The following is a 45780-nucleotide window of genomic DNA, read 5'->3' as shown; positions in this document are numbered from 1 at the left end:
CCGGCCCAGCCGGCCGGATCGGGGGCTGACCACCAGAGCCAGTGTCGCGTTTCTAACTGGCTGACAGCGTCGCAGCCCTATTCAGCTTTGACATCACTCGTGACCGAGCCGGAAACTCGCGAATTGGACTCGCGGCTTCAATGAAGCCGCGAGTTTGTCGGGTTGTTCACTGCCCCCAGGTCATTTCGCCCTTGGCGACTTTCGCACCCAGCTCCAGCGAGATAGGCATAGCGTCGTTGGGATAGAGCTTCTTCATGGCGGCGATCAATGCCTTGGAGTCCGCGGCCTTGGCGGCCTCGACGTCGAATGCGATCAGGTAGTCGCGGGTGTAGCTGACTGCAGAGGCATCCTTAGGCCAGGCGGCGGTGGCGTGACCCGGCACGACGATCTTGGGCTTGCGAGCGAGGATCTGCTCGAGTGCCACGCGCCAAGCTTTCCGTTCCTCGACCGTCGGAAGATCGGCGACCCAGGGATACATCCCGCCGAATACCGTCACGCCGCCAAACAAGGCGCTGAGCGAAGGAACCCAGATATAACGGCCGCGATCCTTGAGGCCGGGCGCGGTGATGATTTCCAGCTTCTCGCCGTCCACCGAAAGTGCGGTGATGTCGCTGACCTCCGGGAAAACGAGGTCCGAAACCGATCCAGGGCCGTTGTTGCCAAGGACCGGCGACCAGGTCTGAATCTTGCCTTCGGCTTTCTTGCGCATCAGTGCGACGGTGTCAGCCGCCGCAAGGATGCGGGCATCCGGAAAGGCCTGTTGAACGGGAGCAAGACCGAAGTAGTAGTCCGGATCGTTGGTGGTGATGTAGACCGTGGTCAGTTGCTTGCCGCTGGCCTTGATGGCATCGGCGACGACCTTGCCGTCCGAAAAGCTGAAGCTTGAGTCGATGAGGACCGCCTCCGTCTTCCCGGTTACGAGAACCGGAGCACGCAGGAAGCCCGCTTCGGTGGAGTTGAATACCGTCCACGACAGGGCGGGCTTCTCCTGAGCGATACCGGATGTGGCCAGGGGAATCATGACGGCGGCTGTCGCAGCGATCGTCTTCAATGTAGTGCGTCTGTTGATCATCTCAGGTTTCCAGGGTTTGGGACCGATCCGCCTTCAGGGCAAAAGGGTCCGGTGGCAGCCGACATCCAGATGGTGCCGACCCGCGAAGGGGGATTCAGTTTGGAAGTTTGATTTAGTAGCCGACGGTGAACCGCTGCCTGACGTGGGCCGGAGTTTCGATTTCGTCGACGAGAGCAACCGCGAAGTCCTCGAAGGAAATACTGCTGCCCTTTTCGGTGGTCAGCAGCCGGTCCTTGCCCAGGCGGAAAGTACCGGTCCGCTCGCCGGGTACGAATGCGGCGGATGGCGACAGAAAGGTCCAGTCGAGGTCGTTTTCAGCCTTGAGCCTGTTGAGGTATTCGACGCCACCCTGTGCTTCGGCCTTGTAGATCGCCGGGAACTCGGGCGTGTTCACAAGAAGGACTCCGGGAGCAATTTCAAGGCTGCCCGCCCCGCCGACCACATAATAACGACTAATGCCGGAGGCCTTGACCGCACCAATCAGCTTGTCCGGATCGCTGGCGGAGAAATGCACGGAGCTGATGATTGCGTCATGACCTCTCAGAACCTCTGCAAGAGCTTCCGGCGCGTCGATGTCGCCATGAGCCGCGGTGACGTTTGGCAGCGATGCGACCTTGGACGGATCCCGGGCAATTGCCGTGACGATGTGGCCGCGAGCGGACAATTCGGACAGGATGCGGGAACCGGCCTGGCCTGAAGCTCCGATAAGAGCAATTTTCATGATGGTACTCCTCGTTGGGATGGATGGTTCAAGCGGCTGCGGAGAGCTCGTCGAGCGTTGCAACGATCCGCGCCGGACCGTGATAGAGGTCCTCGCCATTGAGGACATGGGGCTTGCCGTTGACGACGGCGACGAGTTGCGGAACACCGCGAATGCCGAGGGCGCTCATCTGACGCTGGCTATCTTCCATGCGCTTTAGCATGCGCTCCCTCAGATCGGCGTCGCTGCGAAGCCTTTCGTCGAATGTTCCGGCGGTCAGTTCGATGCCGTGCTCTGCAGCTACCCGAGCAGCAACCTTCGCGACCTCATGCGGATTGGACGTGTCGCGCCCTTCGACATAGCGAGCAATCTGGACGGCATGCAGGAAACGAGGCTCGATCGTCATATCACTTTCGCCAAGCGCGGTGAGCGCAAGCGTGGCAGGCCCTGAATCGAAGATTCCGTCCGGGGCCAGCAGGACGTTCCGAAGGTATTCTTCGGAAAAACGCTGCCCCGTCAGGCTCTGGATCCGCTGGTCGTTGCGCCAGGCGCGGTCGGCGATGGACGAGATCGGCCGCCCGCCAACGAACAATCCGGACGGGCGCATCTTGAGCTTGTCTGCGAACTTATCGGCGAGGCCAGCGAGTGCGGGTGCGCTTGCGTAGCACCAGCCGCAGAAAGGGTCGAAAAAATACTGAAGTTCGATGTCGGTGGTCACTGCGATCTCCTTGTGTTGAGGAGAATGTAATGTTGCATAACTCAAAGATAAACGTCATTGTGATCGACAGAATGTTGCATGGATCGAGCAAATAGATGGACCGGATAATCGCGGCAAAAGTTCTGTTGAAGACCATCGAGCGCGGAAGCGCTTCCGGCGCGGCCGAAGAGCTCGGCATGTCCCGAGCGATGGCGTCGCGTTATATAGCGTCCATGGAAGACTGGTCGGGAACCCGGCTTCTCCACCGCACCACGCGGCAGCTCAGCTTGACGTCCGCCGGAGAACGCGTTCTCGAGTTGTGTAAGGAAATCGTGCGCGTTGCCGACGCGGTGACGGAAGTCGCGGAGCATGCCGATACTCCGCACGGTCTTCTTCGGGTGACGGCACCGGGCATCCTGGCGGAGGCACAACTCGTCCCGCTTCTTTCCGAATTTGCGGACGCCTATCCGCGCATCAAGGTCGATTTGCAGGTTTCCGATCGGGCGGTCGACCTGGTGCAGGATCGCATCGATGTGGCGATACGGATCGCCAACCACCTGGACCCATCCCTGATCGCGAAAAGGCTGGGACAGTGCCCGTCGCGGCTCTACGCCTCACCAGGTTATCTCAAGGAATTCGGAACGCCATCAGGACCGGAGGATCTCGACGACCACAGGTGCCTCACCTACACCCGCCTTGGAGGAGCGGAATGGTCGCTGAAGAATCTCGAAACGCAGGTCGTCGTTACTGTGGGGGGCGCTTTCCAGACCAACGACGCCGTCGCGCTCCGACGTGCCGCGCTGTCCGGCCTGGGCATCGCGATGCTGCCGTGTTTCGCCGCCGATCGGGAGGTCGATGCGGGCAGGCTGGCGGTTGTCTTGCCTGGATGGGAGCCAAGCACCCTTGGCATCTACGCTCTCTATGTTTCCCGAAGGCATCTCCCCATGGCGGCACGGGCGCTTATCGACTTCCTGGCAGCGCGGCTACCGGACGCATAGGACCTTCGAGCTCGGATTGCGCCTGCCAGGTCGCAGGATGATCCCCTCAGAACGCCAGCTGAACCTTCATTGATTTTGCCCTGTCGGCTGCGGTTTCGAAGGCGTTGATGGCGTCGTCGATGGGGAAGATGGCGGTGAGGAGCGGTTTGAGGTCGACGCGGCGCTTGCCGATCAGGTCGACGGCGAGGCCGAATTCCTCGTGGAAGCGGAAGGTGCCCTTCATCTCGATTTCCTTGGCGACCACCATGTTCTGGGGAATGGCGACGTCGCCGCCAAGCCCGAGCTGGACCAGCACTCCGCGCGGCTTCAGCACCTCCAGGCCCGACCGGACGGCCCGCTCGTTGCCGGACGCCTCGAACTGCACGTCGAAGTAACCCTTGTTGGCCGAATAGGCGGCAAGCTCTTCCGGATGGCTGGCGACATCGATGACCCGGTCGGCGCCGATCGCCAGCGCCTTGTCGAGGACCGCGGCCATCACGTCGGTCGCGACGATCTCGCGGGCGCCATGGGCACGCGCGGCGATGATCGCCAGCGCCCCGATCGGGCCGCAGCCGGTGACCAGCACCCGCTTGTCCGCGAGCGAGCCGGCCCGGTTGACCGCATGCAGCGTCACCGCGAACGGTTCGGCCATCGCCGCCTCGTTGATCGAGACGCCGTCGGCGATCCTGTGGCACTGCCACTGTTCGGCCACCAGCCGCTGGCGGAACGCGCCCTGGATATGCGGCATCGGCATCGCCGAGCCGTAGAAGCGCATGTTGAGGCAATGGTTCTGCTGCCCCTTCAGGCAATAGTCGCAGGCATTGCAGGGCCGGCTCGGCGAGACCGCCACCCGGTCTCCGACCGCAAGGGTAGAGACGCCCTCCCCCAATGCCTTAATCGTGCCGGCCACCTCGTGGCCGAGGATCATCGGCTCGCGCAGCCGCACCGTGCCGAAGCCGCCGTGATTGTAATAATGCAGGTCGGAGCCGCAGATGCCGCCGGCCTCGATGGCCACCTCCACCTGGCCGGGGCCGATGGCTTCGGCCTCGCGCTCCTCGATGCGCAGGTCCCTGGCGGCATGGATGACGACGGCTTTCATGGGCTTTTCCTCTTAAAGGCAGGCCGTGCAAGGGTGTAAAACGGCCTTGCGATTGCGGCATGCGTCAAAACAAGGGTCCGAAGCGCAACGCGCTTCAGAGGACCGGCGTGGGCAGGGCGGCGCCGGCAAAATGGGCGGCGAGATTGTCGCGCACCAGCCTGCCCATCGCCTTGCGGGTTTCGATCGTGCCGGATGCGTGGTGCGGCTGGACCAGAACGTTGTCGAGCGTCAGGAACCGCGGATCGAGCTTCGGCTCGGCTTCGAACACGTCGAGCGCCGCCGAACCCAGTGCGCCGCTTTCCAGCGCCTCGAGCAGCGCTTCCTCGTCGATATTGGACGCGCGCGAGATGTTGATCAGCATCCCCTCCGGGCCGAGAGCGGCAATGACATCCTTCGAGACGATATGGCGGGTGGCGGCCGATGCCGCCAGCGTCACGAACAGGAAGTCCGAACGCCGGGCGAGCTCGACCGGATCGGCGACGAAGGTCATGCCTTCGCCATGGGGTTTTTCCGACACGTCGCTATAGGCGATGTCCATGTCGAAGCCCTTCAGCCGCTTGGCCACTTCGAAGCCGATGCGGCCGAGCCCGAGCACGCCGGCCTTGCGGCCCCAGACGCGGCGCTTCAGCGGATAAAGGCCCTTCTCCACCCAGCTGCCGTCCTTCACCCAGGTTTCCGCGCCGATCATGCCGCGCGACTGGACCAGCATCATCGCCACGCCAAGATCGGCGACGTCGTTGGTCAGCACGTCCGGCGTATTGGTGACGCGGATGCCGCGCGCCCGGCAGGCGTCGAGATCGACCGCGTCGTAACCGACGCCGTAGACCGAGACGACTTCGAGCTTCGGCAACCGGGCGATCAGCTCGGCGGAGACGCCGAGCTCGCCGCGCGTGGCGATGGCGCGGATGCCCTGCGCATGCTCCCGGACGAAGGCATCGCGGTCTTCGGCCTCGTAAAGCTTCAGCACGTTGTACTGCGCTTCCAGTTCGACGAGATCCCATTCCGGGTAGGGCCCGATGAGCAGGATGTCCGGCTTGGCCATTGTGTCCTCCAGGGTGTTTTCTTGTGATGGTTTGTCGCCATGGCAGGGCCATGGACGCGATAAGGATGCGATGCGGGCCACCGCCGCCGGACGGCCCTCACCAGGGCCGGCCGGTCCCGACGGTCATGACGTTCCCCTGCCCGCAAGGCAGGCTCCGCGGCCGGGGGCCGCTAGAGGGAAGTGGTGATGCCGCCGTCGACATAGAGCGTGTGGCCGTTGACGAAGGAGGAAGCCCTGCCGGCGAGAAACACCGCGGCGCCCACCAGTTCCTCGACATTGCCCCAGCGCGCCGCCGGCGTCCGCTTCTCCAGCCAGGACGAGAATTCCGGGTTGTCGACCAGCGCCTGGTTCAAGGGCGTCTTGAAATAGCCCGGCGCGATCGCGTTGACCTGCAGGCCGTGTTTCGCCCAGTCCGTGCACATGCCGCGCGTCAGGTTCTTCACCGCGCCCTTGGTGGCCGTGTAGGGAGCGATGCCCGGGCGGGCCAGCTCGCTCTGCACCGAGGCGATGTTGATGATCTTGCCCTGCCCGCGGCCGATCATGTGACGCGCCACCGCCTGGCCGACGTAAAAGACGCTGGAGACGTTGGTCTTCATCAGCTGCTCCCAGCGGTCCACCGGAAACTCCTCCAGCGGACTGCGGAACTGCATGCCGGCATTGTTGACCAGGATGTCGATCGGCCCGATCCCGGCCTCGATCGCGTCCACGCCCCGCCTGACCGCCTCGGGATCGGTCACGTCGAAATCGGAAACGGACACGACGGCGCCCGCCTCCTGCAACTGCCGCGAGGCGGCCTCGAGTTTGCCGGTGTCGCGGCCGTTCAGGACGATCGCTGCGCCGTGATCAGCCAGCCCCTTGGCCAGGGCAAACCCGATCCCCTGCGACGAACCCGTCACCAAAGCACGCCGGCCCGAAAGATCAAACAATCCGTAAGTCATCGAAATTCCTAACGTGCCAGCGTCTGCTTGACGCCTGCGATGCCGCGGCGCAGGAATGGATCGGTGTGGATGTAGAAGAACTGGACGCCCTTCTCCAGCCAGTACGGCAGCTCTTCGGCCGTGACCAGGGTTCCCGGAATTTTGCCCGCGGCTCTAATCTTGTCGACGGCGATACCGACCTTTTCGATGACGGCAGCGGGACGCGGCTCGCCGAATGGCGGCGCGGGTGGGTAGCCCATGTTCTGCGACAGGTCGCCTGGTCCGATAAAGAACACATCGACACCTTCGACCGTGAGCATCTCATCGAGATTGTCTATCGCGTCGACAGTCTCGATCATCGCCACCACGAGGCGCTTTTCGTAATCGGCAGGGAGCGCGTAGCGGACAGCATCGACGATCGCCCGCGCCTGCTCCGCGGTATCGACCATCGGGACCATGATGCCGTCGGCACCAGCATTAAGATAACGGATGATCAGCGGCCGTTCGTGCGAATGCGGTCGGATGATCCCGGCTCCGCCGGCCGACCTGACGATCTGCCCCGTGCTGCGCACGTCCTCGAAGCTCCAGGTTCCGTGCTCGCAGTCGACGAAGACGGAATCGGCTCCAAGCTCGATCAGGCGGCCAGCCAAACCGGACGATGCATGATGGGTGTTGTACATGGTGATCGCTTCACCGGCCAAAAGCCGGGAGCGTAACTTCGCTCCGTTCATCATTCCCTCCCGGTTTATTTCTTCGGCATGTCCGGCGTATCGGCGGGTGCGCCGACCCAACGCGCAATTTCGATATCGGCGGACGTGTCACGCATGAAGGTCGGGCAGATATGGAGTTCGGGAATAACCGCGCTCTGGCTCAAGCTGGCGCACAGGGCAATCGCCCGCGCGACATCGTGCGGATCCATCATGACGGCCCGTTCCGACTCCAAGGGCGGTCTCGCGCGGTTGTCCATGATCGGCGTGTTCGTCTCGCCCGGCAGGATCGTGGTCGCCCGGATGCCCTGGTTGCGATAGGTGTTGTGGACGAAGGTCATGAAGTTCTTCACGCCGGCCTTCGCAGCACCATAAGCGGCGCCACCGAGAAGATTAGGATTGACCACGGCCAGGGAGGACACCGTGATGATCGTGCCTCCACCCCTGGCGATCATTTCAGGCAGAACGGCTTGAGTAAGGTTGAATACCGCCGTCAGATTGACGTTAAGCGTGGAATTCCATTCCTCCTCGCTGAGGAACCGCGCGTTCAGCACCTTGCTTGCGCTTCCAGCATTGTTCACCAGGATATCGATGGCGCCGATGCCGTCCCGGACCCATCTCACCGTTTCGACGACCGCTTCCCGAGACGCGATGTCGAGCGCCCTGGTGAACGCTTTGCCCTTCGCCTTCTCGACCAGCGAGGCGACTTCGCGGAGCGGCTCGAGACGGCGTCCGGTCAAAACGACCGTTGCCCCTTCCTTCGCCAGCAGCAGAGCGGTTTCTCGACCGATCCCCGACCCCGCCCCGGTGATAAGAGCGATCTTTCCGTCCAGAAGTCCCATTTTTCTCCCCTATTCAGCGGCAACGGCTATCCGGCCAGAATAGCCGTAAATTTCCTTCGCCGCCTTCGGCGTAATCAGGCTCTCCTGAAGATCCTGTTCGATGAGTTCACGAGAGCGCTCGGCCGCCCGTCCCCAACCGCCGCCGCCTGGGGTCTCGACCTCGAGCCGCTCGCCGGTCTTCAGAGTGACCTTGCCTTTCGGGAAATGCGGCTTCCCTTGCTTGCTGACCTTGCCGGCGGTACCGTTCTGGCCCTCGACAACGCCGAAGCAGGGGTGACGAACGCGTTCCGACGCAAGATAGATGCTCATCGGGTTCTTCCCGAGATTACGCAGCACCACGCGTTGGCCAAGACCGCCACGATGTTTCCCGGCTCCGCCGGAATCCGCGATCAGCTCCTTCCGCTCCGTCAATACTGGAACCGCAACCTCGAACATCTCGATCGCGGTCACCTTGCAGTTCGATGGAAAGCTCAGGGTGTCGAGACCGTCGAACTCGGCGCGAGCGCCCTGCCCGCCGTGGAAATTCTGAACGGAACCATATTGCGTACCGTCGTTGCGCTGGCCGACGCAGTTCGCCGCCCAGATCGGAGCGCCGCCGCTGTCGCCCATCACTTTCCTCGGGACGACACCTTCCAGCGCCTTGAAGATCAGCGACGGAATGACATGTCCGATCAGATTGCGGGAATTGCCCGCGGTCCATTGCTGCGGATTGAGGATGGAACCCAGCGGCGCCTCGTCGGTGATCGGGACGATGCAACCCTCGTTGTTGGGCGTCTCCGGGTCGAGCAGGCACTTCAGCGCATAAACCGAATGCGCGTAGCGGTAGTTCGTGCGGCAGTTGATCGAATGCAGCACCTGGTCCGAGGTGCCGGTATAGTCGACATGGATCGAGTCATCCCTGACGATGACCGAGGCCTTCAGCGTAACGTCGACGTCATAGCCGTCGAGAAGGACTTCGGCGCTGTAGGTGCCGTTCGGCCACTCCTTGATCGCCTTGCGCGTCTGGGCTTCGGAGCGGGAATGGATCGCCGCGGCCAGGCCTTCGACATCGTCGAGACCGTATTCGTCGAGGAATTTTACGAGTTCGCGACCCATCACGTTGTTGGCCGCGATCATTGATTCAAGGTCGCCGCGGACTTCGGTGGGCAGGCGGACGGAGGCTTCGATGATGTCGAACACGTCCTCGTTCGGAACGCCCGCCTTGAGCAGCTTCACGATCGGAAAGCGGATGCCCTCGGCGAAGATGTCGCTCGCTTCCGAGTGCAGCGGCGCGCCGCCGATGTCTGGAAGGTGGGCGATGGATCCGGCATAGGCGACGACTTTGCCGTTCTTGAAGATCGGCGTGATCATCGTCACGTCCGGAAGGTGGCCTGTCCCGATTTCAGGATCGTTGGTGGCGAGGACGTCGCCCTCCACGAGCTTCTCGGTGGGGAATTTCGGCAGAAAGTAGTTCTGCGCGGCGGCCGGCAGGGAGGTGATGAAGACGGGGATGGACCAGGTGCACTGGGCGAGCGCCCTGCCCTGAGCATCCAGGAGGACGGTGACGTAGTCATGGTTCTCCCGGACGATCGGGGAAAAGGCCGTCTTGCCGAGCACATTGTCAGCCTGGTCTGCAATGAAGATGAGGCGGTTCCACATGACCTGCAGGTTGATCGGGTCATTGAAATCGGTGGCGGGTTTCGACATCTCAAGTATCCCGTTAGTGAATGTTGATCACGAGGTTGCCGTGGGCATCCACGTGGAAGACACCGCTCGGACCGACGACAGCCGTCGATTCCCGCTGCTCGACGATGGCCGGGCCCCTCACCTCCTGCCCGACGGGCAGCTTGTAGTGATCGTAGACAGCGGTATCGGCGTAGCTGCCGATTTCCTGGAAGAAAACCTGTCGGCTGCCCTTCTTTGCATCGGCGACAACCGTCTCGTGAGGGCGGGTGACCTGATCCTTCTCGCCACTGGCACGCAGGCGCCAGGTGATGACTTCGAGAGGTGCGGCTACCGTCCGGCCGAAGAGTTCGCGGTACAGCTTGAAGAACGCGTCGCGCAATTCGTTGAGGAAGGCCTCCTTCGGCAGGCTCCGATCCGGAAGGACGACCGTGATCTCATGGCCTTGGCCGACATGACGCATATCGACGGTATAGCGGTTGGTGATCGTTTCCCTCGGCACGCCCGCGGCCGACACGACCTCGCCACCCTGGGATGCCAGGTCATCGAGCAGACGGTTCATCGCTTCGACATTCCAGGAGTCGAGCGGCATCGGATGGCTTGCCGAAAGGTCCACCGCGACCGGCGCGATGAGAAGCCCGATCGCCGAGCTGACCCCGGCGCCCGTCGGGCAGATGATCCGCGAGATGCCGAGCTTGCGCGCGATCCCGTAGGCATGGACAGGTCCTGCACCGCCGAAGGCGACCATGGGCAGCGACCGTGGGTCAACACCGAGATCGGTCGCATGCATCGCGGCCGCCTTGCTCATGGATTCGTTGACCAGGTCGTGGATGCCCCAGGCGCAGCGCTCGACGGAGACCTCAAGCGAGTCCGCCAGTTTGGACATCGCTTCGCGCGCCGCGTCCTTGGAAACCTTGAACGAGCCGCCGACGAAGGACTCCGTCCCCATATAGCCGAGCAGGATATCCGCATCGGTTACGGTCGGCTGGGTGCCGCCCCGCTGATAGGCCGCAGGGCCTGGCATCGCTCCTGCCGAGTGTGGACCGACGTCGAGGAGGCCCAGCGGGTTCCTGGCGGCAATCGAGCCGCCGCCGGCACCGATTTCGATCATCTGGATAGACTGGATCTTGAGCGGGAATCCGGAGCCTTTGCGGAAGCGCTGATAATGCGCCACCTCGAGATCGGTGCCGACGTTCGGCTCGCCGTTCGGGATCAGGCAGAGCTTCGCCGTCGTCCCGCCCATGTCGAACGAAAGAACGCTTTTTTCGCCCGCCGTACGCCCGAACTCGGCAGCAGCGACAGCACCTGCAGCCGGACCGGATTCGATGAGCCGGACCGGAAGTTCCGCAGCGCGGCGGCTCGGCACCAGACCGCCGGAGGACGTCATCCAGAGAACCTGGCGATCGATACCCTTGGCAGCGAACTCCCGCTGGAGATGGGCGACATGCCCTGCCATCTGCGGGCGGGTATAGGCGTTGACCACCGTCGTGGAGGCACGGTCGAACTCGCGCATCTCCGGGCAGACTTCGGACGAGAGCGAAACGAAGATATCCGGGTCTTCTTCACGAAGAAGCGCGGCCACCCGCTGCTCGTGCTGCGGATACTTGTAGGCGTGCAGAAGGCAGACGGCGACCGATCGGATGCCCTTTTCCTTGAGGCGGGCGGCGATCTCGCGGACGCCCTCCTCCTTGAGCACGGTCATGATGGTGCCGTCGGCGGCGATCCGTTCCGTGGCACCGTGGCTGTTCGCCCGGGAGACCAACGGGTCGGGATATTTGATGTTCAGGTCGTAGAGGTCGTAGCGACCTTCGTTGCGGATCCTCAGCATGTCCTGAAAACCGTCGGTGGTGACGAAGCCCGTCTCGACGCCCTTCCGCTCCAGAACCGCATTGGTGACGACCGTGGTCGCGCCGAGAACTTGCAGGTTGTCGATCGAGATCACGTCCGCGAACTGTTCCAGAAGTTCGGAAACGCCTTGGACAACCGCCTCCGCCGGGTTCTTCGGAGTGCTCAGAACCTTGTGGAGGTGCAGGTCGCCCCTGTCGTCGAGCAGCGCGAAGTCGGTGAACGTACCGCCAGTGTCGAAAGCCAGCTTTGCCATGTTTCCCTCAATGCGACCTGTATGGCGGACGCCGCCATGAACGGGGCCGATTTGGTTCGACCCCCTTATCTGTCATGACGTTAGGCGACGGTGGTTCGTGTTGGCCAACACAACTACGGTCTGCCGCCATAGAGTTTGCTTATGGCGATTTGCAAACAAGAATCGGCTTGTCCTCGGGGTCCCCGCAAAGGGTCGAGGGGAGCAACGAGGCGAATGCGGCAAAGCAACCGCTCTACATTGTGGGAAGACCCGTTTCAGATGGGCCGAATGCCTGCATGATGACTGCTCAGAAGCTTGCTCACGATGTCCAGCAGCACTGACCGTGCAGCAAGCGCTGGCTCCGAGAGCGGCAGGTGATCCGAAACACACAACGACACCGTGGCATCGATCACCGGGGTCGTCAGCCGGCGGATCTGAGTTCCGGCAAAGGTGGGGGTGTCCGTAACCACCGATGCAGGAAGGATCGTCGAGCCGAGCCCCTCAAGAACTGCGGCACCCAGGGCCGGCACGGATTCGATCTCGGAGACCACATCGGGTTCTGACCTCGCCCGGCTCATCGCCTCGTCAATGAGCCGTCTGAGGAAATGCCCCTTGCTGGGAAGGAGAAGGGGAACGCCGTCGAGAGCCGACAACGGCAAAGCGGCATATGCCTCCCCGGAAAGCTCCATATCGGCCGGCGACACCAGGAACATCTCCTCGCGGAAAAGCGGCTGCAGGGTCACCCCCTTGATCGGGTTCGACGTGTAGATCAACGCCATATCCATTTTGCCGGTCATGATCAGCTCACTCAGGATATGGCCAAAGCTGTCATTGATGTGGACGATGATGTGGGGATATTTCGCTTTCATCTCCTTGAGGAGAGGCAAGGAAAGCGAACTTGAGGACGAGTAGGTTGCGAGCCCGATGGAAACGCGCCCGGCCACGGATTTCGCAGACTGGTCGATCTCGATCTGCGCCTGATCGATTTGTTTCAGCATGATCTGCGCGTGGCGGTACAGGATCAGGCCGGCTTCGGTCGGCGCGATGCCGACATTGCTGCGGATCAGAAGCTGGTGCTTGAAATGGGCTTCGAGGGAGGCGATCTGCTGCGAGAGCGCGGGCTGGGCAACACGGAGAATACTTGCTGCACGGGAGACGCTTCCGGTGTCGATGACCTTGACGAAGCTTTTAAGTTTCTTGAAATCGACGCTCATGGTTCCGATGCCTTTGCCCGGAACCTTAAGGCCAGCAAGAAGGGCTTTGCAAGCCCTTCACCGGGCGTGCAGTCCGTCAAGCCAGTGCCTTGACGGCCTTTTCGATCCTGTCGCACGCTTCCTTGATGACCTCCATGAAGGTAGCGAAGGAAAGGCGGAAATAAGGAGACAATCCGTATGCCGCGCCCTGAAGCGCGGCCACGCCGACGCCGTCGAGAAGATAGAGAACGAAATCGAGGTCGTTTTCGATGACCTTGCCGTCGGGTGTCTTCTTGCCAATGACGCCGCTGCAGTTCGGATAAAGGTAGAAGGCTCCGTCGGGAACGACGCAGGAAAGGCCCGGGATTGAATTGAGCCTCTCGCAGGCATAGTCGCGACGATCCTTATAGACCTTGACGCTCTTGCCGATGAAGCTCTGATCGTTCGAAAGCGCGTAGGCGGCGGCCGCCTGACTGATCGACGATGGACAGGAAGACATCTGAGACTGCAGCTTGTTGATCGCGGCCACGAGCGCACCGGGGCCCGCGGCATAGCCGATCCGCCATCCTGTCATCGCGTAGGATTTCGATACGCCGTTGGTCAGAAGGACCCTGTCCTTCAATTCCGGGACCGCAGCGACGAGCGTCGTCATCGGCTCATCCTTGAACCAGACCTGGTCATAGATGTCATCGGAGAGCACGAACACGTGTGGATGCCGCAGGAGGACCTTGCCGAGCGCCTCGAGCTCGCTCTTCGAGTAGGCGGCCCCTGTAGGGTTTGACGGTGCGTTGAGGATCAGCCACAGCGTCTTCGGGGTTACCGCCGTTTCAAGAGCCTCCGGCGTGAGCTTGAAGCCAGCCTCCTGGGGGCATTGCACGATCACCGGCTTGCCGTCGTTGGCGATGACCATGTCGGGATAGGAGACCCAGTATGGTGCCGGGATGATGACTTCCGCATCATTCTCGACGCTTGCCATCAGTGCCAGGAAGAGAATTTGCTTCGCTCCGCCGCCGACGCAGATCTCGTTGTCGGAATAGGTCAGGCCAAGGCGACGTTGGAAGTCGCCGATGATCGCCTTGCGGAGCGCAGGCGTACCGTTGACCGCGGTGTATTTCGTTTCGCCTCGATCAATCGCCGCGTGGGCGGCTGCCTTGACGTTTTCAGGAGTGTCGAAATCGGGCTCGCCGACCGTTAGGTCGACGATATCGCGACCTGCCGCCTTGAGTTCCCTTGCGCGGGCGGAGGCGGCCGTGCTCGGCGACACCTTGATTCTCGACACGCGTGATGCAGGCACGAAAGTGCTCATTGGAGCTTCCTCGGTTTGAATTTTAACAGGCAGCCGTCAGTGGACGGCTTCGGTTTCGCCGCGCATCTTCCCGGTCAAGAAAAGCTCGCCGAGTTCGTCATGGGTGATATCCTTCGGCAGGCCGTCCCAGATGACCTTTCCGAGCCTCAGGATGACCGCGCGTTGCGCGACCTCCATCGCCTTCTTGGTATTCTGCTCGACCAGGAGGATCGTCATCCCGTCGGCGTGAAGTCGAAGAAGCTCGTCGAATACGATCCCGATCGCCGCGGGCGAAAGCCCGACGGAAGGTTCGTCGACCAATAGAACCTTCGGACGCTGCAGCACGGCCATGGCGACTTCCAGCAGCTGCTGCTCTCCTCCGGACATGTTGCCCGCAAGCGTGGCGCGACGTTTCTTCAGGATGGGGAAGAGGTCATAGACGTAGTCGCGATCGGCTTTCACCCTGGCATCGCGTATCGAGTAGGCAGCCATCTGAAGGTTCTCGTCGACCGTCATGACGGGGAAGTTGCAGCGACCCTGGGGAACGAACGAGATTCCCTCGCCCAAAATGGATTTCGACTTGTAGCCGGCAATGTTCTTGCCACACCAGTCGATGTTCCCACCCTTGATCGTGGTCATCCCGTAAAGCGTCTTCAGCAGCGTGGATTTTCCGGCGCCGTTCGGGCCCAACAGGGCTACGAACTGCCCCCTGGGCACGTCGAGATCCACGCCGTTCAAGATGTCCAGACTGCCGTAGCCTGCACGCAGATCGCGAATGAAAAGATTCGTCTCAGCCCCCAAGATAGGCCTCCCTCACACGCTGGTCTTGAACGATGTCATGCGGCAGGCCCTCGACGAGCTTGGCTCCCTGATCGAGGACGATGACCCGCTGGCAGATGCTCGTCACCACATCGATATTGTGTTCGATCACCAGGAAGCTGACCCCGAGCGACTTGTTTGCATAAAGGATGGTGTCCACGACGCGCTCGATGATCTTCGGGTTGATGCCTGCCATCGGCTCATCCAGCAGGATCAGCTTCGGTTCGGGCATCAGCATGGACGCGAACTGGATCAGCTTCTGCTGCCCCCCGGACAGGTTGCCCGCCGGCTGGTGGCGAACATCCCAGAGGCCCGCCATCTTGATCAGTTCTCGTGCCCTCTCGCGAAGGCCGTCGATGCGGCTTCGCGAACGCTTGCCGAGGCCGAACGTCGCGGCGATCGAAGGGAAGGTGAACATCTGACCCGCGATGATCAGATTCTCCTCGACATCCAGCGCCTTGAACGTCACGGTCTTCTGAAACGACCGCAGCATGCGGCCCTCGCGAGCAATGCGATTGAGCGACCAGCCGGTTATGTCCTGACCGTCGAGTATGACCGTGCCGGCGTCAGGGCGGGCAAGACCGGTGCTGCAGTCGAAGAACGTGGACTTGCCTGATCCGTTCGGACCGATCAGTCCCGCGATCTCCCCTCGATCGATATGAATGCTGACATCGGCCACGGCCTTCACCGCGCCATAGGACTTGGTGAGGTTCTTGATTTCCAGGAGGGGCAGAGGAGCAGTCATTTGACACCTCCGATCACATTCCAGAACCGGTTGATCAGCGGCGCGAAGCCTTTCTTGAACCAGAAGACCAGGACCAACAGGCAGAAACCGTAGGCGATCATGCGCAATTCAGGGGTGATGCGCAGCGCTTCCGTCAATCCGACGAAGAGCAGACTGCCAAAGACCGTACCCGATATCATTCCAGCGCCCCCGCCCAGCACGATGATGAGCATCGTCGTGGAATAGTACATCTGGAAGGTCAGAGGGCTGACGACCGTCAGATAGTACGCATAGAGGCAGCCGCCGATGCCGGCAAATACCGCACTGAGCATGAAGACGATCAGCTTGTAATGCCAGGTGGGCACGCCGAGGGATTCGGCCAGGGTCTCGTTTTCCCGGATGGCCACCATGTTCCGTCCCGCGGGCGATCTGACGATCGCCCATGCGGCGAAGGTCGCGAGAGCGCCGATAGCCAGGGCGAGATAGTAGAAGTTTGTCGTGCCCGATATGGAGAATGATAGTGGCCCGAGCTCGAAGTAAGGCTTTGGAATACCGGAGAGGCCCATGTCCCCGCGCGTCAGAGATACCCAGTTCTTGGAGATGGCCTGGCCGATGATGACGAAGCCCAGCGTACACATCACGAACGAGGTCGAGCGCAGACGCAGTGCCGGAATGCCGAGCGGGAGCGCGACAGCGCCGGATACCACGCCGGCGGCGATCAGATTGACGTAGAACGGGGTTCCGTAGGTTACGGCGAGCAGGCCCGCCGTGTAGGCGCCGATGCCGAAAAATGCCGCCTGCGCGAGCGACAGAAGCCCCGTGTACCCCACGAGAAGATTGAGACCATGTGCGGGAAGCATGAAGATCAGTGCAATGATCAGGGAGTGGGTAACGTAGCGGCTTCCGATGTAGGGCGCGGCAAGCGCTATGACGACCAGGATCGCGGCGAGCGGGATCCGAAGATCGCGTCTGCGGGCCTGTGGGACTGTTTCCGTGAGAGACATGTCGAGTCCTCAGAAGTTCGAGAGAGTTCGGCGGGAGCTGCTCTTAGAAGCGCGCCTGCGTCGAAAAGAGGCCGTACGGACGCCACATCAGCACCAGGATGAGCGTTGCGAACCCGACGGTATCGCGGAATTGCAAGCCGACATATGTAGCGACGAGGCTCTCGGCGATGCCAAGGATCATTGCTGCAAAGAAGGTCCCGCGCACGTTGCCAAGTCCGCCCATGATGATGATCGGCAGGGTCTTGAAAGTAATCAGCTCACCCATGCCGCCATAGACGCTGACATTGACGGGTGCCGTGAGAACGCCCGAGAGAGCGGCCAACGCCGCGCCGAGAATGAACGTGCGGAGCACGACCTGCGGAACATCGATGCCGACCACTTCGCAGCATTCGACGTTCTGCGAAACCGCGCGCATCGCCATCCCGAGGCGGCTGTAGGTGACCATCAGCTCCAGCCCGACGAAGACGACCAGGCAGACGACGAGAATAAGGATACGTTGCTGGGCAAGGCTGAAGCCGAGGATCGAGATCGGCTCGATATAGCCTCCGGAGAAGAACTTGTAGCCTCCCCCGAAGACGAAGATGACCGCGTTCTGCAGGATAAGCGCGATGCCGAGGGTTGCGAGCACGCCCGATTCCGCAGGCGCTCCGACCATCCGCCGCATCACAAGCTGCCCGACCACGTAGGCAACTACGATCGTCGCAAGGATGCCCACGACGATTGACGCCTCATAGGACAATCCAAGATAATCAACTGCAAACCAGGCCCCGAACGTCCCGAGCATGTAATATTCGCCGTGAGCGAAATTGATGGCTCTCAGCACGCCGAAGATCATGGTCATGCCGACGGCGACGATCGCGTAAACAGAACCGGTCACGATTCCATTGACGACCTGCTCAAGAACGGTCGAGAGCATGGGTGTACTCCTCCCGGGTTAGTTACTTGGCAGGATACTGAATGTCTGCCGTATATGCACCCTTGATGCTCGGCACGCCCTTTTCGATCTGCAGCAGGATCATCGGCAGACGAGCCTGATTGTGATCGTCGAAGGTGACTTCGCCAACGGGGCTCTTGTACTTGATCTTCGAGAGAGCGTCCCGGACCTTGGTCTTGTCGGCGCTTCCGGCCTGCTTGATTGCCGCTGCGAGGAGATTGACGGTATCCCAGTGAACGTAGGCGTGGTTGTTCGGAGCCTCCTTGTACGTCGTCGTGAACTTTTCAACGAACGCCTTGCTAGCCGGAGAGTCGAATTGCGGAAGCCATGCGGCGGCCTCGACTGCGCCTTCCAGCGCACTCGGGGCGGCCTTGATCGTCTTTTCCGTATTGAATTCGCCATTGCCGATCAGCGTAACCTTGCCGGCCATGCCAAGCTCGATCATCTGGCGAGCAAGGATCGGGGTGGTGTCGGCAAGGCCGTAATAGATGATCGCCTGGGCGCCGTTGTCCCGGATCTTGGCAAGAACGCTGCGGAAGTCGACTTCGCCTTCCTTGTAGTAGTCTTCACTGAGGATCTGACCCTTGAAGTCGGGCAGATATTTCTTCGTGAACGTGATCGCCGAACGGCCATAATCGCTATCGACCGAAAGCACTGCGAATTTCGTGAATCCACGCTGCTCGGCAGCGTATTTGGCGACAATCAGCGCGCGGTTCTCGTCGGTCGGGTAGTTGCGGTAGGTCCACTTGAAGCCGCCGACGCCTGCCTGATAGGTGATCTTCGGGTTTGAAGAAGCGGCGTTGAGGAGCAGCACCTGGGCATCCTCGGCCACAGGCTGCATTGCAAGCGTGACCGAACTCGAAACATCGCCGATGAGAAAGTCGACGCCGTCCTGGTCGATCAGGCGGCGGGTCGCCGAAACGCCCTCCACAGGCGTGCCCTGGCTATCGGCATTGAAGAGTTCGATCTTCATGCCGTTGACGCCACCAGCGGCGTTGATGTCTTTAACGGCCAGCTCGGCACCATGCATGGAGAACGCTCCGTAGCGGGCGTTCGGACCGCTCATCGGAGCTACAATTCCCAGCTTTATCGTGTCGGCAGCCTGCGCCATGGTCGCAAAAGGAGCCGCTCCCGCAACGGACAGGACGGCGCCGGTGATGCAGAGCATTCTGCGAGAGAAAATATGTGTCATGTTCCCACTCCGTGTTCGGATTTCATCGCTCGGCTTATGCCGGTCGCGTATTGCCGCTTCAGCGGTTCTTTTCTGGGTAGCCTCATGCTGCCCGATGGGTCACACTAGGTTCAGGTGACGGCGTTTGGCCAACACAACTCCTTTCTGGCGCTATAGCGTTTCCTTATGGCGAAGAGGGATGTGAAAATGGAGAATCTGGCACAGGGAATCCTGGTGTCGCTGCCTTCCCTTCGGTAGCGGCGGTGCCGATCAAACGGGACGCCAGCCGAAGTCCAGAACTGAGCGCGGTCGTGGCCGAGACTCTTTCCAAAGTCAGCCGCCTCGTCAATGACGCGATGACTACGCGCTACGCTATTGGCAGCCGTCATAGGCACAGCCTTTCCTGACCGTGAGAATTTGGCCCCCTGAACGGCCGGCGAGCTTCACATCGCTTTGTTCCACCCACGCCTTCAAACCCATTCACGTAACCCTCGTCGCTGACCTGCGTTTGGAGGCCCGAACAGCGGGGCCACTTCAGCAGCACGGCGTCAATTTGCCTATTGTGCACGACGAGAATAACTTATGTGTACATCAGGTATACAAAATTCTTGACTTCAGCCTCGGCAGGATGCAGGTTCCTTTTGCGACCTCGAAAAAAACAGGAGGCTTTGGTGACGAGCGGCAAAAACGGGCTCTACGAGGATCTGAAGCGTCAGATTCTGACAATGGAACTCGATCCGGATCAGGATTTGGATGAAGTCGGCCTGAGCGAGCGATACGGTCTCTCACGCACTCCCGTTCGGGAAATCTTCCGCCGCCTCGAGGGGGAAGGTTATGTCGACATCCGCGCCAACCGCGGTGCGCGCGTCATTCCGATGAACCACCAGACCCTGCGGAACTTCTTCCTTGTCGCTCCGATGATTTACGCGGCGATTGGCCGGCTTGCCGTGCAGAACTTCAAGCCCAAACAGCTCGTCGACCTCAAGGACACCCAGGAGCGTTTTCGAAGCGCCAGCGCCAAAGGCAACGCGCTTTCGATGGTTCTCGAAAACAACCGTTTCCACGAAATCATGGGCGAGATGTCGGGAAATGCGTACCTGCAGCCAAGCCTCGGTCGTCTCCTGATCGACCATGCTCGCATCGGCCACACCTTCTTTCGCCCGCGTAACGACGACATGCGCAAACGCCTGCAGCTTGCCGTCGACCATCATGACGGTTTCATCGCCGCGATCGGCTCCCATGACGAGGATACGGTGGTCGACCTGGTGTTCGAGCATTGGGAACTGTCTCGCGAGAACATGGAAATGTTCATCGCGCCCCAGGGAATGAAGGCGGACGCGCTCGTTGAAGTACCCGTCGCATCGGTGGAGAAATCGTCTTGAAGTTCGAGGGCATCTACACTCCGGCAATCACGCCGCTCACTCCCGATGGAGAGATCGACAGGCAGGCGTTCGCCGCCGTACTTGAATCGCTGATCGAAGCCGGGGTGCACGGCATCATCGTCGGCGGCTCGACGGGCGAATATTACGCCCAAAGCTCCAAAGAGCGCTTTGCCCTGGCGGAGTATGCCAAGGATGTGATCGGGAACAGGCTTCCGCTTATCGTGGGCACAGGCGCGACCCGCACCGAAGACTCGGTCGAATATGCCAGATCGGCCAGGGAGATCGGTGCGGACGCCATCCTGGTGTCGTCGCCGCCTTATGCCTTGCCGACCGAGCGCGAAAACGCCGTTCATGCCCTCACCATCGATCGCGCCGCCAACCTGCCGATCATGCTCTACAACTATCCGGCACGCATGGGCGTGGTGATGGGAGAGGAATATTTCTCCCGGGTCGGCAAATCGAAGAACGTCGTGGCGATCAAGGAAAGCTCCGGCGATATGGCCAACCTCCACCGTCTGGCCCGGAAATTCCCCCATATCGCGCTTTCCTGCGGCTGGGACGATCAGGCCCTCGAATTCTTTGCCTGGGGTGCGAAAAGCTGGGTCTGCGCCGGTTCGAATTTCCTGCCGCGCGAACACGTTGCGCTCTACGAAGCCTGCGTGATCGAGAAGAATTTCGACAAAGGCCGCGCGATCATGACCGCGATGCTGCCGCTGATGGACTTTCTGGAGACCGGCAAATTCGTCCAGTCCATCAAGCACGGCTGCGAGATCATCGGACTGAAAACAGGTTCGGTTCGCGCGCCGCTGCGCCCTCTCAATTCCGATGAGAAGAGAACACTCCAGACTGTCGTTGCCACCCTGAAGCGGACGGTCGCCCAGATTACGGCGGGAGCCAATCATGCATGAACCTTTGACCGCGGCCGAATACAAGGCGATCGCTGCAGATCTTCAACTGCCCACCAACGCCTTCATCGATGGTGCCTTCCGTCCGGCCAGCTCCGGCAAGACGTTCAGCACGACCAATCCTGCCACGGGAGACGCGCTCGCCGAAATCGCGGCATGTGACGCAAGCGATGTTGATTACGCAGTTTCCAAGGCACGGCAGGCTTTCGAAGACGGCCGCTGGCGCCTTCAATCACCCGGCGACCGGAAGGCCACGCTCCTCAGGTTCGCGAAGCTCCTCGAAGAGAACCGCCACGAACTCGCCGTCATGGAAAGCCTCGACAGCGGCAAGCCGATTCGCGAGTGTCAGACCGTCGACGTTCCGGACACGATCCATACCATCCGCTGGCATGCGGAATTGATCGACAAGCTCTATGACAATACCGCTCCGGTCGGCCCGAATGCACTGACCATGGTCGTGCGCGAGCCGGTTGGTGTGGTCGGCTGCGTCCTGCCTTGGAATTTCCCGCTCCTGATGCTGGCCTGGAAGATCGGCCCGGCTCTGGCCTCGGGCTGCTCCGTCATCGTCAAGCCTGCCCAGGAAACGACGCTGACGACATTGCGCGTCGCCGAACTCGCGTTCGAAGCGGGCATCCCCGCCGGTGTCTTCAACGTCGTGACGGGCGGCGGCAAGGATGTCGGCGAGCCGATCGGCCTGCACATGGATGTCGACATGGTGGCGTTCACCGGATCGACGCCGACCGGCCGCCGATTCCTGCGCTATGCGGCTGATTCCAACCTCAAGCGTGTCGTTCTGGAATGCGGCGGCAAGAACCCTGCCGTGGTGCTCGAAGATGCCGAGGATCTGGACCTGGTCGCCGAACAGGTGGTCAACGGAGCGTTCTGGAACATGGGCGAGAACTGCTCGGCCACGTCGCGGCTGATCGTCCAGTCGAGCATCAAGGATGAACTGCTCCGGCGGATCGGCGCCTATATGCGCGAGTGGAAGACGGGCGACCCGCTCGATCCGGAAAACCGCATCGGCGCTCTCGTCAGCAAGAACCATTTCGAAAAGGTGAAATCGTTCCTCGACGACGTCAAAACCGAGAAGCTCTCGATTGCCCACGGCGGCGAAACGCAGGACGGGATCTTCATCGAACCGACGGTGGTCGATGGCGTCACGCCGACAAGCCGCCTTTTCAAGGAGGAAATTTTCGGGCCGATCCTTTCTGTGACGGCCTTTGAAAATCTGGCTGAGGCCATCGCGCTCGCCAACGACACAAATTATGGCCTGACGGCCTCGGTTTATACCGGAAGTCTCCGGAAGGCGATCAAGCTGTCGCGGGAAATCCGGGCGGGTGTTGTTACCGTCAACTGCTTCGGCGAGGGCGACGCGACAACTCCCTTCGGCGGCTACAAGGAGTCCGGTTTCGGCGGGCGCGACAAGTCGATCTTCGCGCATGACAACTACTGCGAACTCAAGACGATCTGGATCGACGTGTCGGAACGCTCGATCGACGAGACGGTCCGATGATCACAAGATCCGTCAAACGCCTGCCGGTTGAGAATGGCGTCTCGGGGTGGGAGGCGATCGGTCAGCGATCCTTCCCGGCCGTGAGCCTCGACGGTAACGTGACGGCGGACTGGTTGATCATCGGCGCGGGGTTTGCGGGCCTCTCCGCAGCCCGCCGGCTGCTCGAGCTGAGACCTCAGGACAAGATCGTCATCCTCGAAGCGAGCGAAGTGGGGAAAGGAACGTCGGGCCGCAATTCCGGCTTCATGATCGACGTCCCGCACAATCTGTCCTCCAGCGAGTATTCGAGCGGCGGCGCCGACTCCACTCGGCTGGAAATGGCGCAAAACCGCTCGGCAATCGCCTTCGCAACGCGGGCTGCGGAAGAGTATGGAATGTCGCGCGAGACATTCGATCCCTCGGGCAAGATCAATGCCGCTGCCACCGCGCGTGGCCTGGGGCTGAACCGGAGTTTCGGAGCATCTCTGAAGAACGCCGGCGAGAAACACGTTTTTCTCGATGCCGCCGAGATGCGCGACATCACCGGCTCGAACTACTATCTGGGCGGGCTTTTTACGCCGGGAGCCGTGCTGATACAGCCCGCCGATTACATCCGCGAATTCGCCGCCGGGCTCTCTTCCAAGGTCGCTCTTTTCGAACGGTCACCCGTAGTCTCCCTAGAGCGCAGGAGCGGAGCTTGGACTGCCGTTTCCGCGCGGGGAAAGGTTACCGCTCCCAAGGTGATCCTCGGGGTGAACGGCCACATCGACGACTTCGGCTATTACGGCGGCCGGCTGATGCACATATTTGCCTACGCCTCCATGACCGCCCCCTTCCCTGTGGAAGATTTCGGACGCAAGGCGTCGGGCCGGGACAGATGGGCACTGCTTCCCGCCGACGCGATGGGAGCGACGGTCCGCAAGATCACGACTGGCGGGCAATCACGCATCGCAATCCGGACAAAATATACCTACGAAACCGCCGTCGAGATAACGGAACGTCGCATGGCCAGGATGGTCCGGGAGCACCGAGCCTCCCTCGATGCGCGGTTTCCCGGCCTGAAAGGCATTCCCTTCGAACATAGTTGGGCGGGACGGATCTGCCTGACGCTGAACCATGTGCCTGCCTCGGGCGAACTCGAGGAAGGTCTCTATTCGGCCTGCGTCGAAAACGGATTGGGCACCGTAAAAAGCACGCTCGCCGGCATGATGGCCGCCGAACTGGCGACAGGGACCGCGTCCCGACATCTCGAACAATACATGGATCACCCCGAGCCATCCCGGCTTCCCCCGGAACCGCTGGCATGGCTCGGCATCAACTCGGTGATCCGATTGCAGGAATTGCGTGCTGGTCGCGAGGGATGATCCCTCGCCGCGCAATCTGAGGGCTGAGCCAACCGCCGGTCTTCAACACAGATGGGAACGAAAAAAGAGGAGAATGCAATGAAGGCTTGGTGGAAAGCGCTCTGCGCGGCCGCAATGGTCGGCATGACCATGGTGTCCGCTCACGCGGAGGAAAAGACGATTACGGTGGGTACGATGTCGTGGGAGGATCTGACGCCCATCACCGGAATCACCAAAAAGGTCCTGGAGGACTCCGGCTACACGGTCAAAGTGGTGCCGTTTTCGGAATGGGGCATTGCCTACGCCGCGCTGAGCAAGGGCGACATCCAGATCCTCGCTTCCCAGACGGATTATGTCGCCCAGGATTACTGGGACAAGAACAAGAACCGTCTCGAGAAGGTTTCACCGGTTTCGCACGGCCTGTTTCAGGCGATCGCCGTGCCGAAATACGTGACGATCGATTCCCTCGACCAGCTCAACGACAATGCCGACAAGTTCGGCGGCAAGATCGTCGGCATCGAGCCGGGATCCGGCCTGATGCGGGATACCAGCAAGGCCGTCAAGGACTATGGCCTCAAGCTCCAGCTCGTCGAAGGCAGCACCGCAGCCATGACCGCCGCCCTGAAATCGGCGACCGATCGCAAGGAATGGATTGCCGTCACGGTCTGGGAACCGTCGTGGATGATGCAGAAGTACGACGTGAAGTTCCTCAAGGATCCGAAGGGCGTCTTCCCGCCGCCGCAAAGCTATTACTGGATCGGCCAGAAGGGCTTCTCCGAGAAATATCCCCGCGCTCGTGAGGTCATCGCAAGCGTTTATGTGCCGCTCGCCGACATCACCTCCATCAACAGCGCCGTCAATGACGGCAAGACGATGGACGAAGCCGTTGCGGCGTGGATCCAGGCTCACGCAGACCTCATCAAGCGCTGGGAAAACATCAAGAAGCAATAACTTTCGAAACGCGGACCGCCAGCTCGGCGGCCCGCGAAACCACAGGCAGACCAGCAAAAGCTGGCGTTGGGGAACGCAATGAACACCGTCAAAGAAGCAAATGACGTGCTGCTGGATTGCCAGAACGTCTGGAAGATATTCGGCGCACGATCTTCAGCGGCCGTGAAGGCCGTGTCCGAACGCGGATTGTCGAAGAAGCAGGTGCTCCAGGATTTCGATTGTGTCGTCGGCGTCTCTGACGCCAGCCTTCAGGTTCGCCGCGGCGAAATCTTCTGCATCATGGGCCTTTCGGGCAGCGGAAAGTCGACGCTCGTGCGCCTTCTCAACCGCCTGATCGAGCCGAGCCTCGGCAAGATCGTCGTGAAAGGCAGGGAGATCGCCAAACTGAATCCGGCTGAGCTGCGCGACATGCGGGCGCGCAATATCGGCATGGTCTTCCAGAGTGTCGCCCTTCTTCCCTATCGGACGGTGCTGGAAAATGCCGCGTTCGGCCTTGAGGTCCGCGGCGTTCCAAAGGACGAGCGCAACGAAACCGCACGCGCGGCCTTGGCGAAGGTCGGTCTTTCCGACTGGATATCGCGATATCCCTCGGAGCTGTCAGGCGGAATGCAGCAGCGTGTCGGGCTCGCCAGGGCCCTGGCAGCCGATCCCGAAATCATCCTGATGGACGAGCCGTTCAGCGCGCTCGATCCTCTGATCAGGCGCCAGCTGCAGGACGAATTCCGGCAGTTGACCAAATCTCTGGGCAAGTCTGCGGTGTTCATCACCCATGACCTTGAGGAAGCCATCCGGATCGGCGACCGGATTGCGATCATGAAGGACGGTATCATCGTCCAGGTCGGCACGGCCGAAGAGATCGTCACCAAACCGGCCGGCGACTATGTCGCCGAATTCGTGGCGGGCATTTCCCGAATTCATCTGGTCAAGGCGCATTCGGTGATGCGTCCCGTCGCCGACTTCAAGACCTCACAGCCCCACTGCGACGTAGACGCGCTTCTCAAGGCCTCGCCCGAGGCGGACATCGGCGAACTCATCGACATCACCATGCGCTCCGAGCGGGATGCGGTGGCTGTCGTCGAAAACGGCTCAATTGTTGGCGTTGTCACGACCCGCGGCCTGCTCCGCGGTGTCGCCGGGATGCCTGCTGGAGCGCCCGGCGCGGCGTAGGAGGAGTGGGCATGGACACCTCAGTCATTACCGATCTTTTCGACACCTCGACGGACAATGCGCTTGGCTGGATCGGCGACAACGGCGAATGGCTGTTCGACTTCATCAGGTTTGTCCTGGAGGGCACCTATGACGGCATTCTCTGGTTCCTGGAACTCGCTCCCTTCCATGTCATCGCGATCATTGCCGGACTGCTCGGCTGGCGACTTCTCAATCCAGTGGCTGGTTTGCTTGCAGGCATTGCGCTGGCGTTCTGCGCTTTCATGGGCCTGTGGGCGGAGACCATGAGCACACTTGCCCTCGTGGCAACTGCCACGATACTCGCACTCGCGGTCGGCATTCCCATCGGCATAGTCGCGGGCTTCGTAAAAACCTTCGACCGCGCTCTGGAACCGGCGCTCGATCTGATCCAGACGCTGCCGCCCTACATATACCTTCTGCCGGCCATTGCCCTTCTTGGATATGGTCCGGCGACTGCGCTGGTCGCCACATTTATCGTTGCGATGCCGCCCTCGATCCGCCTCACCTCGCTCGGCATCCGCATGACGCCGCGCGAGTTCATCGAACTCGGACAGGCAAGCGGCCTCTCCCCGTGGCAGATGTTCACCAAGATAAGGCTTCCTTTCGCCATGCTCAGCATCATGGCGGGCATTAATCAAAGCCTGATGATGGCTTTCGGCATGGTGGTGATTGCCGGCATCGTCGGCTCGGGCGGTCTCGGCGAGACCATCTACGGGGCGGTCCGGACACTCGACATTGCCACATCGATCAACGCCGCCATCGCCATCGTCATCCTGACCATGGTGTTGGACAGGCTCACTCAAAGCGCGGCGCACCGTGCGAAGGCGGGTGTAAGATGAATCCGGATGTCCTGCGTTTTTCTCCAGGCGCTTACCTCGCTCCCGCGGTCGATTGGCTGAACGCGAATTTCCATCCGTTCTTCGCCGCCCTCACGAAGCTGATCGAAACCGTGCTTGGAGGAATTGAAGCCGCTCTCCTTTATCCGCCCGCTTATGCCGTGATAATCGCAGCCGTTCTTCTCGCGGGGTTCCTGATCGGCTTCCGCGCGGCCACCGTGACGGCCATTGCATTGGCTTTCTGTTTTCTGTCCGGTCTTTGGACCGCCTCGATGCAGACGCTGGCCCTGGTCACCGTGGCGGTAATGATCTCGGTGCTGGTGGCGTTTCCGCTCGGAATTCTAGCCTCGCGATACGAGAAGTTCGAGGCCGCCAGCCGCCCTGTGCTGGACATCATGCAGACCGTTCCGCCATGGGTTTATCTCATCCCTGCCGTCATGCTTTTCAGCCTCGGCCGGGTCCCGGCGATCATCGCGACGATCGTCTACGGAATCCCGCCGATGCTGCGTCTGACGACGCTCGCCTTCAACCAGGTGCCGAAGGACCTTCTCGAACTCGGACAGGCAAGCGGTGCTTCACCCCGATCGATCCTGCTCAAGATCGAAATTCCGTCGGCCACTCCGACGCTTCTGGTTGGCCTCAATCAGTGCATCCTGCTGTCATTGGCAATGGTCGTGCTGGCCGGGCTCGTCGGGGCCGGGGGGCTTGGCGCCGAAGTGACCCGCGGCCTGACCCGCATGGAAATGGGGCTCGGTCTTAGAGCCGGACTTGCCATCGTGGCGATCGCGATCCTGCTGGACCGGTTGTCCAAGGGGGCGTTGCAGGGACGCCGGATCGGACGATCGGCGACGGCCGCCTAGTCGGAGATTTTTCAGTGCGCCGCAGTTTCTTTTGCATCGACTCCCATACTTGCGGCAACCCGGTGAGGCTCGTGGCTGCCGGCGGGCCGCTGCTTCCGCATCTGCCGATCGCGGAGCGCCGCGACATCTTCATTCGTGAGCATGACTGGATCCGCCAGGCATTGATGTTCGAACCCCGTGGCCACGACATCATGTCGGGAGCCCTCATCTATCCCGCCTATCGAGATGATTGCGATTTTGCGGTGATTTTTATCGAGGTCAGCGGCTGTCTGCCGATGTGCGGCGCCGGCACGATCGGGCTGGTCACGGCCGCCATCGAAGAGGGACTTGTTACGCCGCGTGTTCCGGGGCAGCTCTCGATAGAGACGCCTGCGGGAAAAGTCGACATCAAGTACGACAAGCAGGGCGAGTTCGTGGAATCCGTGCGCATGTTCAACGTCGCGAGTTACCTCCACGAGGCGGACGTGGAGGTTCACGTACCGGGTCTTGGCGGGCTTGTCGTCGATGTCTCCTATGGCGGAAACTATTATGCAGTGGTCGAGCCGCAACGGAACTGGAAAGGGCTCGACGGCATGTCAGCAAGCGATATCGTCGAGCTGAGCCGCCGGCTTCGCGACGCCCTTGCGCCGATCTGCGATCCCGTCCATCCGCAAGACGGGAGAATAAACGGCGTCCATCACGCCCTCTGGTGCGACAGGCCGACGAACGGCGGTGCCGATGGACGCGGGGTGGTGTTTTACGGAGACAAGGCCATCGACCGATCACCGGGCGGCACCGGAACTTCCGCGCGCATGGCGCAGCTCCATGGCAAGGGGCGCCTCAAAGTCGGAGAAGGCTATCGCCAGGAGAGCCTGATCGGCACCGTTTTCGAAGGGCGGGTGGAAGCCGAGGCGACGATCGGACGTTTTCGGGGTATAAGACCGAGCATAAGCGGCTGGGCGCGGATCATCGGCCACAATACGATATTCGTCGATGATCGAGATCCGTTGGCGCAGGGTTTTCAGATCAGGTAAGGAAAAACCAGAGAAGGCGGGCATCGGCCGGACAGCAATAGTCAAATGTCCAGGCACGCAGCGCCCTGCAACAGGATCCGGATGGATTCTACGCGGTAACGGCGGACTTACAGGTGGCCTTCGACAAGGCGGGTATCGCAGCCGAAGTTGAATTTTGATGGAGACGAGGATGAAGGCGGAGAGCGAAACTTTAGCCCCCAAACAGTTGAAGATCGGCTTCGTACTCGCCCGCTCTTTCACGCTGTCGGCATTTGCCTTGTTCGTCGACACGTTGCGGCTGGCCAGCGACGAATCCGACAGGTCCGGCCGTGTCTTCGCCGACTGGCAGGTATTGGGAAGCACGCGCCACCTGATCACGTCCAGTTGCGGAGTTCAGGTGGCCCCGACATCGGATTTCATCGATCCCGGTGAATTCGACTATATCGTCGTTGTAGGGGGCCTGCTGAACACCGGGCAACCCATCGACGAGGCAACGATCGGCTATCTCAAGAAATCTGCGGCCAAGAAGGTTCCGTTGATCGGGGTCTGCACCGGGACGTTCATTCTCGCCGAAGCCGGTTTGATGAAAAACCATCAGACGTGCGTCAGCTGGCTTCACTACCCGGCTTTCCGCGAGCGTTTTCCGGACCACGAGGTGAGGGCCGACCGGATATTCAACCTGGATCGCAGCAGGGGTTCCTGCGCCGGCGGCAGCAGCGCGGCCGACATGGCCGCGTCGATCGTCCGGCGCCATATCAGCAAGGAGGCCGAAAGAAACGCGCTCGATGTGCTGCAGATCGACAAGGCGAGGACCGCGTTGGATATCCAGCCGCGCAGACCCCTGTCCATCGAATGCGAGGATCCTCGCCTCCGGGCGGTGCTCATCACGATGGAGAGCCATATCGACAGCATGATCCCCATCCATGACCTGGCGGCCTCGGTCGGCCTGTCACGCCGGCAGCTGGAGCGCCTCTTTGCCAAAAATGGGATGAGCTCTCCGGGCCACGTCTACACGCGCCTGCGCCTGGAACGTGCCAAGCGGCTGTTGATCCAGACAAAGGCTCCGCTGATCGAGATCGCAATGGAAATAGGCTTCGAAAACGCCTCGCATTTCGGGAAACTGTTTCGAAAGACATACGGCCAGACGCCGGCTCAATTGAGGGCTGCCGTCCGCGCCTGATCGACGAGCAGTCGGAGATGGATTGCGCCGGGCAACGCAATGACCGTCACAATAACGTAACCTTTAACTTGCGGTTTTCCCGAATAACGCGTTTATTATGCTGCTGTGGGGTGTCCGTAAATGAAAAGTAGAAAGCAGCATTTTTACCTGTTCGGGAAACGTGTCGCATGCGGGATCTATGACCCCGCGACGCGAGCCCTCAGGCTTATCTATCGAAGCGGACGCGAACGCGTTTACCGGAACATCTCTCCTATCCAGATCTTGGCACTTCTGTCCCGCTCTAAAGTAGAGAACTTTTTTGCAGCCTGGGTGCCCGTGTTCTCGCCACTAGGCCTGCTCTGCTAGAGTTGCGGCAAAAGAAACAGCGCACATTGAATGCCTGGGGAGCAAACCTGTCGCACCTGCCTGGATCGCGTGCAGCACCGTACCGCCCGAGTTCCCGTAGCAGATCGGGAGACCTTCGGTATATTGCGGGCCCCTCGACACAGGCCCGCTTGTGGTCATGACGTCAAGCGCCCCGCTCCCGTCACCTCTCGATCCGTATGGTCGTACCATTCGAGACGGCCATCGCGTGGATAATCTTCTCGATCTCTAGACCAGCCTCGAAATCCGGCCCGACATTCGGCTCGCCTGCAATCGCGGCCAGGAGGTCGCGCGCTTCGATGACCTTCTGTTCGTTGAAGCCGAAATTGTGGCCCGGCGCCGGGCAGAAAGCTGAAAAGTCCGGCTGGCCGGGTCCGGTAAGATGTCGCACGAAACCGTCCTCACCGGTTCGATGCACCCACAACTCGTTCATGTTTTCCTGGTCGAAAACGATCGTACCGTCGGTGCCGTGCACTTCCCATTGCAGACGGCATTTGCGCCCGCGCGCCACGCGCGATGTGGCGAACGAACCCTGTGCGCCGGAGGTAAATCGCAGAAGCGCAAGCGCGCTGTCCTCGTTCTCCACCCGCTTCGGCCCGTCGGGCGAAGGGCGCGTTGGAATGGCGATCTGCGTCTGGGCGACGAGCTCTGCGACCGGCCCCATCAGCGCCGTCATATGGCTCACGAGATGGCAACCGAGGTCGCCCAGCGCACCGAGGCCCCCACCCTCGTGCGTCATCCGCCATGACCAGGGGAGGAGCGGATCGGCGGAATAGTCCTCGTCGTAGACCCCGCGAAAGGCCAGGGGCGTGCCGATCGTGCCGTCGCGGACCATGCCGGACGCAGCGCGGAAGGCAGGGTTTCTCAGATAATTGTAACCGAGCATGGTGACCTGCCCTGGATGGGCGGCAGCAATCTTGGCCATAGCTTCGGCATCGGCGAGCGTCAGCGCCATCGGCTTTTCCAGCCAGACGTGCTTACCGGCGGTCAGCGCCGCCTCGGCCATAGGCCGATGCATGCCGTTGGGCGCGGTGATCGATACAATGTCGACGTTCGGATCGGAGACGGCCTCCTCCCACCGGGCCGTCGCCCGGGCGAAACCGAACTGCCGCGCGAACCGCGCGGCGCTCTCCTCGGTGACGTCTGAAAGGATCTCGAGCCTGGGATGCGCGCCGCCGAAGACCGCGCTGACATTGCGCCAGGCCATGGCGTGGCACTTGCCCATGAACCCCGTGCCGATCAGGGCAATTCCAAGTTCTCTCTGCGGCATCGAAAACGACATTTCCCTCTCCCCTTTAAAGCGCGACAAGGCGGCGCATCCGTCGCCCCCGATCCTAGGATCGCTCCCGTTAAGATAGCTTTCGGTCCTGACCGGTTGCGGCCCACCCGCCAGCAGGTCCGGCGAGCCGAAGCGCCCGGCCGGACATGATGACGTCGGTTCAGGCCCTTTGCCCTGCCCGCGGCGCGTCTGGCGATTCCAAAGGTTATCTCAAAGCGTTTGCGGCTATTTATACGGAAGTTGCCCGCGCCATCAACGCCGTCAATGGTGCCGCTAAGATGGCGCGTTGCCGAGCGGTCGTGGCGCGTGTGCCAGCGACATTTTCGCTGCAAAGTGCGGCGGCACATCAATTGAAGCTGCTGCGGCGCGGGAACAGCCGGCCACGCCCGAACCTCCTGTTCGCTTGAACATTCGGTCCCTGGTCGGCCGTGCCTCAGCGCACGTGCGGATCCTTGTCCCGCCTCAAGCCGGACGGGGCAATGGCGTCAGTTTCCGGCGCCAGCAGATCGTGTTTCTCGGCAAAGGCGGCAAAGAGGCCGCGTGCGGTCTCCGGCTCGATCTCGCCCCGAAGTGCGGCGCCGCAGGCTTTGAATGCCACCGAATGCGCGGTGTCTCTGAACGATGCCGGCCATTCGGCGAGATGCCTGTAGGCGTCCGCAACGCTGCGGATCTGCGCCGGGAATCCAAGGCCCACAAGAATGCAAACAGGCTGTCTGAACATGTCGGGTTTCATCATTCTCTCCTTTCCAACCCGCTATGTTGAAGGGCGCCGCTGCGACGGCGCCCTCCGGTATCCTGCTATCAGGCCGCCTTCTGCGCTTCGATCTGCGCCGGAGCAGCCGATGTCAAAGCGGGGGTGTTCTGGATTGATATTTTCCGCGGTTTCAGGGCCTCCGGGATCTCACGGACGAGATCGATCGACAAAAGACCGTTGCTCAGATCGGCGCCTTCGACCCGGACGTGGTCGGCAAGTTCGAATCGATGTTCGAAAGGCCGGCCGGCAATGCCACGATGCAGGTAACCGTCCGCAGGACCTTCCTGTTTCTTGCCGCTGACGGTCAGCAGATTGGACTGGAAGGTGATCTCGAGATCGTCTTGCGTAAAGCCCGCGACCGCGATCGAGATCCGGTAGCTGTCGTCACCGGTCTTGACGATATCGTAAGGCGGCCAGTCGCTGATGGACCGGGCGCGCTGGGCGTTTTCCAAGAGGTTGAAGACCCGGTCGAAGCCGATGCTGGACCGGAACAGCGGTGCATAGTCGTAAGATGTTGCCATAGCCATATCCTCCTTGAAGCAACATGGGTACGGACGCGCCGAAAATCGGCGCTTCCAGCAAGGCCAGCTCTTCTTGAGCAGCTGGCAACGATCGATTTGGTTTTTGAGATTTTCGGATTCAAGAGAATCACGAGAAAAATTTCACGCTTTCCTTCGCCGGCGGTACACGCGATCCCGCTTGCCTCATCGGGACTAGGCGGCTGCCAAACGACACTCTACCTCAGTGCAAAATAGATGAGGGCAATTCCAAGAAGAATCGATCCGCCAACGAGGACGGGCGCATAGATGTAATCCATGATCGGGCCTCCGGTGTTGTCGCCCTACCTAGGGCGACTTGCCGAGACGTCCACGATTCGGGAGCCTTGCCTGGCCGCGACGGGCATGCCCGTTCCCACAGGCGTTAGACGGAAGGAACTGTTTTTCATGCTGAGAAGGCAGGAAAACGAGGGCAAGAAAACTCACGTTTCATGCCTGATGGAGAAACCACCGGCGCCGTCCCTAAATTAAGATTGGAATAAGCCGAAGCGAAATTGTCCCGCTTACGCAAAACGAGACAATTTCGGAAAAACCAAGCATAATCAATGCTTGAAAATGGAATGGTGCCCAGAAGAGGACTCGAACCTCCACGCCTCGCGGCACAGGTACCTGAAACCTGCGCGTCTACCAATTCCGCCATCTGGGCGACGGAGAGCCATGTACGGGTGTGACCTTCCCCTGTCAACTGGCTTTTTGAAGTTTCCGTGTCAGTCGCAAAAAAACCTTCATGGATCGCTTGCGAGCGAACCTTAGCCCTCACCGTTTTCGGGCGCCTTGCGGTCCACGTGGCCAAGGTCGCGATCCGGATCGATCACGTCGCGTACCCGTTGTTTCAGCTCCTTCGGGCCGGGAAAACCGCCGTCGCGCTTGCGCTCCCAGATGAGCGTCTCGTTCACCTGGATCTCGAAATTGCCGCCGGTACCGGGAATCAGCGCCACCTCGCCCAGCGCATCGCCGAAAGTCTGCAGCAGCTCCTGCGCCATCCATCCGGCGCGCAGCAGCCAGTTGCACTGGGTGCAGTAAAGAATCGTAATGCGCGGTTTTTCCATCATGTTTTGCCTTCGGCCCGGGTCAATTCGGTCTCACAATAATGTCAACCGGAACGGTCAAGTTTTTGAACGCACGCATCTCGACAGACATGGCGTGAACGTCAATTTGGAGCTGCAGCGACGATGGTCGCATCGTTTTCATCGAAAAGAGGTTCCATGGCTCTTCAATCCACCACCCGCTCCCGCCTGATCATTCCGGCGCTCGCCCCTGTCTACACCTCCACCCACGAGATCGTCGAGACGGTCTTGCGCGTCGTGGCCGGCGTATTGCTGGTCACGCATGGTTTCGGCAAGATCACTAATCCCTTCGGCGCGGTCGGCATGGTCGAAAGCCTCGGTTTCTATCCGGGCGTCTTCTGGTCGCCTCTGCTCTCGGCCACGGAGTTCTTCGGCGGCATTCTCGTCGCCATCGGCCTCTTCACCCGCCCCGCCTCCTTCGCGGCAATGATCGTTCTGCTGGTCACCGTCTATTTCCACGGCATCGCACAGAACCAGGGTCTCGCCGGCGCGGAGAAATCCATTCTCTGGGCGGCGATCTTCCTGTTTTTCGCGGTACGCGGCGGCAACAGCCACTCGGTAGACGCCCGCCTCGGTCGCACGTTCTAAGTTTCGAGAAGGCTGGGCCGCTCCCGGGTTCAGCCTTTTCCCTCAAGCGCCAGCCGCACCACGGTGCCAAGATCGGCCTCGCCGTAACCAAGTGCCGCGGCATTCCTGAAGCTCGCACGCGCCGCTTCGATGGCAGGCGTGGCAACGCCGAGATGCCCCGCGAGTTCGAGGACCACGCCCATGTCCTTCAACACGCCGGAGACCGGAAACCCGACCGCCTCCGTCTCGCCAAGAACCACCGGAAGCCGCGACCGCATGGCCGGGCTCGCAGCCGGACTGCCCGACAGGATCTCGATCATCTTGTCGCGCCCGAGCCCGGCCTTGCCGCCAAGTTCGATGGCCTCCTTCATGATCTGCCACAGACCCATCAGCATCATATTGTTGACGAGCTTTGCGGATGCGCCGTCGCCCAGCTTGCCGACGTGATGGATGCGGTTGGAAAGAACCTCTGCGACCGGCAGGAAGCGCCGAAAATCCTTCTCCGCGCCGCCGATATAAAAACCGACTGTGCCGGACAGGAGCATTTCCGGTCCGCCAGAAATCGGCGCATCGAGCAGGGCGGCACCCGCTTCGGCCATCGTGCTTTCGTGGGCGCGCAGCGTCTCGGGACTGACCGTACTGGTGTCGACGACGAGCTTGCCAGCCGGATCGGCGGCGGCGAGCTCATGGAGCGTCGCGCGCACGGCTTCGTCGTCGAGCAGGGCCAGAATGACGATATCCGAGGCTTCGAGAAGCGCCGCCAGATCGAGCGAGGCGGCAATCCCAAGGGCAGCAGCCTTGTCCGCGGAAAGGCCGCTGCGGGTCCATCCCGTGACGGCAAAGCCCTGGGCTGCCAGGCGTCCCGCCATGGCGCTGCCCATCCGGCCGAGGCCGACGATACCAATCCGCTCTTTGGTCATGCGTTGATCCTGCTCACATCGTTACTGCCGGAGTTAAAGCAGAACATGTCGATCTCGTCTTCTTCATTTTGCATTGCGGGAGGATTGAGCAATATTTCATATACGAGGTAAGTAACCGTGAGGGAGCCCGGGCGGAAGATGAGCGAGATATTCGAGGGCGGCTGCTTCTGCGGCAAGGTCCGCTATCGCATGCATGGACGGCCGATGTTCATCCATTGCTGCCATTGCACCGATTGCCAACGGCAGACAGGCGGCGCATTCGCCATCAATGCCCTGATCGAAACCGACCGGGTGGAAATCGTCGAGGGAGAGCCGGTCGCGGTGGCCATGAATACCGACAGCGGCCTGCCTCACGACATCTACCGATGCCCAGAGTGCCAGACGGCGCTGTGGAGCGACTACGGCCGGCGCGGATGGATGCTGTTCGTTCGGGTCCAGACGCTGGAAAGGCGCGCGGAATTTTCGCCGGACGTGCATATCTTCACCCGCTCGAAAGTTGCCTGGGTGGGCCTGCCCGAAGGGGCCAATGTCTTCGAGAACTATTACAGTTCCAAGGCGATGTGGCCGGCAGAAAGTGTTGCCCGGCGCGAAACGGCGCGGATCAAGGCCGGGGCCAAACGTTGAAATGCCAGCGAATAATTGAAGAGGAGGAAAGATGGCAAGCGAGCGCGAAAAGATGGCGGCCGGCGAATGGTATTGCTGCCTCGATCCAGAACTCGATGCGCTCCGCGACACGGCTCGGATTGCCGTCCATTCCCAGAACACCATGCCGCCCACGGAGCGCGGCGCGACGTCGCCCCAACTGCGCGCGCTGTTCGGCGCCGTATCCGAAGCCTTTCTGGAGGCGCCCTTCCACTGCGCTTACGGCTTCAATGTCTTTCTCGGACAAGGCGTCTACCTGAATGCCGGCTGCACCATACTCGATACCGCGCCGGTCAGGATCGGCGCTCGCTCGATGCTGGGGCCGGGCGTGCAGCTTTATTGCGCGGATCACCACCGCGACCCCGTGCTGCGCGCCAAGGGCCTGGAAATTGCCCGCCCGATCAGCATCGGCGCCGATGTCTGGGTGGGTGGCGGGGCAATCGTCCTCGGCGGCGTCACGATCGGCGACGGGGCGATCATCGGGGCTGGCTCGGTGGTGACGCGAGACGTGCCGCCGGGCGCCACGGTTGTCGGAAATCCGGCACGATTGATCACGCCGCGCGACTGATTTCAGAACATCACGCCGCGTAAAGATTGGATTCAGCATTTTTTGGTAATTTTCCGTTAGCGATTCCGCTCAGGGGTTCTCGACGGCAAGGGGCAGCCGTCTTTGTTGTTTTGCGTACGGGTTCTCAAATGCGTTTTTCGGCTGTACCAGCACTCCTCGTCACCTGCTTCGCCTTGGCGGGCTGCGCTTCGACATCCGGCCCTGAAGAATTGGCAGCCGGCGTCGCGACGCAGGAAAAGACGGGCTCCGTCGATCTGCCCGCCGCCCCCGTCCCGTCGGTCGGCATCGGCAAGACCTCGCGGATCAGCCAACCGCAGACATCCCTGCCGCCCTCGCACCAGCGGCAGGCACCGCCACAGCAGGATATCGCCTGGACCGGCCCCATGCCGGAGCCGCAAGCCTTCGTGCGGGAAACGACCGTCGGCATGCCACTTCCCGCCGAACGGCCGGTCGCCATGCTGATGCCTGACAGGCCTGAACTGGGGACGACGCCCCGCAGAGGGCGCATGCAGATCTACAGCCGCCAGTTCCGGGACGCCAAGCCGATCAATTTCGGCAGGGTCTCGCCGAGAAGCTATGCGGTGCACGGCGTTGACGTGTCCCGCTGGCAGGGCGATATCGACTGGCCGAAGCTCCGGACCCAGGGCGCCAACTTCGCCTATATCAAGGCGACCGATGGTGGCGACCATCTCGACCCGATGTTCAAGACCAATTGGCGCCGGGCCAAGGAGGCCGGCATCAAGCGGGGCGCCTACCACTTCTTCTATTGGTGCCGCACCGCCGGCGAACAGGCTGACTGGTTCATCCGCAACGTGCCGCGCGATCCGGACGCGCTGCCGCCGGTCATCGACGTCGAATGGAACGGCGAATCGAACTGCAAGGCGAAACTCTCCCGCGCCCGCGTGCTGGAAAAGATGCAGGTCTTCATGGACAAGCTGGAGCGCTTTTACGGCCAGCGACCCATCATTTACACGGCGCCGGACTTCTACGAGGACAACCTCTCGGGCGAGCTCCTCAACTATCCCTTCTGGCTGCGCGCCGTCGCCCAGCATCCTTCCAAGGTCTACCCGGGCCGCAAGTGGCTGTTCTGGCAATATTCCGGCTCCGGCCTGTCGCACGGCGTCGAAGGCAAGATCGACCTCAACGTGTTCCACGGTTCGGAAGAGCAGTGGCACAACTGGATCGGGCCGCGCACGACCCTGGCGCAGAACTGAGCGAGCGGAGCATTTCCGCAACCTTCATTTCCGGCGACAAAGCTCGATCGACAGCCGTCGACCCGTAATTAAAGCAAACGGCCGAGCGCCCTTTCGAGGCTCTGAAAGATCCGTGGGTCCTGCGACTGTGCGACGTTGAAACGCAGGAAACGCCCGGCCTCTTCGGACTGGCTGAAGACGTTGCCGGGGGCGAGCACGATATTGTCGGCAAGGCAGGCGCGTGCCACATCCGCCGCCTCTATCCCGTCCGGCAGGCGGCACCAGAGAAACATGCCGGCCCGCGGCTGCAGCCAGGGCGTGATGCCGAGCCATGCAAGCCGCATCGTGGTCGCCTCCATCGTCCGCGAGAGGCGGACGCGCAGTTCTTCCAGGTGTTTGCGGTAGCTGCCGTCGGTCAAAAGCGTGAGGACAAGTTCGGACGACAGCCGCCCGGTTCCGAAATTGGTGGCGATCTGCAGGTCGACCAGACCTTCGATCCATTCCGGTTTGGCGGCGATGAAACCGCAGCGCACCGAGGCCGACAGCGTCTTCGAAAAACTGCCGATATGCACCACGCGGTCCAGCCCGTCGAAGGCGGCAAGCCGGGGCGCCGGCTCATGTTCCAGATCGGCGAAGATATCGTCCTCGATGATCGTCAGGCCGGCGCGGTCGGCAAGTTTCAGAAGCCGGTGCGCCACGACGGGGGAGAGCGTCGCCCCGGTCGGATTGTGGATCCCCGAATTGGTGATGTAGAGCCGCGGCCTGTGCTCCTCCAGCGCGCGGCCGAAAGCCTCGATATCCGGCCCGACCTGGGTCATGGGCACGCCGATGACTTTTGCCCGATGGGCGCGCAGCAGGGCGTGAAAATTGAAATAACAGGGATCGTCGACCAGAACCGCGTCTCCGGGCTCGATCAGGAAACGGCAGAGAAGGTCGATCGCCTGGGTGCCGGAATCGGAAAGGATGATCTGGTCCGGCCCCGCGGATATGCCGCGCTCGCCCATGCGGCGGGAGAGCAGTTGCCGCAGTTGCGGCGAACCGAGCGGCGTGCCGTAGTCCGAAAGGTTCCGGCCTTCGCCGCGCGACAGGCTGCGCAGGGCGCGCCGGATCGCCGTCTCCGGCATCCAGGAGGACGGCAGCCAGCCACAGCCCGGCTTCAGGATGTCGCCATCCTGCAGTGCCTGGCGCGACACCCAGAACGGATCGACTGCCCGGTCCAGCTTCGGGCCGATCTCGGAAAGCGATAGCGGCGCCAGCGGGCTCGACACGTAGAAGCCGGACCCTGGCCGCGAGCGGATCAACCCCTCGGCCGCCAGCCGCTCATAGGCCTCCACCACCGTCGAAGCAGAGACATGCATCGCCTTGGCGAAGGCTCGTACCGAAGGCAGCCGGGCGCCGGGTACCAGCCCGCGCCCCGCGATGCGGCCGCGAATCTCGGCCATGACCATCCCGATGCGCTGGCCGCCGCCCTTCCGATCCGCTCTTGCATCCACCGTACCGCTCCCTGGACCATAACAGTTTCTCGAAATTGTACTCCATTGTCTCTGGCGCCGCCATGGCTTCCAGCCGATAGGAGATAAATTCCCAAGCAATGCGCGCGGACCATCGTCCAAGGGAATGCCCGGACATGCAGGAGGTTTTCGATGAACAATACGGCAAGCGGCTGGATCAACGGCTTCGTTGGCATTTTGATCTTCAGTGGATCGCTTCCCGCCACCCGCATTGCCGTTGCGGATTTCGATCCGCTGTTCCTGACGGTGGCCCGCGCCACGATCGCCGGCCTCTTGGCACTCTGCCTGCTGCTGGCGTTTCGCGAAAAGCGTCCGGCCCGGCCCGACCTTCTGCCGCTTGCGGTCGTCTCGCTCGGCGTCGTCATCGGCTTTCCGCTGCTGACGGCCCTTGCGCTGAAGCACATCACTTCTGCGCACTCGGTCGTATTTGTTGGCCTCCTGCCGCTTGCGACGGCGATCTTTGGAGTAATCCGGGGCGGAGAGCGTCCGAGGCCCGTCTTCTGGTTCTTCTCCTGCGTCGGCAGTGCGATCGTTGCCGGCTTCGCGCTGTTTCAGGAAGAGGCTGCTTCCTCGGTCGGCGATCTGCTGATGCTGGGGGCGATCGTCGCCTGCGGGCTCGGCTATGCCGAAGGGGCGCGCCTGTCGCGCAGGCTTGGCGGCTGGCAGGTCATCTCCTGGGCGCTGGTGCTCTCCCTGCCCGTCATGCTCACCCTGTCGATCGCCGTCCGTCCGTCCTTGCTTCCTGATCTCGGCAGCACGTCCTGGTTTGGCCTTGCCTATGTCTCGCTGTTCAGCATGCTGATCGGCTTCGTCTTCTGGTATCGCGGCTTGGCACTCGGCGGCATTGCCGGGGTGGGCCAGCTGCAGCTTCTCCAACCCTTTTTCAGCCTCACGCTGGCCGCCGCACTCCTGGGAGAAAAGGTCAGCCTCGGCATGTTCGCAGCGACGCTTGCGGTAGTTGCCTGCGTCGCGGGCGCCAAAAGATTTGCGCGTTAATCCGGCACAGATCGGCTCCGCCGTTCACGAAATCGGGAACCAAACGCGCATCGAGGCATTGTCCGCCTGCAGAAGGAGGAAGCAATCATGACTTTTGATCCCAATGACAGAAAGTTCGAGACCCGTGATCCGGACCTCCGGGCAACGGAAGTCCGCAGCAGTAGCAGCTCTTCGTGGGTGCCGTGGGTAGCCGTGATCGCCGTCATTCTGGTCGGCGCATTCGTTTGGTCACAGATGGGTGGTTCCTCGACCGACCCGCAGACCACGTCTTCGACCAATCCGCCGGTAACCGACAATTCGAAGTCGTCTCCGGCTCCGATGACCCCGGCAGCACCGCCGGCCAACAACGCCACCCCGGCAGCTCCGCCGGCTGGAGGCGCAACCGGCGGCACCGGCACGCAGCCGTAAGCCCTGCGCTCGAGATAGAGACAAAAAGCCGCCTGCTCTTCGCGCAGGCGGCTTTTTCATTGAAAAATCACCCGGGGCTACTTCGCCCGTCGGGTTCGATTATTCGCCCGGATCAACCGGCTGAGCTGGCACGGTCTCGTCCGGCGCTGCCTGCGGCCAACGCTGCAGTGCTTGCCGTCCGATATCGGTCAGCCCATAGACACCCTTGTCGATACGCTCGAACCAGCCGTAATAGTTTGCCCGCAATATCGCGCCGGCGGTGGCTGCCGCCTCTTTCAGATCGCGCGGACGAAGCGGCCCGCCAGCAAGCGCCGAAGCGCAGGCGAGCGCCTGCTGGCGGTAGGCGGTCATGACGGGGATCTTGGTGCTGCCGCCGACGGCCGGATCGCCGCGCCGCTTGCGATGTTCCTTGACAAGCCGGGTCCGCCGCTTCGGATTGGTGCGCGGCATCGGCGAGACGGAACTGACCAGAACGCTCACCTCTCCCTGATCCGAAACGCCGAGCATGCCGATCCCGAGCCGGCGGCAGAGATCGCGATATCGCCTGTCCGCCTCGCGCCCTCTCCCCCTTGCCGAAACCCGGGCGGCGATCCAGACCTCGTCCGAAACCCCTGCCCTGTCCACCGCCTGCAGGATCAGTTCGAGATTGAAGGTCAGCTTGAGTTCGCAGATGACGACGACCGGCGGATCCGCTTCGCTCAGCCCCACCAGATCGCAACCGCCGACCTCCCCCTTCACCTCGTATCCGAAGCTTTCGAGAAAGGTTTTGACGGGAAGATAAAGTGAGGTTTCCATGCGGTCCGGCGGCCGTGAATCAGTCGGCAGATATTATCACATCATCCCCACCTGCGCCGCGTGCAGCCGGGTATAGGCGCCGCGCCTGGCGATCAGGTCCTGGTGGGTACCTTGTTCGAGGATGCCGTGCCCGTCGATGACGACGATTCGATCGGCGCCCTTTATGGTGGCGAGACGGTGGGCGATGATCAGGGTGGTGCGGCCCTGCGAGAGTTCGGCGAGCGAGCGCTGGATGGCGCGCTCCGTCTCCGTATCGAGCGCCGAGGTCGCCTCGTCCAGGATCAGGATCGGCGGGTTCTTCAGGAACATGCGGGCGATCGCGACGCGCTGCTTCTGGCCACCCGACAGCTTGACGCCGCGCTCGCCGATCACCGTATCGAGACCTTCCGGCAGGCCGGCAAGCATTTCCTCCAGCCGGGCACGGCGTGCCGCCTCGAGAATATCGGCTTCGCTTGCTCCGAGACGACCGTAGGCGATGTTTTCGCGGATCGTGCCGCCGAACAGGAAGACGTCCTGCTGGACGATGCCGATCTGCTGGCGCAGCGATACCTTTGTCATCCGGCGGATATCGATGCCGTCGATGGTGATGTTCCCGCCACCGATCTCGTAGAAACGCGGCAGGAGCGAACAGATCGTCGTCTTGCCGGCACCCGAGGGGCCGACGAAAGCGATCGTCTCGCCGGCACGGATCGAGAGGTTGACGTTTTGGAGCACGGGCTTGTCCGGGCTGTAACCGAACGAGACGTTCTCATAGGCGATCTCGCCCTTGAGGTGATCGACATCGATCGCGTCGGGCGCGTCGGCAATATCCGGCTCCGTGTCGATCAGTTCGGTGAAGCGGCGGAAACCGGCAATGCCCTTCGGATAGGTCTCGATCACCGAGTTGATCTTCTCCACGGGGCGGAAGAACACGCCGACCAGAAGCAGGAAGCCGATGAACCCGCCGGCGGTCAGGGCGCCCGAAAGCACGAAATAGGCACCGGCGATCATTACCACCATCTGGGTCAGCCGCATGCTCATGTAGCTCAGCGAACTGCTGGCCGCCATCAGCTTGTAGGCCTCGAGCTTGACGCGCCGGTAGTTCTGGTTGTCCTGTTCGAAAAGCTTGCGTTCGTGGCTTTCGTTGGCGAAGGCCTGTACGACGCGGATGCCGCCGACATTCTCCTCGATACGGGCGTTGAAATCCCCAACGCGCTGGAACAGCCGGCGGAAGTTGTGGGTCATGCGACCGCCGAAATGGCTAGTGACCCAGGCCGTCAGCGGAACGACGACGGCGGTGATCAGCGCCAGCTGCCAGTTGACCGAGAACATCAGGGCAAGCGCCCCGATGAAGGTCATGATGGCGATGAACAGATCCTCCGGCCCGTGATGGGCGACTTCGCCGATCTCTTCCAGGTCCTTGGTGAGCCGACCGACGATATGACCGGTCTTCTGGTTGTCGAAATAGCTGAACGAAAGTTTCTGCAGGTGGTTGAAGGCGGCGCGGCGCATATCCGTCTCGATATTGATGCCAAGCATGTGGCCCCAATAGGTGACGACCGCCATCAGGCCGGTATTGATCGCATAGATGACCAGAAGTGCTGCCGAGGCGAGCAGGATCAGCAGCCATTCCTGGCTGAGCAGCAGCCGGTCGACGAACAGCTTCACCGCCATCGGAAAGCCGAGTTCGAGCACGCCGGATACGATCGCGCAGCCGAAATCGAGGATGAACAGACCGCGATAGGGACGATAATAGGCGAAGAAACGGCGAAGCATCGGACACTCTGTGAAAATCAATAGATGAGCAACAGGAGCAAGTTTTAGAACCGCTTAACCGGGTTCTCCGGCGAGGTAAACCATCGTTCTCGTGTCGCCGGCATAATGGATGTGACGACAAATATCAGGCGCGGCGGCTGCGCAACAGGGTGCGGGCGGAAGTATGCGGTTCAGCCAGCTGATCGGCCTCCAGCGAGGCAAACAGCCAGTCGATGAACACCCGCACGATCGGCGCCGAACGCATGGCCGCACGGCAGGCGACGTAAAAGGCGTCGTTGGCCGGAACGCTGAGGTCGAAGGGCACGACCAGTTCGCCGCGGGCGATTAGCTTGCTGGCTGTGATCGTGTCGCCGAGCGCTATTCCCTGCCCGTGCAGCGCCGCCTCCGTCGAAAACCGGGCGTCGCCCATGAAATATTGTTGCCGGCGCGGCAGGTCGACGGCGTCCGCTGCGGAAAGCCAGGTGTTCCATTCGCGCCCGTCCGCATCGCCATGCAGGAGGATATGGTCTTCCAGGTCGCGCACCGAGCGCAGCGGCCGGCTGTTGAGCAGAGTGGGGCTCGCCACCGGAAAGAGCTGCAGGTTGCTCCAGAGCCGCGTCCAGGCATCCGGCCAGTTACCGTCGCCATAAAGGACGGCGACATCGACATCCGAGGAATGCAGCACGGCGGGATCGTTGGAAGCGGAAAGCTTCAGCCGCACGTCCGGAAACTGCTCGGTGAAGGAATTGAGGCGCGGCACGATCCAGAAAGAGAGTAGAGCCGGCACGCAGGTGATCGACAGTTCACCTGACGTCGCCGGCCGTTTCATCTGCGCGGTCGCGGCGGCGATCTCGCCGAAGGCCTGGCTGACTGCGGGCAGGAGGAGTGCACCCTCCGAGGTGAGCTTTAGTCGTTTGGCGCCCCGCTCGAACAGAGAGACCTTCAGCGACCCCTCGAGCGCCTTGATCTGGTGGCTGACGGCGCCATGGGTGACGTTGAGCTCCCGTGCCGCCGCCGAAACCGAGCCGCGGCGGGCCGTCGCCTCGAAGGCGCGCAACGGGTTGAGGGGTGGCAGGCGGTTGGTCATCTTGGTCCCCAGATCGATCGTTGGATTGATCTTAAGTGTGAGTTTTTCTCACAATGACAGCTAGAACAATCTCAATTGCTTTTCCACCCGCACCTGACGGATAATGATGAAAACAAGGGCGGGAAGCCCCGGCGGAACAAAAATTAGGCTGCATGTAAGCAGTTCTGCAGACAGGTGAGGCGGTCATGACATTCGACGCGAAGAAGCTCGGCGAACTGCGCGCAAAATATCTCGACAGCCCCGGCGGCGAGATCTTCGATCCGAAATTCAAGAAGGTCGGCGAGAAGATCTTCGACAAATCCGGCACCCGCGTTGCACCCTACGCCGGAATTCCGACGCTCCTCGATGCGCCCTACAGGCCGCTCCCCGCGGAAAACCCGGATTTCGGCGACCTGCAGGTGGCGATGATCGGCATGCCGATGGATCTCGGCGTTACCAACCGGCCGGGTTCGCGCTTCGGGCCGCGGGCATTGCGCGCCATCGAGCGCGTCGGCCCCTACAATCATGTGATGGAATGCGCGCCAACCCATGAACTGCGGGTGGCCGATATCGGCGACGTGGCCTTCCGCAGCCGCTACCGGCTGGAAATGAGCCATGACGACATCGAAAAGCGCGTGGGCCAGATCGTCGATGCAGGCGTGCTGCCGCTTTCGGTCGGCGGCGACCACTCGATCACCCATCCGATCCTGAAGGCGGTCGGCAAGAAGCGGCCGGTCGGTATGATCCATATCGACGCCCATTGCGACACGAGCGGCTTTTTCGACGAGACCAAGTTCCACCATGGCGGGCCGTTCCGCAACGCGGTCCTGGACGGTGTGCTCGACCCGACCCGTACAATCCAGATCGGCATCCGTGGCGCGGCCGAATATCTCTGGGAGTTCTCCTACGAATCCGGCATGACCGTCATCCATGCGGAGGAAGTGACCGGCATGGGCATTCCGGCTATCATCGAAAAGGCGAAGAAGATCGTCGGCGACGGCCCGACCTATGTCTCCTTCGATATCGACAGCCTCGATCCGAGTTTTGCACCCGGTACCGGCACGCCGGAGATCGGCGGACTCACCACCCGTGAAGTCCTCGAACTGATCCGCGGCCTCAAGGGCATCAACATCGTTGGCGGCGACGTGGTCGAGGTCGCGCCGCAATATGACGCGACCAACAACACCGCCCATGCGGGCGCCCAGATATTGTTCGAAATTTTGAGCCTGATGGTCTTCAGCCCTTCCGTGAAGGGCCGCGACTGACATAAACTGCAGACAACAAGGGAACGCGCCAGCCGGCGAAG

At 61.5% G+C, this 45780-nt stretch carries 45 protein-coding genes and 1 tRNA gene; 19 read left to right on the top strand and 27 right to left on the bottom strand.

Translation table 11 applies throughout. The features are described 5' to 3' along the window. Positions 1 to 166: 166 nt before the first annotated feature. The 3 genes from J2X76_RS16190 to J2X76_RS16180 all read right to left on the bottom strand — a co-directional run bounded on the left by J2X76_RS16190 (position 167) and on the right by J2X76_RS16180 (position 2490). On the bottom strand, positions 167 to 1072 hold the full coding sequence (locus tag J2X76_RS16190) for an MBL fold metallo-hydrolase (protein WP_310218004.1): 906 nt from the start codon (positions 1070 to 1072) through the stop codon (positions 167 to 169). 112 nt (positions 1073 to 1184) lie between these two features. Continuing rightward, positions 1185 to 1793, bottom strand: coding sequence for an NAD(P)-dependent oxidoreductase (locus tag J2X76_RS16185; protein ID WP_310218002.1), 609 nt, complete (start codon positions 1791 to 1793; stop codon positions 1185 to 1187). Between the two features lie 28 nt (positions 1794 to 1821). After that, positions 1822 to 2490: a DsbA family protein gene (locus tag J2X76_RS16180; protein WP_310218000.1), complete on the bottom strand. Its 669-nt coding sequence runs from the start codon at positions 2488 to 2490 to the stop codon at positions 1822 to 1824. A 125-nt stretch (positions 2491 to 2615) separates the two neighbouring features. Here J2X76_RS16180 and J2X76_RS16175 point away from each other — a divergent pair, with 125 nt between their 5' ends. Then, positions 2616 to 3467, top strand: a complete 852-nt coding sequence (locus J2X76_RS16175) for a LysR family transcriptional regulator (RefSeq protein ID WP_310217998.1) — start codon at positions 2616 to 2618, stop codon at positions 3465 to 3467. 46 nt (positions 3468 to 3513) lie between these two features. Here J2X76_RS16175 and J2X76_RS16170 read toward each other — a convergent pair whose 3' ends face one another. The 14 genes from J2X76_RS16170 to J2X76_RS16105 form a co-directional block, all read right to left on the bottom strand. Beyond that, positions 3514 to 4545 carry an L-idonate 5-dehydrogenase gene (locus J2X76_RS16170; protein ID WP_310217997.1) on the bottom strand — a complete coding sequence of 344 codons (1032 nt, stop codon included), beginning with the start codon at positions 4543 to 4545 and terminating at the stop codon, positions 3514 to 3516. 94 nt (positions 4546 to 4639) lie between these two features. Continuing rightward, positions 4640 to 5587: a 2-hydroxyacid dehydrogenase gene (locus J2X76_RS16165; RefSeq protein ID WP_310217995.1), complete on the bottom strand. Its 948-nt coding sequence runs from the start codon at positions 5585 to 5587 to the stop codon at positions 4640 to 4642. Between the two features lie 170 nt (positions 5588 to 5757). Then, complete coding sequence (locus tag J2X76_RS16160) at positions 5758 to 6525, bottom strand: SDR family oxidoreductase (protein WP_310217992.1); 768 nt, start codon at positions 6523 to 6525, stop codon at positions 5758 to 5760. Positions 6526 to 6533: 8 nt separating this feature from the next. Continuing rightward, on the bottom strand, positions 6534 to 7235 hold the full coding sequence (locus tag J2X76_RS16155) for an aldolase/citrate lyase family protein (protein ID WP_310217990.1): 702 nt from the start codon (positions 7233 to 7235) through the stop codon (positions 6534 to 6536). A gap of 14 nt (positions 7236 to 7249) precedes the next feature. Continuing rightward, positions 7250 to 8053, bottom strand: a complete 804-nt coding sequence (locus J2X76_RS16150) for an SDR family oxidoreductase (protein WP_310217988.1) — start codon at positions 8051 to 8053, stop codon at positions 7250 to 7252. Between the two features lie 9 nt (positions 8054 to 8062). Next, positions 8063 to 9739: a hydantoinase B/oxoprolinase family protein gene (locus tag J2X76_RS16145; protein WP_310217986.1), complete on the bottom strand. Its 1677-nt coding sequence runs from the start codon at positions 9737 to 9739 to the stop codon at positions 8063 to 8065. A gap of 13 nt (positions 9740 to 9752) precedes the next feature. Then, positions 9753 to 11816, bottom strand: a complete 2064-nt coding sequence (locus tag J2X76_RS16140; protein WP_310217984.1) for a hydantoinase/oxoprolinase family protein — start codon at positions 11814 to 11816, stop codon at positions 9753 to 9755. A 254-nt stretch (positions 11817 to 12070) separates the two neighbouring features. After that, positions 12071 to 13009, bottom strand: a complete 939-nt coding sequence (nac, locus tag J2X76_RS16135) for a nitrogen assimilation transcriptional regulator NAC (RefSeq protein WP_310217981.1) — start codon at positions 13007 to 13009, stop codon at positions 12071 to 12073. Between the two features lie 76 nt (positions 13010 to 13085). Then, positions 13086 to 14294, bottom strand: coding sequence for an aspartate transaminase (locus J2X76_RS16130; RefSeq protein WP_310217979.1), 1209 nt, complete (start codon positions 14292 to 14294; stop codon positions 13086 to 13088). 36 nt (positions 14295 to 14330) lie between these two features. Further along, positions 14331 to 15074 (bottom strand): ABC transporter ATP-binding protein, encoded by a 744-nt coding sequence (locus J2X76_RS16125; protein ID WP_310217977.1) that lies wholly within the window; start codon positions 15072 to 15074, stop codon positions 14331 to 14333. Continuing rightward, the gene (locus J2X76_RS16120) at positions 15064 to 15837 is read right to left on the bottom strand and encodes an ABC transporter ATP-binding protein (RefSeq protein ID WP_310217975.1); all 774 of its coding nucleotides are present in this window, start codon (positions 15835 to 15837) and stop codon (positions 15064 to 15066) included. Before J2X76_RS16120 ends, J2X76_RS16125 begins: the two co-directional genes overlap by 11 nt. Beyond that, the gene (locus tag J2X76_RS16115) at positions 15834 to 16820 is read right to left on the bottom strand and encodes a branched-chain amino acid ABC transporter permease (RefSeq protein ID WP_310217973.1); all 987 of its coding nucleotides are present in this window, start codon (positions 16818 to 16820) and stop codon (positions 15834 to 15836) included. The genes J2X76_RS16120 and J2X76_RS16115 overlap by 4 nt, the downstream gene beginning before the upstream one ends. 43 nt (positions 16821 to 16863) lie before the next feature. Continuing rightward, positions 16864 to 17736, bottom strand: a complete 873-nt coding sequence (locus tag J2X76_RS16110; RefSeq protein ID WP_113127816.1) for a branched-chain amino acid ABC transporter permease — start codon at positions 17734 to 17736, stop codon at positions 16864 to 16866. A 22-nt stretch (positions 17737 to 17758) separates the two neighbouring features. Next, entirely contained in the window at positions 17759 to 18946 is a 1188-nt protein-coding gene (locus J2X76_RS16105) for an ABC transporter substrate-binding protein (RefSeq protein WP_310217970.1), read from the bottom strand. Between the two features lie 647 nt (positions 18947 to 19593). Here J2X76_RS16105 and J2X76_RS16100 point away from each other — a divergent pair. The 10 genes from J2X76_RS16100 to J2X76_RS16055 all read left to right on the top strand — a co-directional run bounded on the left by J2X76_RS16100 (position 19594) and on the right by J2X76_RS16055 (position 30054). Further along, a complete protein-coding gene (locus J2X76_RS16100; RefSeq protein WP_310217966.1) occupies positions 19594 to 20307 on the top strand; it encodes a GntR family transcriptional regulator in 714 nt (237 codons plus the stop codon). Beyond that, positions 20304 to 21215 (top strand): dihydrodipicolinate synthase family protein, encoded by a 912-nt coding sequence (locus J2X76_RS16095; RefSeq protein WP_310217964.1) that lies wholly within the window; start codon positions 20304 to 20306, stop codon positions 21213 to 21215. Before J2X76_RS16100 ends, J2X76_RS16095 begins: the two co-directional genes overlap by 4 nt. Next, complete coding sequence (locus J2X76_RS16090) at positions 21208 to 22725, top strand: aldehyde dehydrogenase (RefSeq protein WP_310217962.1); 1518 nt, start codon at positions 21208 to 21210, stop codon at positions 22723 to 22725. The genes J2X76_RS16095 and J2X76_RS16090 overlap by 8 nt, the downstream gene beginning before the upstream one ends. Continuing rightward, positions 22722 to 24068, top strand: coding sequence for an FAD-binding oxidoreductase (locus J2X76_RS16085; protein WP_310217958.1), 1347 nt, complete (start codon positions 22722 to 22724; stop codon positions 24066 to 24068). Before J2X76_RS16090 ends, J2X76_RS16085 begins: the two co-directional genes overlap by 4 nt. 78 nt (positions 24069 to 24146) lie before the next feature. Then, complete coding sequence (locus J2X76_RS16080) at positions 24147 to 24998, top strand: glycine betaine ABC transporter substrate-binding protein (protein WP_310217956.1); 852 nt, start codon at positions 24147 to 24149, stop codon at positions 24996 to 24998. Between the two features lie 78 nt (positions 24999 to 25076). Continuing rightward, entirely contained in the window at positions 25077 to 26165 is a 1089-nt protein-coding gene (locus J2X76_RS16075) for a glycine betaine/L-proline ABC transporter ATP-binding protein (RefSeq protein WP_310217954.1), read from the top strand. An 11-nt stretch (positions 26166 to 26176) separates the two neighbouring features. Continuing rightward, positions 26177 to 27025 carry an ABC transporter permease subunit gene (locus J2X76_RS16070; RefSeq protein ID WP_310217951.1) on the top strand — a complete coding sequence of 283 codons (849 nt, stop codon included), beginning with the start codon at positions 26177 to 26179 and terminating at the stop codon, positions 27023 to 27025. Continuing rightward, positions 27022 to 27882 (top strand): ABC transporter permease subunit, encoded by an 861-nt coding sequence (locus J2X76_RS16065; RefSeq protein WP_310217948.1) that lies wholly within the window; start codon positions 27022 to 27024, stop codon positions 27880 to 27882. The genes J2X76_RS16070 and J2X76_RS16065 overlap by 4 nt, the downstream gene beginning before the upstream one ends. 14 nt (positions 27883 to 27896) lie before the next feature. Next, positions 27897 to 28895: a 4-hydroxyproline epimerase gene (locus J2X76_RS16060; RefSeq protein ID WP_310217946.1), complete on the top strand. Its 999-nt coding sequence runs from the start codon at positions 27897 to 27899 to the stop codon at positions 28893 to 28895. A gap of 169 nt (positions 28896 to 29064) precedes the next feature. Then, positions 29065 to 30054, top strand: coding sequence for a GlxA family transcriptional regulator (locus J2X76_RS16055; RefSeq protein WP_310217943.1), 990 nt, complete (start codon positions 29065 to 29067; stop codon positions 30052 to 30054). Between the two features lie 526 nt (positions 30055 to 30580). Here the strand turns inward: J2X76_RS16055 and J2X76_RS16050 are convergent. Further along, positions 30581 to 31699: a Gfo/Idh/MocA family oxidoreductase gene (locus tag J2X76_RS16050; protein ID WP_310217941.1), complete on the bottom strand. Its 1119-nt coding sequence runs from the start codon at positions 31697 to 31699 to the stop codon at positions 30581 to 30583. A 143-nt stretch (positions 31700 to 31842) separates the two neighbouring features. Between J2X76_RS16050 and J2X76_RS16045 the strand changes: the two genes are divergently transcribed. Then, positions 31843 to 32103, top strand: coding sequence for a hypothetical protein (locus tag J2X76_RS16045; protein ID WP_310217939.1), 261 nt, complete (start codon positions 31843 to 31845; stop codon positions 32101 to 32103). 26 nt (positions 32104 to 32129) lie between these two features. Here J2X76_RS16045 and J2X76_RS16040 read toward each other — a convergent pair whose 3' ends face one another. From J2X76_RS16040 to J2X76_RS16025, 4 genes are all read right to left on the bottom strand, one after another. Beyond that, on the bottom strand, positions 32130 to 32429 hold the full coding sequence (locus tag J2X76_RS16040) for a DUF982 domain-containing protein (protein ID WP_310218076.1): 300 nt from the start codon (positions 32427 to 32429) through the stop codon (positions 32130 to 32132). A gap of 68 nt (positions 32430 to 32497) precedes the next feature. Beyond that, positions 32498 to 32971 carry an Hsp20 family protein gene (locus J2X76_RS16035; protein WP_310217936.1) on the bottom strand — a complete coding sequence of 158 codons (474 nt, stop codon included), beginning with the start codon at positions 32969 to 32971 and terminating at the stop codon, positions 32498 to 32500. A 597-nt stretch (positions 32972 to 33568) separates the two neighbouring features. Continuing rightward, positions 33569 to 33653, bottom strand: a tRNA-Leu gene (locus J2X76_RS16030). Between the two features lie 103 nt (positions 33654 to 33756). After that, a complete protein-coding gene (locus tag J2X76_RS16025) occupies positions 33757 to 34059 on the bottom strand; it encodes a SelT/SelW/SelH family protein (protein WP_310217934.1) in 303 nt (100 codons plus the stop codon). A gap of 153 nt (positions 34060 to 34212) precedes the next feature. Between J2X76_RS16025 and J2X76_RS16020 the strand changes: the two genes are divergently transcribed. After that, positions 34213 to 34662 (top strand): DoxX family protein, encoded by a 450-nt coding sequence (locus J2X76_RS16020; RefSeq protein ID WP_310217933.1) that lies wholly within the window; start codon positions 34213 to 34215, stop codon positions 34660 to 34662. Between the two features lie 29 nt (positions 34663 to 34691). Here J2X76_RS16020 and J2X76_RS16015 read toward each other — a convergent pair whose 3' ends face one another. Then, positions 34692 to 35561: an NAD(P)-dependent oxidoreductase gene (locus tag J2X76_RS16015; protein ID WP_310217932.1), complete on the bottom strand. Its 870-nt coding sequence runs from the start codon at positions 35559 to 35561 to the stop codon at positions 34692 to 34694. Between the two features lie 138 nt (positions 35562 to 35699). On the opposite strand from J2X76_RS16015, the gene J2X76_RS16010 reads away from it, so the two are divergent. From J2X76_RS16010 to J2X76_RS16000, 3 genes are all read left to right on the top strand, one after another. Continuing rightward, positions 35700 to 36185: a GFA family protein gene (locus J2X76_RS16010; protein WP_310217929.1), complete on the top strand. Its 486-nt coding sequence runs from the start codon at positions 35700 to 35702 to the stop codon at positions 36183 to 36185. 31 nt (positions 36186 to 36216) lie between these two features. Next, positions 36217 to 36771, top strand: coding sequence for a sugar O-acetyltransferase (locus J2X76_RS16005; RefSeq protein ID WP_310217927.1), 555 nt, complete (start codon positions 36217 to 36219; stop codon positions 36769 to 36771). A 128-nt stretch (positions 36772 to 36899) separates the two neighbouring features. Beyond that, positions 36900 to 37985 (top strand): GH25 family lysozyme, encoded by a 1086-nt coding sequence (locus J2X76_RS16000; RefSeq protein WP_310217924.1) that lies wholly within the window; start codon positions 36900 to 36902, stop codon positions 37983 to 37985. A 68-nt stretch (positions 37986 to 38053) separates the two neighbouring features. On the opposite strand, the gene J2X76_RS15995 is transcribed toward J2X76_RS16000, so the two are convergent. Beyond that, positions 38054 to 39412, bottom strand: coding sequence for a PLP-dependent aminotransferase family protein (locus J2X76_RS15995; protein WP_310218075.1), 1359 nt, complete (start codon positions 39410 to 39412; stop codon positions 38054 to 38056). A 195-nt stretch (positions 39413 to 39607) separates the two neighbouring features. Between J2X76_RS15995 and J2X76_RS15990 the strand changes: the two genes are divergently transcribed. Together J2X76_RS15990 and J2X76_RS15985 are read left to right on the top strand one after the other, a co-directional pair. Further along, positions 39608 to 40471 (top strand): DMT family transporter, encoded by an 864-nt coding sequence (locus J2X76_RS15990; protein WP_310217922.1) that lies wholly within the window; start codon positions 39608 to 39610, stop codon positions 40469 to 40471. Between the two features lie 87 nt (positions 40472 to 40558). Continuing rightward, the gene (locus J2X76_RS15985; protein WP_113127795.1) at positions 40559 to 40879 is read left to right on the top strand and encodes a hypothetical protein; all 321 of its coding nucleotides are present in this window, start codon (positions 40559 to 40561) and stop codon (positions 40877 to 40879) included. Between the two features lie 99 nt (positions 40880 to 40978). Here the strand turns inward: J2X76_RS15985 and J2X76_RS15980 are convergent, their stop codons facing one another. The 3 genes from J2X76_RS15980 to gcvA form a co-directional block, all read right to left on the bottom strand. Continuing rightward, positions 40979 to 41674 (bottom strand): DUF2161 family putative PD-(D/E)XK-type phosphodiesterase, encoded by a 696-nt coding sequence (locus tag J2X76_RS15980; protein ID WP_310217918.1) that lies wholly within the window; start codon positions 41672 to 41674, stop codon positions 40979 to 40981. A gap of 36 nt (positions 41675 to 41710) precedes the next feature. Then, positions 41711 to 43429: an ABC transporter ATP-binding protein gene (locus tag J2X76_RS15975; RefSeq protein ID WP_310217917.1), complete on the bottom strand. Its 1719-nt coding sequence runs from the start codon at positions 43427 to 43429 to the stop codon at positions 41711 to 41713. A gap of 124 nt (positions 43430 to 43553) precedes the next feature. Next, the gene (gene gcvA / locus J2X76_RS15970; protein WP_310217914.1) at positions 43554 to 44495 is read right to left on the bottom strand and encodes a transcriptional regulator GcvA; all 942 of its coding nucleotides are present in this window, start codon (positions 44493 to 44495) and stop codon (positions 43554 to 43556) included. A 185-nt stretch (positions 44496 to 44680) separates the two neighbouring features. Here gcvA and speB point away from each other — a divergent pair, with 185 nt between their 5' ends. Further along, complete coding sequence (gene speB / locus J2X76_RS15965) at positions 44681 to 45739, top strand: agmatinase (RefSeq protein WP_113127791.1); 1059 nt, start codon at positions 44681 to 44683, stop codon at positions 45737 to 45739. Positions 45740 to 45780 lie beyond the last annotated feature (41 nt).

This window comes from Neorhizobium sp. 2083 (assembly GCF_031455615.1).
Taxonomy (GTDB): domain Bacteria; phylum Pseudomonadota; class Alphaproteobacteria; order Rhizobiales; family Rhizobiaceae; genus Neorhizobium.
The sequence above is the reverse complement of the archived record's forward strand: the minus strand, read 5'-3'. Positions and strand labels throughout refer to the sequence as shown.

Excerpts from the sequence above, each read along its gene's own strand:
- J2X76_RS16130 (WP_310217979.1), bottom strand. The coding sequence starts at position 14,294 with ATGAGCACTTTCGTGCCTGCATCACGCGTGTCGAGAATCAAGGTGTCG.
- J2X76_RS16025 (WP_310217934.1), bottom strand. The coding sequence starts at position 34,059 with ATGATGGAAAAACCGCGCATTACGATTCTTTACTGCACCCAGTGCAAC.
- J2X76_RS16190 (WP_310218004.1), bottom strand. The coding sequence starts at position 1,072 with ATGATCAACAGACGCACTACATTGAAGACGATCGCTGCGACAGCCGCC.
- J2X76_RS16120 (WP_310217975.1), bottom strand. The coding sequence starts at position 15,837 with ATGACTGCTCCTCTGCCCCTCCTGGAAATCAAGAACCTCACCAAGTCC.
- J2X76_RS16080 (WP_310217956.1), top strand. The coding sequence starts at position 24,147 with ATGAAGGCTTGGTGGAAAGCGCTCTGCGCGGCCGCAATGGTCGGCATG.
- J2X76_RS15995 (WP_310218075.1), bottom strand. The coding sequence starts at position 39,412 with ATGGTCATGGCCGAGATTCGCGGCCGCATCGCGGGGCGCGGGCTGGTA.
- J2X76_RS16185 (WP_310218002.1), bottom strand. The coding sequence starts at position 1,793 with ATGAAAATTGCTCTTATCGGAGCTTCAGGCCAGGCCGGTTCCCGCATC.
- J2X76_RS16090 (WP_310217962.1), top strand. The coding sequence starts at position 21,208 with ATGCATGAACCTTTGACCGCGGCCGAATACAAGGCGATCGCTGCAGAT.
- J2X76_RS16055 (WP_310217943.1), top strand. The coding sequence starts at position 29,065 with ATGAAGGCGGAGAGCGAAACTTTAGCCCCCAAACAGTTGAAGATCGGC.
- J2X76_RS16005 (WP_310217927.1), top strand. The coding sequence starts at position 36,217 with ATGGCAAGCGAGCGCGAAAAGATGGCGGCCGGCGAATGGTATTGCTGC.
- J2X76_RS16140 (WP_310217984.1), bottom strand. The coding sequence starts at position 11,816 with ATGGCAAAGCTGGCTTTCGACACTGGCGGTACGTTCACCGACTTCGCG.
- J2X76_RS15990 (WP_310217922.1), top strand. The coding sequence starts at position 39,608 with ATGAACAATACGGCAAGCGGCTGGATCAACGGCTTCGTTGGCATTTTG.
- J2X76_RS16150 (WP_310217988.1), bottom strand. The coding sequence starts at position 8,053 with ATGGGACTTCTGGACGGAAAGATCGCTCTTATCACCGGGGCGGGGTCG.
- J2X76_RS16145 (WP_310217986.1), bottom strand. The coding sequence starts at position 9,739 with ATGTCGAAACCCGCCACCGATTTCAATGACCCGATCAACCTGCAGGTC.
- J2X76_RS16105 (WP_310217970.1), bottom strand. The coding sequence starts at position 18,946 with ATGACACATATTTTCTCTCGCAGAATGCTCTGCATCACCGGCGCCGTC.
- J2X76_RS16110 (WP_113127816.1), bottom strand. The coding sequence starts at position 17,736 with ATGCTCTCGACCGTTCTTGAGCAGGTCGTCAATGGAATCGTGACCGGT.
- J2X76_RS16160 (WP_310217992.1), bottom strand. The coding sequence starts at position 6,525 with ATGACTTACGGATTGTTTGATCTTTCGGGCCGGCGTGCTTTGGTGACG.
- J2X76_RS16065 (WP_310217948.1), top strand. The coding sequence starts at position 27,022 with ATGAATCCGGATGTCCTGCGTTTTTCTCCAGGCGCTTACCTCGCTCCC.
- J2X76_RS16045 (WP_310217939.1), top strand. The coding sequence starts at position 31,843 with ATGATGACGTCGGTTCAGGCCCTTTGCCCTGCCCGCGGCGCGTCTGGC.
- J2X76_RS16010 (WP_310217929.1), top strand. The coding sequence starts at position 35,700 with ATGAGCGAGATATTCGAGGGCGGCTGCTTCTGCGGCAAGGTCCGCTAT.
- J2X76_RS16015 (WP_310217932.1), bottom strand. The coding sequence starts at position 35,561 with ATGACCAAAGAGCGGATTGGTATCGTCGGCCTCGGCCGGATGGGCAGC.
- J2X76_RS16165 (WP_310217995.1), bottom strand. The coding sequence starts at position 5,587 with ATGGCCAAGCCGGACATCCTGCTCATCGGGCCCTACCCGGAATGGGAT.
- nac (WP_310217981.1), bottom strand. The coding sequence starts at position 13,009 with ATGAGCGTCGATTTCAAGAAACTTAAAAGCTTCGTCAAGGTCATCGAC.
- J2X76_RS15985 (WP_113127795.1), top strand. The coding sequence starts at position 40,559 with ATGACTTTTGATCCCAATGACAGAAAGTTCGAGACCCGTGATCCGGAC.
- J2X76_RS16170 (WP_310217997.1), bottom strand. The coding sequence starts at position 4,545 with ATGAAAGCCGTCGTCATCCATGCCGCCAGGGACCTGCGCATCGAGGAG.
- J2X76_RS15975 (WP_310217917.1), bottom strand. The coding sequence starts at position 43,429 with ATGCTTCGCCGTTTCTTCGCCTATTATCGTCCCTATCGCGGTCTGTTC.
- gcvA (WP_310217914.1), bottom strand. The coding sequence starts at position 44,495 with ATGACCAACCGCCTGCCACCCCTCAACCCGTTGCGCGCCTTCGAGGCG.
- J2X76_RS16000 (WP_310217924.1), top strand. The coding sequence starts at position 36,900 with ATGCGTTTTTCGGCTGTACCAGCACTCCTCGTCACCTGCTTCGCCTTG.
- J2X76_RS16035 (WP_310217936.1), bottom strand. The coding sequence starts at position 32,971 with ATGGCAACATCTTACGACTATGCACCGCTGTTCCGGTCCAGCATCGGC.
- J2X76_RS16040 (WP_310218076.1), bottom strand. The coding sequence starts at position 32,429 with ATGAAACCCGACATGTTCAGACAGCCTGTTTGCATTCTTGTGGGCCTT.
- J2X76_RS16155 (WP_310217990.1), bottom strand. The coding sequence starts at position 7,235 with ATGAACGGAGCGAAGTTACGCTCCCGGCTTTTGGCCGGTGAAGCGATC.
- J2X76_RS16020 (WP_310217933.1), top strand. The coding sequence starts at position 34,213 with ATGGCTCTTCAATCCACCACCCGCTCCCGCCTGATCATTCCGGCGCTC.
- speB (WP_113127791.1), top strand. The coding sequence starts at position 44,681 with ATGACATTCGACGCGAAGAAGCTCGGCGAACTGCGCGCAAAATATCTC.
- J2X76_RS16085 (WP_310217958.1), top strand. The coding sequence starts at position 22,722 with ATGATCACAAGATCCGTCAAACGCCTGCCGGTTGAGAATGGCGTCTCG.
- J2X76_RS16075 (WP_310217954.1), top strand. The coding sequence starts at position 25,077 with ATGAACACCGTCAAAGAAGCAAATGACGTGCTGCTGGATTGCCAGAAC.
- J2X76_RS16070 (WP_310217951.1), top strand. The coding sequence starts at position 26,177 with ATGGACACCTCAGTCATTACCGATCTTTTCGACACCTCGACGGACAAT.
- J2X76_RS16050 (WP_310217941.1), bottom strand. The coding sequence starts at position 31,699 with ATGTCGTTTTCGATGCCGCAGAGAGAACTTGGAATTGCCCTGATCGGC.
- J2X76_RS15980 (WP_310217918.1), bottom strand. The coding sequence starts at position 41,674 with ATGGAAACCTCACTTTATCTTCCCGTCAAAACCTTTCTCGAAAGCTTC.
- J2X76_RS16115 (WP_310217973.1), bottom strand. The coding sequence starts at position 16,820 with ATGTCTCTCACGGAAACAGTCCCACAGGCCCGCAGACGCGATCTTCGG.